The 57506-nt window shown below is 72.7% G+C and carries 51 protein-coding genes and 1 pseudogene (1 of these 52 running past the window's edge); 34 read left to right on the forward strand and 18 right to left on the reverse strand.

Translation table 11 applies throughout. The features are described from left to right. From OTB16_RS26505 to OTB16_RS26515, 3 genes and pseudogenes are all read left to right on the forward strand, one after another. A partial coding sequence (locus OTB16_RS26505) for an integrase core domain-containing protein (protein ID WP_267723418.1) occupies nucleotides 1-174 on the forward strand: 174 nt, incomplete at its 5' end. Nucleotides 175-333: 159 nt separating this feature from the next. After that, nucleotides 334-1335 (forward strand): hypothetical protein, encoded by a 1002-nt coding sequence (locus OTB16_RS26510; RefSeq protein ID WP_267723280.1) that lies wholly within the window; start codon nucleotides 334-336, stop codon nucleotides 1333-1335. Nucleotides 1336-1433: 98 nt separating this feature from the next. Continuing rightward, a pseudogene (locus tag OTB16_RS26515) lies at nucleotides 1434-1748 on the forward strand (carboxymuconolactone decarboxylase family protein); the annotation flags it as partial. Nucleotides 1749-1846: 98 nt separating this feature from the next. Here OTB16_RS26515 and OTB16_RS26520 read toward each other — a convergent pair. The 8 genes from OTB16_RS26520 to OTB16_RS26555 form a co-directional block, all read right to left on the reverse strand. After that, entirely contained in the window at nucleotides 1847-3160 is a 1314-nt protein-coding gene (locus tag OTB16_RS26520; protein ID WP_267723281.1) for an MFS transporter, read from the reverse strand. Nucleotides 3161-3174: 14 nt separating this feature from the next. Further along, a complete protein-coding gene (locus OTB16_RS26525) occupies nucleotides 3175-3714 on the reverse strand; it encodes a carboxymuconolactone decarboxylase family protein (RefSeq protein WP_267723282.1) in 540 nt (179 codons plus the stop codon). 103 nt (nucleotides 3715-3817) lie between these two features. After that, the gene (gene rsgA / locus OTB16_RS26530; protein WP_267723283.1) at nucleotides 3818-4861 is read right to left on the reverse strand and encodes a ribosome small subunit-dependent GTPase A; all 1044 of its coding nucleotides are present in this window, start codon (nucleotides 4859-4861) and stop codon (nucleotides 3818-3820) included. Then, nucleotides 4854-5528, reverse strand: coding sequence for a 2OG-Fe(II) oxygenase (locus tag OTB16_RS26535; protein ID WP_267723284.1), 675 nt, complete (start codon nucleotides 5526-5528; stop codon nucleotides 4854-4856). Before OTB16_RS26535 ends, rsgA begins: the two co-directional genes overlap by 8 nt. Beyond that, nucleotides 5525-6805, reverse strand: coding sequence for an MFS transporter (locus tag OTB16_RS26540; protein WP_267723285.1), 1281 nt, complete (start codon nucleotides 6803-6805; stop codon nucleotides 5525-5527). The genes OTB16_RS26535 and OTB16_RS26540 overlap by 4 nt, the downstream gene beginning before the upstream one ends. 2 nt (nucleotides 6806-6807) lie before the next feature. Continuing rightward, complete coding sequence (locus OTB16_RS26545; protein ID WP_267723287.1) at nucleotides 6808-7920, reverse strand: JmjC domain-containing protein; 1113 nt, start codon at nucleotides 7918-7920, stop codon at nucleotides 6808-6810. Then, nucleotides 7917-9218: a hypothetical protein gene (locus tag OTB16_RS26550; protein ID WP_267723288.1), complete on the reverse strand. Its 1302-nt coding sequence runs from the start codon at nucleotides 9216-9218 to the stop codon at nucleotides 7917-7919. Before OTB16_RS26550 ends, OTB16_RS26545 begins: the two co-directional genes overlap by 4 nt. 387 nt (nucleotides 9219-9605) lie before the next feature. Beyond that, nucleotides 9606-10619: a LuxR C-terminal-related transcriptional regulator gene (locus OTB16_RS26555; RefSeq protein ID WP_267723289.1), complete on the reverse strand. Its 1014-nt coding sequence runs from the start codon at nucleotides 10617-10619 to the stop codon at nucleotides 9606-9608. 131 nt (nucleotides 10620-10750) lie between these two features. Here OTB16_RS26555 and OTB16_RS26560 point away from each other — a divergent pair, with 131 nt between their 5' ends. From OTB16_RS26560 to OTB16_RS26575, 4 genes are all read left to right on the forward strand, one after another. Continuing rightward, the gene (locus OTB16_RS26560) at nucleotides 10751-11026 is read left to right on the forward strand and encodes a hypothetical protein (protein WP_267723290.1); all 276 of its coding nucleotides are present in this window, start codon (nucleotides 10751-10753) and stop codon (nucleotides 11024-11026) included. Nucleotides 11027-11264: 238 nt separating this feature from the next. Continuing rightward, nucleotides 11265-11807, forward strand: a complete 543-nt coding sequence (locus tag OTB16_RS26565; RefSeq protein ID WP_267723420.1) for a carboxymuconolactone decarboxylase family protein — start codon at nucleotides 11265-11267, stop codon at nucleotides 11805-11807. A 65-nt stretch (nucleotides 11808-11872) separates the two neighbouring features. Next, complete coding sequence (locus OTB16_RS26570; protein WP_267723291.1) at nucleotides 11873-12823, forward strand: oxidoreductase; 951 nt, start codon at nucleotides 11873-11875, stop codon at nucleotides 12821-12823. Further along, complete coding sequence (locus OTB16_RS26575) at nucleotides 12820-13110, forward strand: hypothetical protein (RefSeq protein ID WP_267723292.1); 291 nt, start codon at nucleotides 12820-12822, stop codon at nucleotides 13108-13110. The genes OTB16_RS26570 and OTB16_RS26575 overlap by 4 nt, the downstream gene beginning before the upstream one ends. Before the next feature lie 80 nt (nucleotides 13111-13190). Here OTB16_RS26575 and OTB16_RS26580 read toward each other — a convergent pair whose 3' ends face one another. The 3 genes from OTB16_RS26580 to OTB16_RS26590 all read right to left on the reverse strand — a co-directional run bounded on the left by OTB16_RS26580 (nucleotide 13191) and on the right by OTB16_RS26590 (nucleotide 15106). Next, nucleotides 13191-13556 carry a hypothetical protein gene (locus tag OTB16_RS26580; RefSeq protein WP_267723294.1) on the reverse strand — a complete coding sequence of 122 codons (366 nt, stop codon included), beginning with the start codon at nucleotides 13554-13556 and terminating at the stop codon, nucleotides 13191-13193. Nucleotides 13557-13622: 66 nt separating this feature from the next. Beyond that, entirely contained in the window at nucleotides 13623-14897 is a 1275-nt protein-coding gene (locus tag OTB16_RS26585; protein ID WP_267723295.1) for an MFS transporter, read from the reverse strand. After that, nucleotides 14894-15106, reverse strand: coding sequence for a tautomerase family protein (locus OTB16_RS26590; protein WP_267723297.1), 213 nt, complete (start codon nucleotides 15104-15106; stop codon nucleotides 14894-14896). The genes OTB16_RS26585 and OTB16_RS26590 overlap by 4 nt, the downstream gene beginning before the upstream one ends. Nucleotides 15107-15446: 340 nt before the next feature. On the opposite strand from OTB16_RS26590, the gene OTB16_RS26595 reads away from it, so the two are divergent. The 9 genes from OTB16_RS26595 to OTB16_RS26635 all read left to right on the forward strand — a co-directional run bounded on the left by OTB16_RS26595 (nucleotide 15447) and on the right by OTB16_RS26635 (nucleotide 25731). Continuing rightward, nucleotides 15447-16307, forward strand: a complete 861-nt coding sequence (locus tag OTB16_RS26595; protein WP_267723298.1) for a TauD/TfdA dioxygenase family protein — start codon at nucleotides 15447-15449, stop codon at nucleotides 16305-16307. Further along, complete coding sequence (locus OTB16_RS26600; protein WP_267723299.1) at nucleotides 16304-17086, forward strand: HpcH/HpaI aldolase family protein; 783 nt, start codon at nucleotides 16304-16306, stop codon at nucleotides 17084-17086. Before OTB16_RS26595 ends, OTB16_RS26600 begins: the two co-directional genes overlap by 4 nt. After that, complete coding sequence (locus tag OTB16_RS26605; protein WP_420717803.1) at nucleotides 17083-18069, forward strand: PLP-dependent cysteine synthase family protein; 987 nt, start codon at nucleotides 17083-17085, stop codon at nucleotides 18067-18069. The genes OTB16_RS26600 and OTB16_RS26605 overlap by 4 nt, the downstream gene beginning before the upstream one ends. 32 nt (nucleotides 18070-18101) lie before the next feature. Then, nucleotides 18102-19937, forward strand: a complete 1836-nt coding sequence (gene asnB, locus OTB16_RS26610) for an asparagine synthase (glutamine-hydrolyzing) (protein ID WP_267723301.1) — start codon at nucleotides 18102-18104, stop codon at nucleotides 19935-19937. Next, complete coding sequence (locus OTB16_RS26615) at nucleotides 19934-20995, forward strand: PrpF domain-containing protein (protein WP_267723302.1); 1062 nt, start codon at nucleotides 19934-19936, stop codon at nucleotides 20993-20995. Before asnB ends, OTB16_RS26615 begins: the two co-directional genes overlap by 4 nt. After that, nucleotides 20992-22095: an acyl-CoA dehydrogenase family protein gene (locus tag OTB16_RS26620; RefSeq protein ID WP_267723303.1), complete on the forward strand. Its 1104-nt coding sequence runs from the start codon at nucleotides 20992-20994 to the stop codon at nucleotides 22093-22095. The genes OTB16_RS26615 and OTB16_RS26620 overlap by 4 nt, the downstream gene beginning before the upstream one ends. Further along, nucleotides 22083-23486, forward strand: coding sequence for a dihydroorotase (locus OTB16_RS26625; protein WP_267723304.1), 1404 nt, complete (start codon nucleotides 22083-22085; stop codon nucleotides 23484-23486). The genes OTB16_RS26620 and OTB16_RS26625 overlap by 13 nt, the downstream gene beginning before the upstream one ends. A gap of 3 nt (nucleotides 23487-23489) precedes the next feature. Further along, the gene (locus tag OTB16_RS26630; protein ID WP_267723305.1) at nucleotides 23490-25352 is read left to right on the forward strand and encodes an NAD(P)H-dependent oxidoreductase; all 1863 of its coding nucleotides are present in this window, start codon (nucleotides 23490-23492) and stop codon (nucleotides 25350-25352) included. A gap of 70 nt (nucleotides 25353-25422) precedes the next feature. Further along, entirely contained in the window at nucleotides 25423-25731 is a 309-nt protein-coding gene (locus OTB16_RS26635; protein ID WP_267723306.1) for a hypothetical protein, read from the forward strand. A gap of 104 nt (nucleotides 25732-25835) precedes the next feature. Here the strand turns inward: OTB16_RS26635 and OTB16_RS26640 are convergent, their stop codons facing one another. Continuing rightward, the gene (locus OTB16_RS26640; protein ID WP_267723307.1) at nucleotides 25836-26276 is read right to left on the reverse strand and encodes an enediyne antibiotic chromoprotein; all 441 of its coding nucleotides are present in this window, start codon (nucleotides 26274-26276) and stop codon (nucleotides 25836-25838) included. A 277-nt stretch (nucleotides 26277-26553) separates the two neighbouring features. Between OTB16_RS26640 and OTB16_RS26645 the strand changes: the two genes are divergently transcribed. The 4 genes from OTB16_RS26645 to OTB16_RS26660 all read left to right on the forward strand — a co-directional run bounded on the left by OTB16_RS26645 (nucleotide 26554) and on the right by OTB16_RS26660 (nucleotide 30233). Next, on the forward strand, nucleotides 26554-26739 hold the full coding sequence (locus tag OTB16_RS26645) for a hypothetical protein (protein ID WP_267723308.1): 186 nt from the start codon (nucleotides 26554-26556) through the stop codon (nucleotides 26737-26739). 127 nt (nucleotides 26740-26866) lie between these two features. Continuing rightward, nucleotides 26867-27850 carry a ribonucleotide-diphosphate reductase subunit beta gene (locus OTB16_RS26650; protein ID WP_267723309.1) on the forward strand — a complete coding sequence of 328 codons (984 nt, stop codon included), beginning with the start codon at nucleotides 26867-26869 and terminating at the stop codon, nucleotides 27848-27850. 5 nt (nucleotides 27851-27855) lie between these two features. Beyond that, nucleotides 27856-29199, forward strand: a complete 1344-nt coding sequence (locus OTB16_RS26655; protein ID WP_267723310.1) for an MFS transporter — start codon at nucleotides 27856-27858, stop codon at nucleotides 29197-29199. Continuing rightward, nucleotides 29196-30233, forward strand: coding sequence for a hypothetical protein (locus OTB16_RS26660; RefSeq protein WP_267723311.1), 1038 nt, complete (start codon nucleotides 29196-29198; stop codon nucleotides 30231-30233). The genes OTB16_RS26655 and OTB16_RS26660 overlap by 4 nt, the downstream gene beginning before the upstream one ends. A 62-nt stretch (nucleotides 30234-30295) precedes the next feature. On the opposite strand, the gene OTB16_RS26665 is transcribed toward OTB16_RS26660, so the two are convergent. From OTB16_RS26665 to OTB16_RS26690, 6 genes are read right to left on the reverse strand one after another with little or no spacing between them, the layout of a single operon-like run. Next, on the reverse strand, nucleotides 30296-31090 hold the full coding sequence (locus OTB16_RS26665; RefSeq protein ID WP_267723312.1) for a glycosyltransferase family 2 protein: 795 nt from the start codon (nucleotides 31088-31090) through the stop codon (nucleotides 30296-30298). A 20-nt stretch (nucleotides 31091-31110) separates the two neighbouring features. Next, nucleotides 31111-32241, reverse strand: coding sequence for a beta-ketoacyl synthase N-terminal-like domain-containing protein (locus OTB16_RS26670; RefSeq protein WP_267723313.1), 1131 nt, complete (start codon nucleotides 32239-32241; stop codon nucleotides 31111-31113). Next, complete coding sequence (locus OTB16_RS26675) at nucleotides 32238-33605, reverse strand: class I adenylate-forming enzyme family protein (protein ID WP_267723314.1); 1368 nt, start codon at nucleotides 33603-33605, stop codon at nucleotides 32238-32240. The genes OTB16_RS26670 and OTB16_RS26675 overlap by 4 nt, the downstream gene beginning before the upstream one ends. Beyond that, nucleotides 33602-35380 (reverse strand): thiamine pyrophosphate-binding protein, encoded by a 1779-nt coding sequence (locus OTB16_RS26680; protein ID WP_267723315.1) that lies wholly within the window; start codon nucleotides 35378-35380, stop codon nucleotides 33602-33604. The genes OTB16_RS26675 and OTB16_RS26680 overlap by 4 nt, the downstream gene beginning before the upstream one ends. Next, entirely contained in the window at nucleotides 35377-36054 is a 678-nt protein-coding gene (locus OTB16_RS26685; protein ID WP_267723316.1) for a hypothetical protein, read from the reverse strand. Before OTB16_RS26685 ends, OTB16_RS26680 begins: the two co-directional genes overlap by 4 nt. Then, entirely contained in the window at nucleotides 36051-37316 is a 1266-nt protein-coding gene (locus OTB16_RS26690) for an aldehyde dehydrogenase family protein (protein ID WP_267723317.1), read from the reverse strand. The genes OTB16_RS26685 and OTB16_RS26690 overlap by 4 nt, the downstream gene beginning before the upstream one ends. Nucleotides 37317-37533: 217 nt before the next feature. Between OTB16_RS26690 and OTB16_RS26695 the strand changes: the two genes are divergently transcribed. From OTB16_RS26695 to OTB16_RS26760, 14 genes are all read left to right on the forward strand, one after another. Beyond that, nucleotides 37534-39648 carry an HAD-IIIC family phosphatase gene (locus tag OTB16_RS26695; protein WP_267723318.1) on the forward strand — a complete coding sequence of 705 codons (2115 nt, stop codon included), beginning with the start codon at nucleotides 37534-37536 and terminating at the stop codon, nucleotides 39646-39648. A gap of 101 nt (nucleotides 39649-39749) precedes the next feature. Next, nucleotides 39750-40724, forward strand: coding sequence for a UDP-glucuronic acid decarboxylase family protein (locus OTB16_RS26700; protein ID WP_267723422.1), 975 nt, complete (start codon nucleotides 39750-39752; stop codon nucleotides 40722-40724). Between the two features lie 174 nt (nucleotides 40725-40898). After that, nucleotides 40899-41822 carry a GNAT family N-acetyltransferase gene (locus OTB16_RS26705; protein ID WP_267723319.1) on the forward strand — a complete coding sequence of 308 codons (924 nt, stop codon included), beginning with the start codon at nucleotides 40899-40901 and terminating at the stop codon, nucleotides 41820-41822. Between the two features lie 269 nt (nucleotides 41823-42091). Next, a complete protein-coding gene (locus tag OTB16_RS26710) occupies nucleotides 42092-43345 on the forward strand; it encodes an ATP-grasp domain-containing protein (RefSeq protein WP_267723320.1) in 1254 nt (417 codons plus the stop codon). Next, nucleotides 43342-44625 (forward strand): ATP-grasp domain-containing protein, encoded by a 1284-nt coding sequence (locus tag OTB16_RS26715; protein WP_267723321.1) that lies wholly within the window; start codon nucleotides 43342-43344, stop codon nucleotides 44623-44625. Before OTB16_RS26710 ends, OTB16_RS26715 begins: the two co-directional genes overlap by 4 nt. A 41-nt stretch (nucleotides 44626-44666) precedes the next feature. Further along, nucleotides 44667-45314: a serine O-acetyltransferase EpsC gene (gene epsC / locus OTB16_RS26720; RefSeq protein WP_267723322.1), complete on the forward strand. Its 648-nt coding sequence runs from the start codon at nucleotides 44667-44669 to the stop codon at nucleotides 45312-45314. 74 nt (nucleotides 45315-45388) lie between these two features. Beyond that, complete coding sequence (gene cysK / locus OTB16_RS26725; RefSeq protein ID WP_267723323.1) at nucleotides 45389-46351, forward strand: cysteine synthase A; 963 nt, start codon at nucleotides 45389-45391, stop codon at nucleotides 46349-46351. After that, nucleotides 46348-47580: an ATP-grasp domain-containing protein gene (locus OTB16_RS26730; RefSeq protein WP_267723324.1), complete on the forward strand. Its 1233-nt coding sequence runs from the start codon at nucleotides 46348-46350 to the stop codon at nucleotides 47578-47580. The genes cysK and OTB16_RS26730 overlap by 4 nt, the downstream gene beginning before the upstream one ends. Nucleotides 47581-47696: 116 nt before the next feature. Next, on the forward strand, nucleotides 47697-49694 hold the full coding sequence (locus tag OTB16_RS26735; protein WP_267723325.1) for an AMP-binding protein: 1998 nt from the start codon (nucleotides 47697-47699) through the stop codon (nucleotides 49692-49694). A gap of 66 nt (nucleotides 49695-49760) precedes the next feature. Beyond that, nucleotides 49761-51374, forward strand: coding sequence for a tyrosine 2,3-aminomutase (gene cmdF, locus OTB16_RS26740; protein WP_267723326.1), 1614 nt, complete (start codon nucleotides 49761-49763; stop codon nucleotides 51372-51374). Between the two features lie 147 nt (nucleotides 51375-51521). Continuing rightward, the gene (locus OTB16_RS26745; RefSeq protein WP_267723327.1) at nucleotides 51522-53057 is read left to right on the forward strand and encodes a methyltransferase domain-containing protein; all 1536 of its coding nucleotides are present in this window, start codon (nucleotides 51522-51524) and stop codon (nucleotides 53055-53057) included. Nucleotides 53058-53205: 148 nt separating this feature from the next. After that, nucleotides 53206-54387, forward strand: coding sequence for an acyl-CoA dehydrogenase family protein (locus OTB16_RS26750; protein WP_267723328.1), 1182 nt, complete (start codon nucleotides 53206-53208; stop codon nucleotides 54385-54387). A gap of 28 nt (nucleotides 54388-54415) precedes the next feature. After that, a complete protein-coding gene (locus OTB16_RS26755; protein WP_267723330.1) occupies nucleotides 54416-56662 on the forward strand; it encodes a cytochrome P450 in 2247 nt (748 codons plus the stop codon). Between the two features lie 29 nt (nucleotides 56663-56691). Then, nucleotides 56692-57506, forward strand: the 5' portion of a protein-coding gene (locus tag OTB16_RS26760; RefSeq protein WP_267723331.1) for a methyltransferase domain-containing protein. The gene runs 19 nt beyond the window's last position; the window shows 815 of its 834 coding nt (coding positions 1-815); it begins with the start codon at nucleotides 56692-56694; its stop codon lies off the right edge, out of view.

The raw sequence follows: 57506 nt of genomic DNA on the forward strand, positions 1-57506 counted from the left end.
AAACCCGGGCGGCCCTGGAAGACACTGTCCCAGGTCGAGCTGGCCACCGCCGAGTGGGTCGACTGGTACTGCCACCGCCGACTCCACGGTGAGATAGGGCACATCCCGCCGGTCGAATACGAAGCCAGCTACTACCGCGAAACCACGAAACCCCAGGTCACAGTCACGACCTAGAGTCTCTACCGAACCCGGAACGGTTCAGGGGAAGTTCTGGATGCTGGATTGCGGCCGGTTTGTTCAGAGCATGGCAAAAGGTGCGGCAGGCGCAGGGTTGGCCGGAGCATCGCGTGGAGCGGGCCGCTCGTCCCGTACGCGTCGCCTTTTGGAGGAGCCATGAAGATCCGCCGCACCGCCGCATATCTGACCGCCACCGCCACTGCTTTTGCGCTGGCCATGGTGCCGCAGACCGCGATGTCCGCGCCACCGGTCGACTGCACGTACACGAAGAGCGGCCTGGTGCCGCTCAACGACCTGGGCACCGGGACCTACCAGGGCCGGACGGGCGGCCTGTATCCGGGCGGCAGCAACACCCGGCCGGCCGCGCACAACACCGCGGGCGAGAACATCGCGAACAACCATGTGCTGCCGCGCAACGCGGCCGGGCAGGTGGACCTGGTCAACGGCAAGGTCGTGCTGATCTCCATCGGTATGTCGAACACCACGCAGGAGTTCCAGAAGTTCATCCAGACCGCCGGTGGGTACGCCGGCCTGAACTCGAAGATCGTCATCGTCGACGGCGCCCAGGGCAGCAAGGACGCCAACGCGTGGGCGAACCCGGCGGACACCACCTGGTCCGTGCTCGCCTCGCGGCTCTCCGCCGCCGGTGTGACCCCCGCGCAGGTGCAGGCGGTGTGGCTGAAGGAGCAGCTCGTCGGGGACAACCTCGGTGCCTTCCCCGCCGGGGCCGACGCCCTGGCCAACACGCTCGGCACGATCATGCGCAACGCGCGGGCGAACTACCCGAACCTGGCGCTGGGCTACGTGGCCAGCCGGATCTACACCTACAACCCGGTGCGCAGCGCGGGCGCCTACCAGCAGGGCTGGGCCGTCAAGAAGCTGATCGAGAACCAGATCAACGGCGACTCGAACCTCAGCTACGGGGCGGGCGGCGTCGCGCCGTGGCTGTCCTGGGGTCCGTACATGTGGGCGGACGGGCTGGGTGCGGACGGCGTGGCGGGCGGCACCCCGGGGCGCAGTGACGGCCTGGAGTGGGCGTGCACCGACCTGGTGTCCGATCGCGTCCACCCCAGTGCGACCGGTCAGCAGAAGGTGGCCGACCTGATCCTCAACCAGTTCAGCACGGACTCGACGACCACCCCGTGGTTCAACAACTAACCGGCGAAGGAGTACGTACCGTGCCGCACATCGAGATCCCGGCCCCGGTGCCGGGGATCCGCGGTCTGATGGCCAGCAAGCCCGCCTCGGGGCGGCGGATGAGCGAGCTCGCCGAGCAGCTGCTCCGGGGCGAGTCACCGCTGAGCGTGGGCGAGCGGGAGCTGATCGCCGCCTTCGTGTCCTACCGCAACCAGACGCGCTACTGCACGGGATCGCACACCGCGGCGGCCGCTCACGCGCTGGGCGGTGACTACGAGCTGGTGGAGGCCGTGAAGCGGGATCCGGCGAGTGCGCCGGTCAGCGAGCGGATGCGGGCGCTGCTGGCGATCGCGGGCAAGGTGCAGGGCGATGCGCGCGAGGTGGGCGAGGAGGACGTCGTGGCGGCTCGGGCCGCCGGGGCGGACGACGAGGCGATCCACGACACGGTGCTGATCGCGGCCGCGTTCTGCATGTTCAACCGGTACGTGGACGGTCTTGCGGCGATCACGCCGGAGGATCCGGCGGCGTACGGCTACTTGGTGAGGACCAGGGAGGCCTTGTCGAGGACGGGCGCGGACGGGCCGGGGGTGCGCAGGGCGAGGAGGGTGGCGGGCCAGGCGAGCAGGACCATGGCCGTGACGCCGGCGATGAACCAGCCGGAGGCGCCGTGTTCGCCGAGGTAGGTGGCGAGTGCCGGAGCGATGCCGCCGAGGACCGCCGAGGTGACCGCGTTGGGCAGGCCCATGCCCAGAGCGCGGTTCTCGGCGGGGAAGAGCTCGGAGAGGATGCCGGGGAGCGTGGTGGTGGCGCAGACGAGGTAGACGGTGCCGCTGAGGTAGGTGAACAGCAGGCTCGCGAAGGTGCCGTCGATGGTGAGGAAACTGTACGAGCCGGTGACGGCGAAGAGGAGGGTCGCGCCGAGCAGGAAGCGCCGGGGCCCGACCTTGTCGGCGAGCAGGCCGATGGGCACGTTGATCACGATCAGGATGGCCGTCGCGCAGACGACGACCGCGAACGTGGTGCCGGGCCCGCTCAGGCGCTGTCCCATGGCCGGGATCACGGAGGTCCAGGTGCCGCCGATGGTGCCCATGCCCGCGATGAACAGCACTGAAATCAGCACCTGGCGCCGGTAGGTGACCAGCACCTGGCGCAGCGAGCCGCGGGTGGCCCGGGTGCTGGCCTCGCGCCGGAAGACCTCGGTCTCGGCGAGCCCGCGGCGCAGCAGCAGCAGGACGATGCCGAAGACTCCGCCGACGAGGAAGGGGACGCGCCAGCCCCAGGCGGCCATGGCGTCGGCGCCGAGGACGCCGGTCAGGAGGCCTCCGAGCATCGCTGCGGTGAAGGCGCCCGCGGCGGTGGTCAGGGAGAAGAGGCTGCCGTAGAGGGACTTGCGCTTGGGCGGGGCGACTTCCATGAGGTAGGCGGCCGCCGCGGGCCATTCACCGCCGGAGGAGATGCCCTGGGCCACGCGGGCGAGCAGCAGGATGACGGGGGCGAGCACGCCGACCAGGCCGTAGGTCGGGGCGATGCCGATCAGGAACGAGCCGGCGGTCATGAGGCCGATGGCGAGCATCAGGGCGGGGCGCCGGCCGCGCCGGTCGGCGAGGCGGCCGAGCAGGATGCCGCCGAGCGGACGAACGAGGACGCCCACTCCGAGGACGGCGAACGCGCCGATCAGGGAGGTGACCGGGTCGCTGGAGGGGAAGAAGTGGGGGGCGAGGAGCGGGGCGAAGAGGCCGTAGCCCAGCCAGTCGAAGGACTCGACGAAGTTGCCGACGACGGTGGCGGTGACGGCGCGGCGGTGGGTCCGCTTGGTGGCGCGGGTCTCGGGGGACGCTGTGGACATGGTCGTCGTACCTCTCAGACCGCGCGGGCGTAGCCGTGAGTGGTGATCCGGCGGCCCGCTTCTTCGTAGTAGCCGGGCTCGGCCGGCAAGGCGGTGGCGAGGCAGCTGACGTACCGGTTGTACATGCAGAAGGCCGCGGCGATGAGCACGGTGTCGTGGAGGTGGCCGTCGGTGGCGCCTTCCGCGCGGGCGGCGGCGATCGCTTCGTCGGAGACGGGCGCGGCCTGGGCCTGGACCTCGGCCGCGATCCACAGCAGGGCGCGCAGCAGCGGGGACAGCGACGCCGAGTCGACGTCGTGCTGGACGGCCTTGACGAGGTCAGCGCCGCCGTCGAGCTGGGCGGCGGCCGCCGCGCCATGGGTGTCGGAGCAGAAGCGGGTGCGGTTGAGTTCCGAGACGTACGTCGCGATCAGCTCGCGCTCGCCGCTCGGCAGTGGGGACGGGCCCCGCAACAGGGTGTCGGCGACGGCGTTGAGCGGGGCGGCCGAGTCGGGATGGTCGCTCATCAGGCCCCTGATGCCGGGCAGGTCGCTGACAATCGTGATGTGCGGCACCGGGTGCGTCCTTTGCTGGAGGGTGGCTCGCGGGTCGGTGCCATCGTTGGCGCGGCGGGACGCTCGCGCCAACTCCTCCTGTGCCCGATCGGTTTCGTCCGGTTCAGCCGCGGCGGCCCCGGCGGGCCTGCTTGCTGACCGCCTTCCACTGGCGGCGGATGTCGGCCATGGCGGAGGGGTCCTCGCGGCGCTCGCGGTAGGCGATCTCGCCCTGGAGCTTGCGCCAGTTGGCGAGGCGGGCGGACGGCAGGTCACCGGTGCGGACGGCCTCTTCGACGGCGCAGCCGCCGTCGCCGTCGTGGCCGCAGTCCCCGAACTGGCACCCCAGGGCGAAGGCGGCGAGATCGGCGAAGACGTCGTCGACGGACTCGCGGCTCGCGGCGACCTCGAGGGAGCGGATGCCGGGGATGTCGAGGAGGACTCCGCCGGAGGCGAGGAGGTGCAGGCGGCGGGTGGTGGTGGTGTGGCGGCCGCCCGCGCGCCCAACCTCGGTGACCGCCTCGTGGGTGCCTTCGAGGGCGTTGAGCAGCGAGGTCTTGCCCGCGCCGGAGGGGCCGAGCATAACGGCGGTGGTGCCGGGGCCGAGCCAGGTGCGCAGGGTGTCGAGGCCCTGCCCGGTGCGGACGCTGACGGGGACTACGGGGACGCCGGGGCTGAGAAGTTCGGCGGCGGCCGCGTCCTCGGCGCCTTCGTCACGGGTCCGGTCGCTCTTGGACAGGACGAGCACCGGCTGGGCTCCGCTCTCCCAGCCCATGACGGAGAGGCGCTCCACCATCTTGGCGTTGAGGCCGCCGTCGAGCGGGACGACCATCAGGACGGTGTCGATGTTGGCCGCCAGGACCTGGGGCCCGCTGCCGGCGGCGCCCGCGCGGCTCAGGACGGCGCGGCGGGCGGCGACGGCGCGGATGCGGCCGTCGGCGCCGAGTCCGACCCAGTCACCGGCGACGGGGGTGGCGGGCAGCTGGGGTGCGGTGGTCGCGCTGTGCTGGACGAGCCGTCCGTCGGCCGCGCCGAGCAGGACCTCGCACACCGATCCGTGGTTGACGACCACGCGGGCGGGGGCGCCCGGCCCGGTCCAGCGGTCCTCGTCGGCGGCGTTCCAGCCGAGGCGTTCGAGGGCGGCGGGGGCGGTGAGCGTGTCAGTCATGAGTGTTTCCCTCGGTGATGAAGCCGGTCCAGGTCCGGCGCAGCCGGTCGCCGGCGGCGGAGTCGACGCGCTGGACCGCGTGCATGGTGTGGGAGCGGAAGACGACGAGGCGGTTGGGCCGGGGCAGGATCAGGGTGGGGTGGACGGGGCTGTGGACGAGGGCGGCGCCGTCGCCGGCCTCGGGGCGGGACTCCTCGTCGATCAGGGCGAGGGCGCCGCCCCAGCTCGCGTCCCAGTCCGGGTGGGTGAAGTAGACGTACGCGCCGACGCGGCCGGCGCCCGCGTCGTTGTGCCAGCTGAGGCGGGAGCCCGCCGGGTAGCCCCAGGCGCTGAAGCTGAGGGCGAGGCTGTCGTCGTCCTCGAGGGCGGCTACGACCTCCAGGTGCGCGGTGACCTGTTCCCTGACGGCGCGCTGCCAGCGCGGGGCGTCGGCGGTGGTGGCGGCGAGCGGCTGCTTGTCCTCGCCCGCGCGGTAGGCGAAGCCGTCGTAGACCGGGTCGATGGTGGACAGGACGGGCTTCAGGCGCAGGGCAGTGAACTCGGCGGTCACCGCGGCGAAGTCGGCCCCCGGCAGCAGGTCGTCGATGACGACGAAGCGGTCGCCGCGCGAGTGGATGTGCGCGGCGGGGCCGGTCGCGGGCGCGTCGAGGACGGTGGCGAGGTTCATGGGGTTGCCTTCCTTCTCCGGCCGGCCAGGCGGGCGGCCGGGAGGCCGAGCAGCACGAGGAGGAGGGAGAGGACGAGGAAGACCACGTCGTAGTGGTCGGTGAACAGGCCGCCGACGAGCATGCCGAGGGGTACGCCGACGGCGTTGACGAAGTTGTCCACGGAGCCGACGCGGGAGAGGTAACGCTCGGGGATCTCGCTCTGGTAGGCGGTGTCCCAGACGATGCCGCAGGCGGCGGTGGTCAGGGCGCACAGCACGAACGAGGCGGCGATGACGGCGGTCGGCAGGTGGTCGCGCAGGGTCAGGGTGGTGAACTGCAGGACGGCGCCGAGGGTGACGACGACGGCGGCGGCCTTCCAGGGGTGCTGCTTCGACGCCGAGATCACGGTGAGGGAACCGAGCAGGGAGCCGACGGCGAGGCAGGTCGCGAGGACCGACCAGGCGCCGGCGCCGCCGAGGGAGTCGACCGCGATGACGGGGCCGGCGACGGCGGTCAGGCCGATTCCGAGGGAGACGAGGAACCACAGGGCCATGCCGAAGCCGAACCACGGGTACCGGGCCATGACCGCGAGACCGGCGCGGAAACGGGTGTCCTCGTTTTCGGCATCGGCATCGGCATCGGCATCGGCATCGGCATCGGCGGGGGCGTCGGTCCGGGCCCGGCGCGCCGGGGTGTGGAGGCGCGACAGCCGCAGCAGCAGGACGAGGTTGACGGCGAAGGACGCGACGTCGAGCCACAGGACCCAGGTGAAGCCGACGGTGCTCATCAGTACGCCGGCGAGGACGGGGCCCAGCAGGAACGCGACGTCGGCGACGAGGGACAGCAGGCCGTTGGCGTCCTGGAGCCGTTCCTCGGGGACGAGTTCGGGGGTCAGGCCGATCTGGGCGGGAACGTAGAAGGCCGTGCCGATGCCGTAGACGGCCGCGGACAGGCACAGGTGCCAGCTCTGGACGGGCAGCAGTCCGGCGAACAGCAGGGCCAGGGCGCCCTGGGCGACGAGGCGCAGCACGTCCGCGCCCATCATTACCTTGATCCGGTCGTACCGGTCGGCGACGCGGCCGCCGGTGGCGACCATGAAGAACCGGGCGCCCCACAGGGAGAGCAGTACCCACGTGATGCCCGCGGCGGAGCCGGAGACCTGGTACGCGGCCAGGGCGAAGGCGACGGGGACGGCCGCGTCACCGATCTTGGAGACGACGTTCCCCGCGAAGAACGTGGCGAAGCGCCGTTCCCGCAGAATCGCCGTCTTGTCCTTGAGCCGGACAGTGGTGGACACGGTCACCCTTCGCAGATGAGGAAGTCGTTGCGCGCGCCGAAGCGGACCAGGTCGCGCAGGTCGGCGGCGGACAGGTCGCTCTGGGCGGCCAGGTCGTGCCAGGTCAGGGCGGAACCGCGGGAGAGGAGGCCGATCGTGGCTTCCAGACGGCGGTCGAGCCGGATGCGGCGCCCCATGGTGATGACCACGAGGCCGTCGTCGGTGGGGCGGATCTTCGGCGGGAAGCGGCTCGCCCAGCGGATGCGGGTGGATTCGCCGACCTCGCCGGTCAGGGCGGAGCGCAGGGAGGCGCCGGCACGGCGGTCGGGGCGCATGGCCAGGCGGGTGGCGAGCCATTCCAGGTCCGGCTCGGCGGCGCTGGTGCCGAGCAGTTCATGGGCGGCCAGGGCCTCCTCGCGCAGATCGGCGAAGGGCTCGTAGCCGATGGTGAGGTGGACGGTGAGCTCGCCGGTGCCGGACACGCAGTGGGCGGTGTCGCGCGGGACGGACAGGCACATGCCGGGTTCCAGGACCCGGTCCAGGCTGTCGGGGGCGAGGTCGCGGGAGCGGGCGCCGACACGGGTGTCGACCTGCCAGTGCTTGCGGCCGAGGAGCTGCAGGATCAGGGCGTCGTGGTCGTCCGAGTGGACGTCGAAGGCGGAGGCGTCGCCCGCAGTGATGTAGCAGTTGACCCAGGCGCGTGCGTGGAGCTGGTACTCGATGGCCTCGCACAGCAGCATCACGCGCTCGTCGAGGGCCTCGATGTGGCTGATGACGAGGGTGGCGCCGCGCTCGATCGCGCTGTGCAGGTAGGCGGGGACCAGCGTGGTGTGCAGGACCTCGCCGTCGCCGACGCGCGAGCGCATCCAGCGGCTGCGGTCGACCTGGCGGCCGGATTCGACGAGGCGGAAGTTGGTGGCCAGCGCGCCGGGGCGGGCCAGTGCGGACCAGACGCCGGCCAGCAGGGCGTCGGTGCCTGCTGAGGCGGGGCCGGCTGCCGGGGACCCGGCGGAGCCGTCGGCTGGGGACTCGGCTGGGGAGTACAGACGTACGCCGGAGGCCGGGGGGAGGGCGTCGGGCCCGCCGAGGGCGGCGAGGAGGTGCTGGGCGTAGGCGAAGACCTCGAAGCCGCTCATGCCGCCGTCACCGCCCCCAGCAGGTAGAGCCGGCGGGCCAGGGCGGAGCGGCGGTCCGCGTCCAGGCCGTCCGGGAGCCGTTCGGCGAGCCCGGCGAGGGTGAACGGCTGCGTGGAACGGGTCGCCTGCTCCAGCGCGGAGAAGTCGAGGCCGTCGGAGACGGGCAGGTGGCGGCCGCGTACGACGAGGACGGCGCCGGAGGCGGTGCGCGCCGCGGCGACGACGCCGGGATGGGCCCAGCGCAACAGGAGGCCGTGGGCGGGACCGTCGGCGGGCAGCGCGGCCGGGTGCGGGCGGCTGAGGTGGCCGCTGGTGCGCAGGCGCAGCTGGCCGAGGGCGATTTCGGCCGCGACCCGGTCGGCCAGCGTGAGGGCGTCTGCGGAGCCGACGGGGGCGGCGGCATCGGCGGCTTCGGCGGCTTCGGCGGCGGCGGAGGCAGGGATGGTCAGCAGGGCGTGGGTCAGGGTGCTGAGTTGATGGGCCGTGGGGTAGGGCGCGAGGGTGGGGTGGAGGTCCTCGGGGGCCGAGCGCCAGAGTGCCTCGGCGATGAGCGAACGGGTTTTCACCGGATAGAGGGTGAGACCGAGGAATGCCGAAGGGCCGGCATTGCGGAACACGTGATACGTGTCCTTCGGTATGCAGATGAAATCGCCGGGCTGGAGGACGAAGTGTTCCGCCGCGGAAAGGTGCTGCTCGATGTCGAAGGTGATGCGGCCGAAGGACGGGCTCGGGGTGATCCCGGAGGCGTCGAAGGGGTTTTCCTGCCAGACCCACACTTCCTTGGGGGAAGGCCCGAGGTGGAAGATCAGCGAAGGCTCGGAATCCTTGTGGATTCCGAAGGGCGTCCAACCGGAGTCGGCGACGAACGTGTAGACATCTGTGCCGGAGGGAAGTTCGTGGACTCCCTCGGAGACGATTTCCCGTACGAGTGCGGCGATCCATCCGGTGAGCGGCAGGCTCCAGGAGGAGACGTCGTTGACGGCCAGGCACTCCGAGCTGCTGTCGGCGGTGCGGGCGAGCCATGCGACCGCGCTCTCCCCGGGGGCCAGGGGCGAGTCGATGAACCGCTTCGTCAGCCGGTAGTCGAACGCGCCGGGCCTGAAGGCCCGAAGTCGCAGGTCACCCGGGGCGCTGTGGGTGGCGGTGCGCAGCGCGTCGTCGATGAGCCCGCTGACGTGGCCGGGGTCGGTGACGAGGGCGGGCATGAAGGCCGTGCCGGCGAAGTCCGGGGCCTGGGCGGCCACGAACGTCTTCCACTTCTTTTCGTCGAGGGTCGTCTGGCTGGTCTGGATGCTCATCGCGGTCACCGTTGTCCGGGAAATCAGGGTAAATAGGCCGACGCGGCCGGTGTCTTGTCAGACGACCGGCCGCGTGACGGAAGGGGGCCTCAGTGGCCGACGTCCTGGCGCGGGCTGAACTCGGCCTCGAAGTCGAAGTTGTCGTCCTCGAGGATCTCCATGACCAGGTTCTTCTCGTTCTCCATGTGAATCATTCCTTTCAGAAAGCGGATAAGGGGTTTTCGATGGGTGAAGCCAGGGGTACCGGAGGGGGTTCCAGTGCGACCGTCAGCGGCCTTCGGCTGCTTCTGGTTCGTTCTGTGAATGAGCTTGTCAGGCCTGCCCGGCGCGTGTCATGCCTTTCGCCTGGCAGGGAATTCTCATGGCAGATTCGTGTCATGTGGCGGGTCACAGCAGGCCTCGCTGGACGGCTTGCAGGCCGAGCTGGAAGCGGCTGTGCGTGCCGAAGCGCTCCGACAGGCTGGAGATCATGCGGCGTTCGCTGCGCAGGGAGATGCCGAGCTTGCGGGCGACCGCCTCATCGGTGAGGCCGTCTGCCAGAAAGCGCAGCAGGGCGCGCTCCTGCGCCGAGTAGTCCGTGCCCGCCCCGGCGTCGGCCGCCTCCGTGTCCAGGGGTGTGCCCTCGTCCCACAGGTAGGAGAACAGGGCGCGCAGCCCGGCCAGGGCGCCCGGCTCGCGGATGACGACCGCGCCCCGCACGCTCTCGTGCGCGGCCGTCGGCAGGACGGCGCTGTCCCCGTCCGCGATGCGCATGTGCATCGGCAGCGAGGGCACCGTGCGGATCTCGGCGCCCGCCTGTGCCAGCGTGCGCATCGCGCGGCGGCGTTCGGGAGAGCCGGCCGTACTGTCCAGGTGGAGCACGCGGACGCGGACGCCCCGGGCGAGCCGTTCCTCGTACAGGGGGACGTCGAGGTCCCAGGGGGTGCTCCCGCCGGTACCGGTGGGGGCGAAGACGCAGAGGCCGGTGGCGGCGTGGAGGATGAGGTCCTCCAGGCACCGGCGCACCGCCTCGTCCCCGGTGAAGCGCTCCACCGCGCCGGCCGGGCTCTCCCGCCCCAGCGCGGCGTAGTCGGCGAGCAAGTCCGCGACCGCCGCGCGTCCGGCCTCCATTTCGAGCTGAGTGCGCCGCAGGTCCTCCTCCCGCCGCGCCAGGAGCACCTGCAGACCGGCCCGGGGTGGGACCAGGTTCAGGGTGTTTCCGGCGGGGGGTGCGTCATCGGCGGGGCTGGGAGTGCCCGATCGCAGCAGCGCGAGGTCCGCGAGCCGGTCCAGGGCCGTCAGGACGGCCGCCCGGTCCTCGCCCAGCGCGTCGGCGAGGGCGTCCACCCCCAGTCCCGGCTGCTCCAGCATGAGCCGGTAGACGGACTCCGTCCGGGCATCGAGTCCCAGTACCTGCAACATCAGTGCTCCCCCGAAGTCGTGCGGAAGGGTCGGTCGGCCGAGGACGGCCGGGGGGTCATGTCCGTGCCGTGGCACGGACATGACGGGGTTACGGGTGTGGTCCGCGGGTCCGGATCCGGCATAGTCGATGCGTGCATCTCGTCGAGTTCTCCCTCACCAAGCCGTCCGGCGCCCCGGACGCGGCCGCCGACGCGGTGCTCCGCGCGCTGTGGGAGGCCTGCGAGAGCGGCGACGGACTGGAGCACCTGCGGGTGCACACCGGCCGCTCCGGCGCGCGCGGCGTGGCCTTCCTGCTCGCGCCCGACGCGGCAGGCGCGGTCGCGCGCTGCCGGGAGCTGTGCGGACGTGCGCTGACGCGCTCGGCCGGGCTCGCCGGTTGGGAACTGGCCCGGCCGACGACGGTCTGAGACACCCGCGAAGGTGCCTTTGAGGTATCGGTCAGCTGCCGAAGTCTCGCCGTCGGACGAGGTGTCTCTTGCCACGGCCCCATTCTTGGAATAGGCGGCGCCGGGGCGCGTCTCCTGGAATGCGGAGCTCACCTCCGAGCGTGCGAAGTGAACTACGCACGCTCGGAGTTGGCCGGGGTGTGCGGGGATGCGGACGATGTGCTCAACCGTGAGCCCCACCCCAACGAAGGATGCCCAGGTGCCGCACATCGAGATCAGCAACGACCTTCCGGGCATCAGTGGCCTGATGGTCCAGCGCCCTGACACGGGGGCGGTGCTGTCGCAGCTGGCCGAGACCCTGCTGCGCAGCGGCGAGTCCCCGCTGACCCGGGGCGAGCGCGAGCTGATCGCCGCGTATGTCTCCGAACTCAACTGCACGCAGTTCTGCTCCGCTTCCCACAGCGCCTTCGCGGCGGCCCAGCTGGAGGGCGGCCGCGAGCTGGTCGCAGCGGTCCTCGCCGACCCGGCGTCCGCACCGGTCTCCCCGCTGATCAAGGCACTCCTGGCGGTCGCGGCCGAGGTTCAGGCCGCCGCCCGCCCGGTCTCCGACGAGGCGATCGCGGCGGCCCGTGCGGCGGGTGCCGGTGACGGCGAGATCCACGACACGGTGCTGATCGCGGCGGCGTTCGCGATGTTCAACCGCTATGTGAACGGCCTGGCGACCGAGGTTCCCTCGGATCCGGCGTTCTACGACTTCGCGGCCGAGCTGATCGTCACCCACGGTTACGGCGCCGCTGTCTGACGTTCGCCGCCCGGCCCCGGTCTGCGGCCCCGTGTCCGTTCCAGTCCTACCAAGGAGGGTGTGACGTGGTGTGGTCCACGGCAGATGTACCCGACCAGCGCGGCAGGACCGCGCTGGTCACCGGAGCTTCCGGCGGCCTCGGGCTGGAGACGGCCCGAGTGCTCGCGTCCCGGGGCGCGCGGGTCCTGCTGGCCTGCCGCGACACCGAGCGAGGGATCGCCGAGGCGGCCCGCGTCGGCGGGATGGCGGAGGTGGTCCGGTGTGATCTGGCTTCGCTGGAGTCGGTACGGGAGGCGGCCGCACAAGTGCGCCGGCGGGTCGACCGGCTGGACCTGCTCGTCAACAACGCGGGCGTCATGTTCCCGCCGTACCGGCACACCGAGGACGGCTTCGAAGCCCACTTCGGCGTCAACCACCTGGGGCACTTCGCCCTGACCGGCCTGCTGCTGGGGCTCATGCACGAGGTGCCCGGCTCGCGGGTGGTCACGGTGTCGAGCCTCGCCCACCGGGCGGCGGCCCGGGCCACCCGGCCGGACGAAGCGCGCTCGGCGAGCGGGCACCGCTCGGTGACGGCGTACGGCCGGTCCAAACTCGCGAACCTGATGTTCGCCCGTGAACTGAACCGCCGGCTGACCGGCGCCGGGGCACAGACGGTCTCGCTGGCCGCGCATCCGGGGCTGTCCGCGACCGGCCTGTGGCACTCCGGTGCGCCGGCCTGGCTGCGCCCGGTCGCCGCGACGGGACTGCGCCTGCTGGGGCAGGCACCGGACCAGGCGGCACTGCCGGCCCTGCGGGCCGCGACCGACCTCCTGCTGGCGGGGGGCGGTTACCTCGGCCCGGGAGGGTCGGCGGAATGCGGCGGCGGGGCGGTCCCCGCGCGCTCGAACCGGGCCTCGCAGAACGAGCTCGCGCAGATCCGGCTGTGGGAGCTGTCGCAGGAGCTGACCGGGGTGCGCTACGCGCGCAGTGCCGGCCGGCGGCACGCGGACCGGCGCGTCACGGAATCGGCCCCGTGAGCGCGACGACGGAAGGCCCGAGCATCTCGGCCGGGGTGGGCGAGGCGATCGACGGGGACGGCGGGCGCTTTCGCACCATCGCCGCGTGGGCCTGGATATGGCGGACCTTCGACATGCCGCTGCCGGACGTCGGCGGCGCGTCATGGCAGACGGATCCCGCATCCGCATCCGCATCCGGGCCCGACTCTGCCGCATCCGTATCCCGGGCCGCATCCGCCGCATCCGGGTCCGGGTCCGCCGCCGAGTCCGAGGGGTACGCGCGCTACATCGCCTACGGGCCCTGGTAGGGACCCGGCGGACACAAGGGCCCGGTACCCGCGCGGCGCGGGTACCGGGCCCTTGTGGTGCGTACGTACGCCCCTGCGGGTCAGCCGAGTCCGGCGACGGCGGTGACCAGCTCGCCCGCCGCGTCGACCACGTCGAGGGCGGTCAGCTCGGGCTCGTCCAGCACCGGCACGAGATCGGCGAGGACGGAGGCGAACCGGCCGCCGTTGTCCTCGATCATCGTCAGGTTGCCCTCCCACAGGGCTGTGCGGACGCGCCCCCCGGTGACCGTTCCGTCCACCGCGGTCGAGGTGATCAGGAGGCCGGCGACGCGCCGCTCCAGCGGGGTGGGCGTCCAGGCACCGGAGCGGAAGTCGGTCATGAGCTCCTGGACGCGGTGGCGGGCACGGTCGGTGGCGACGGGCTCCAGGAAGAGGGCGGGCGCGGGGTGAACGGCGGTGACGGACACAGGTGTTCCTTTCGGGTGGCAGGGCAGATCGGGCCGGAAGGGTTCGGCCCGTACGGTCTTGGCAGGTCAGGAGCTGCGGCTGAGGACGGGCCCGGTCGCCTCGGGTTTGGCCTGGAGCTCCCGGGCCCGCAGCAGGGAGCGGTACAGCAGGATCGCTGCCAGGCCCGCGGTCCCGTACAGCAGGCTCATGCCGACGGCGGGGACGAAGGCGCCGACGCTCACGCACAGGGCCGCGACGAGCAGTCCGGCGCGGGCGTTGAGGGCGTAGGCGGCCATGTACTTCGTACGGGAGTGCGCGGGCACCAGGTCGGCCAGCAGTGTCTGGCGGACCGGGATGCTGGCGATCTCGCCGAGGGTCAGCAGCACGGCGGCGGCGATCAGGGTCCACGCGGAGTTGCTGACGGCCCAGACCATGTACCCGGCGGTGAACACGGCGATGCCCGCGTAGAGCCGGGTGCGCTCGGAGGCCCGTACGAGGAGGTTCTTCGCGGCCAGCACCAGTGCCACGACGAGAGCGGCGTTCACGGCTCTCAGGATGCCGAGGATCACGACGCCGTCGACAGCCGGCGCCCAGGATCCGATGGTGGCCAGGGTCTGGCGCGGGAACTCGTCGGCGAGCCGGACCGCGATGTAGTACCCGATCTGCATCTCGACGGCGGCGATCAGGGCGGCCGCGGTCAGCTGCTTGAGGAACAGGCGGTCGCGGGCGACGGCGAGGTAGCCGCGCAGCATGGCGCCGGGACCGGTCGCGGCGTCCCGCGAGCCGGCGGGTGCCGTCTCGCTGATCCAGCGCCAGATCACGCCGGTGGTCAGGGAGCAGGCCACGGCCGCGCCGGCCAGCAGCTGCGTAAAGTGGCCTTCGTAGAGGAAGCCGCCGATCAGGGCGCCGACGGTGAAGGCGACGTTGATCGACCAGTAGTTGATCGTGTAGACGAGGGGGCGGTTCTCGGGGGTCGAGACGTCGACCATCATCGCGTCGGCGGCCGGGGTGGCCAGCTGCGCGGCGCAGGTGTGGGCGAGGAAGAGCACGAACGTGGCCACGCCGGAGGACCACCAGGGCGAATTGGCGAGCGCGAGCAGTGCGAAGCAGACCGTCGCACCGAACTCGCCGGCCACCAGCAGTGGCCGCCGGCCGTACACGTCGGCGAGATGGCCGCCGAGGAAGTTGCTGGCTATGCCCGCCACGGCCACCGCGAGGGTCAGCGCTCCGGCCGTCGCCGCGCCGTAGAGGGCGGCGAGATGGATGACCAGCAGCGGCATCAGCATCACGGACAGCAGGCGCTGGACGAATCCGACGCAGATCCTCAGCCGGATGTTGGGGTGCAGGTCGCGGAAGTTCATCGCGGAGTCCGGGGGCCGCGCGGGGCGCGTTCGTCGGCCAGGCGGCCGCCGCTGCCCCAGTGCCCGGGTTCGACGTCCCGGACGATCACGGTGACGGATTCCTGCGGGCAGCCGGACACGCGCGTGACGACGTCGGTGATCCCTGCCACCAGCTCGCTGCGCGCGGCGCGGTCGTTGCCCTCCCACCAGTTGACGGTGATCACCGGCATGTCGGCTTTCCTCTTCTCTCCACGGGCCATTCCAGGGAATTGCCGGGACTGCGGCAGAGTGATTCCACGCTTACCGATGGGAGCACGGGTGGAGCCGCCGGACAAGAATTCGCGACGGCGTGCTGCGACTTGGGCGACTTGGTGAAGTCGTCGCGCTCCCCGTAGGTCTGTTGCCCCGTCAACAACCTCGTGGTTGGCTCGGCGCCGTCCTGTCCGGCAGGTCCCGTCCGACCTGCCGACCATCCCTCCCGTGACCGGTGAGCGCCTGCGCTCAGTGGCGGGAACGGCGCGCGCCGGCACGGGGGGGCGCAGGACCTCTGCCGAGCTCGGAAGGAATCTGGTGTCCACGTTCGACATACGAAAGATCGGCGGCCGTATCGGCGCGGAGGTGACGGGCGTCGACCTTTCCGCCGGTATTTCCGATTCCGTTTTCCGGCAGATCAATGAAGCGTTCCTGGAGCACAAGGTGCTCTTCTTCCGGAATCAGGACATCACCGACGATCAGCAGCTGGCATTCGCGGGCCGATTTGGCCCGCTCACCCAGAAGCACCCGATGATGCGCACCGTCGACGGGGCCCCGCAGGTGCTCGCGGTCGACGGCGAGGACCAGCGCGCCGATCACTGGCACACCGACATCAGCTTCACCACCGCCCCCTCCCTGGGTACGACGCTGCGCAGCGTCGTCCTGCCGCCGTACGGCGGGGACACCCTGGTCGCCAACGCGGCCGCGGGTTACAAGGACCTGCCGGCCGAGCTGCGCGAGATCGCGGACCGGATGTGGGCCGTGCACACCAACCACGCCGAGCAGCCGAGGCTGGGCACCGAGCGCGGTGACAAGGTCCGCGAGGCGTTCCTGGCCCGCCGGTTCGAGACCGCCCACCCGGTCGTGCGCGTGCACCCGGAGTCCGGCGAGCCGAGCCTGTTCCTGGGCGGCTTCGCCCAGTGGCTGGTGGGCATGGAAGTCCGTGAGTCCCGGCCGATCATCGACGTCCTGCAGAGCTACGTGCGCCGGCCGGAGAACACCGCCCGCTGGAGCTGGCGCCCGGGCGACGTCCTGATCTTCGACAACCGCAGTACCCAGCACTACGCCGTCAACGACTACGGCACCCACAAGCGCGTGCTGCACCGCGTCTCCATCAACGGCGAGGTGGCCACGGGCCTCGACGGCAAGCAGAGCTACGCCCTCAAGGAGGGCGAGTGAGCACCCTTTCCGCTCCGGGCCCGGCCGGCTTCGCCCGGCGACTGCGCGGGCGCGAGCGGCTCGTCGGCTACTGGATCGCCTGCGACAACCCCGTGGGCACCGAACGCATCGCGAGCCTCGGCTACGACTACATCGGCGTGGACGGCCAGCACGGCGTCATGCACCAGCCGGGCTGGCAGTCCGCGATGCTCGCGGTCGACTCCTGGCAGATCTCCGCCGGCCTCATCCGCGTCCCGTCCGCGGACCCGGTCACCATCGGTGTCGCGCTCGACACCGGGGCGCGCGGCGTCATCGTCCCCATGGTCGACACCGCCGAGCAGACCCTGACGGCGGTGCGCGCCTGCCGCCACCATCCGGCGGGAACGCGAAGCCTTGCAGGGCCGGTCCGCGCCGAACTGCGGGTGGGCTCCGTGCCGTCCGACATCGACGACGAGACCGCCTGCATCGTGATGATCGAGACGGCCTCCGCCCTGGAGAACCTCGACGCCATCTGTGCCGTGCCCGGTCTCGACGCGGTCTACGTGGGCCCGGCGGACCTGTCCGCCGCCCTCGGCGCCCGCTGGTTCGGCGACCCCTCGGCGGCAGACGCCCTGGAGGGGGCTCTGGAGCGCATCACCGCCACCGCCCGCCGCGCCGGCATCGCCTGCGGCATCCACTGCCTGGACGGGGAGAGCGCCGCCAAGCGGCTGACCGAAGGTTTCACCTTCGCCACGGTCTCCAGCGACATCACCCATCTGCAGCAGGCCGCGGCGGCCCATCTCTCCGCCGCCGGCGCATGACATTCCTTGGGGGAACAGTGACGACGCAGACCGTCCCGTGGTCCGCCGGCAGGGCCTCGGCCGCCCGGCTGCCCGCCCGTTCGCTGGACGAGCTGGTCGGCGGCACGCCACTGCTGGAGGTGGCCCTGGCGGGCCTGGCCCCCTCCGTGCGGCTGCTGGCCAAGCTGGAGATGTTCAACCCCCTGTTCAGCGTCAAGGACCGGGCGGCGCTCGCGATGCTGCGCGAGGCCGAGGAGTCGGAGCTGCTGCCCCCGTCCGGCGGCACCGTCATCGAATGCTCTTCCGGCAGCACGGGCATCTCGCTCGCGGCGCTGTGCGCCCGGCGCGGCCACCGCTGCGTCATCGTGATGCCCGACAACGCGACCGAGGAACGCCGCCGCGTCCTGCACGCTCTGGGCGCCGAGGTGGTCCTCGTACCGCACCAGGACGGGCTGATGGCCGCCTGGGCACATGCCGAGGCACTCCAGCGGGCCACACCCGGATCGTGGGTACCGCACCAGGACCGCAACCCGGCCAACGCTCGGGCCCACTACGAAAGCACCGGACCCGAGATCTGGGAGGCAACCGGGGGCGCGGTCGACGTGCTCGTGTGCGGGGTCGGCACCGGCGGCACCATCAGCGGTACCGCCCGCTACCTCAAGGAACGCCGGGACGTCCACGTCGTGGCCGTCGAACCGGCCCGCTCCGCCGTGCTGTCGGGCGGCGAGGCCGGCCCGCACGGCATCCCCGGAATCGGCGCCGGATACGTCTCCGACATCACCGATCTCACTCTCATCGACGAGGTCGTCGCCGTGCCGGACGAGGCCGCGGCCGCCACTGCCCGCGAGATCGTACGTGCCACCGGCCTGCCGGTCGGCACCTCTTCGGGAGCCGCCGCCTGGGCGAGCCGCAGCGTTACCGCGCATCCGCGCTGGGCGGGTGCGACGGTGGTCACCGTCTTCCCCGACAGCGGGGAGCGCTACCTGTCCACGGCACGCGGCTGACCCGTCGTCTCCTCACGGAAAGACAGGCAGACATGTGCCGGATCTACGGCTATTTCAACGCGGCGGCGACGCCGCACGAGATGCGCACCGTCGCGGCGCTCCAGCGCCACGGCGGCCCCGACGCCACGGGCATCCGCCAGGAGGCGCTCTGGGGGCTGGGCAACAACCGGCTCGCCGTCGTGGACCTGGACGGCGGAGCGCAGCCCTACGGGCTGGGCGGCCGCATCCAGGTCGTCTTCAACGGGGAGATCTACAACCACGGAGCGCTGCGTCACCGGCTCGAAGGCCTCGGCCACCGTTTCGATGACCGCTGTGACGGCGCCGTCATCCCCGCCCTCTACGTGGAGTACGGGGACGACTTCACCGAGCACCTCGACGGCATGTATTCCATCGCGCTGGTCGACCTGCGCGGCGAGGTGCCCCGGCTGCTGCTGGCCACCGACGAGATGGGCATGAAGCCCCTCTACTACCGGTGGGACGCGGCGGCCCGCTCGCTGCACTTCTCCTCCGAGATCCCGGCGCTGCTCGGCTTCGACCGTGCCGTACCCCGGATGCGCGAGGAGTCCCTGGACGCGTACCTGGCCACCCGCACCCCCTTCGGCGCGCAGACGATGTTCGAGGGCATCGAGGTGATGGCGCCGGCGACGACCATGGTGTGCGCCCTGGGCGGAGCGCCGCGCAAAAGTCGGCGCCCGGCCGCCGAACTGCCGCAGCCCGGGCCCGGGGACGCGGCGGCCACGGCCGTACGGGTCCGGCGGGCCCTGCGCGAGGAGGTCGGCCGGCTGCTCGTCGCCGACGTGCCCGTCGCGCTGATCACCTCCGGCGGGCTCGACTCCAGCCTGGTGACCTCGCTGGCCGCCGAGCACGGCCCGGTGCACTCCTTCAACATCGCCTACAAGGGCTCCTGGCCCTTCGACGAACGGCACTTCGCCCGGCAGGCCGCCGAGCGCGCGCGGGCCGTGTACCACCAGGTGGAGATCGACCCCGCCGACTTCCCCGCGCTGCTGGAGGAGACCGTCTGGCACCTGGGGCAGCCCAACGCGGACCCCATCGCCCTCAGCACGTACGCCCTGTTCAAGGCCGTGCGCGCGGCCGGCTTCACCGTCGCGCTGACCGGCGACGCCGCCGACGAGGTCTTCGGCGGGTACGGGCGGATGCAGCACGCCTCCGAGGTCGCGGCGGCCGGCGCCGCCTGGGCGCCGGGCTACCTCGACGCGCTGTCGGCCGTGCCGGCCGCCCTGCGCAGCTCCCTGTACACCGACGCCTTCCGCGAGCGGCTGCGCGAGGTACCGGCGCTGCCGTCCGACGCGGAGGCCGATCTGCTGCACGGCCCCGGCACCGTCCTGGAGCGCATCACCCGCTTCGAACTGGGCCACCGGCTGCCCGCCTACCACCTGCGCCGCGTCGACCACCTCAGCATGGCCGGGTCCATCGAGGTGCGCCTGCCGTTCTGCCAGAGCTCCGTCGTCGCCCTCGGCCGCTCGCTGCCCGACCGGCTGAGGGTGCACGGCGGCGGGGTCAAGCGGACCTTGTACGCGGCCGCCGCCGGCCTGCTGCCCGACAGCGTGCTCGACCGCCCGAAGCAGCCGTTCACCCTCCCGATCACCGCGATGCTGCGCCCCGGGCAGCCCATGTGGACACAGGCCCGGGACCTGCTCACGCCCGCCCGGCTCGACGCCGACGGCCGGCTCGACGCCGCGGCCGTGCGGTCGCTGTTCACCGCGCAGGCCGAACGCCCCGGCGACACCACGGCCCTGGCCCTGTGGTCGCTGCTCGTGCACGAGGTGTGGCGCGACCAGTTCCACCCGGCCCGCACTGCGGCCCACCCCGGCGCCGCCCTGCCCGCATCCGTGGCGGTGGCGGCGTGATCGGCCATCTCGCCTACGCCGCGGGCAGCCCCTGCCCCACCTTCGTCCTCGACGCAGCCCGCCTGCCGCGCGAGGAGACGGCCTTGCTGGTGCACCTGGCCGAGGCCCGCCGCTACCTCGCCTCCGCGGGCGGCGCGCACGTCCTGAAGATCGCGCTGGTCGAACCGTCCGCGCACCCGATGTTCGACCTGGACTACCGGTTCGTCCAGGCCCTGCCGGGAGCGGCCGACCAGTTCGACCTGCGCGGCTCCTGCGGCCACTCGATCCTGTCGGCGGTCGTCGCGGCGGCCCGCTCGGGGATGCTGGAGCGCCTCGTGCCGGGCGTACGAATCCGCGTGAACGTCCTCAACAATGGGGACAGCGTGGTGTGCGAGGTCGACGGGGTCGAACGCGACGGGGTCCGCTTCACGGTCGCCTTCGTCCAGCCCCGGCCGGTCCCCTTCACCGAACTGCTGCCCACCGGACTGCCCCGCACCGTGCTCGACACCGGCGGGGAGCGCCACGAGGTGTCGATGGTGGCCAGCGCCAACACGTACGCCTTCGTCGACGCCCGCACCCTCGGGATCGCGGACACCGCAGCCCTGTTCGGCGCCGGGGACGGCCTGCTGGCCCGCCTGGAACTCATCCGGGGCGCCGCCGCCGACCTGCTGGGATGGCCCCGCGATGGGGCCTTCCCCAAGATCGCCGCGATTCTTCCGGGGGAGGACGGCGGCCTCTCCGCCCGTGCGGTCACCGTGCCCGGCTGGCACCCGACGATCGCGCTGACCGGAGCCGTGTGCCTGGGCACCGCCGTCCGCATCCCTCACACCGTGCCCTGGCGGATCGCCCGCGAACAGGGAGCGCCGGACGGCCTGGTGGACATCACCACGCCCGGCGGCCGCACGGCCGTCGCCGCCGTGACCGCGCTGCACGCGGACGGATCCGGGGACGGCGCCCTGCTGTGGTCGAGCGTCGCGCGCAAACACGTCACCTTCCAGGGCTCGTTCGTCCTGGAACCCCTGAGCCATCTGCAATTCGAGGAGGTCGCCCAATGCCTGGCGCTGTCGGGAGCCGCATGAAACCGAGGCTCGGACCGGAGCTCCACCAGCTGCTCCACGCGTCCGCCGAGAAGGCCGCGGCGGCGGGTGAACCGGACCGCGAGGCCCTGGCGGCGCTGCGCGCCAGCGGGCTGCTGGCCACCGCCGTACCGCGCGCCCACGGAGGGGAGGGCGGGGACGCCACGGAGATCAACCGGGTCACCGCCGAGATCGCCGCCGCCGATCCGTCGCTGGCGATCATCGCCTTCCAGCACTTCGCGGTGAGCGCCCGGATCTCCGAGTGGGGTACCGAGGAGCAGAAGCGCGCCCTGCTGCCGCGCCTGGCGGACGGCAGTGTGCTGGCCGCTTCGTCGTGGAGCGAGCTCGGCGCGGGCGCGGCGAAGCAGAACCTGTCCAGTACGGGCGAACGCCGCTCCGACGGCGGCTGGGTGCTGCGCGGGGCCAAGACGTTCACCACGGGCGCCGCCGTCGCCGACCTCTACCTGGTCCTGGTGAGCACCGGCGGGTCCGTGGCCGGCGAGCAGGCCGTGTACGGGGCCGCCGGGCAGACCTTCTTCCTCGTCGCGGCGGACAACCCCGGTCTCGTCCCGGACCTGGGACTGAACCTGGCCGGCATGCGCGGCTCCGCCACCGGACTCGTCACCCTCGACGACTGCGTCGTGTCCGACGGGGACCGGCTGGGCCCCGAGGGGCACGCCGCATCGATCATCGCGGGCGTCCGGGAGTCCGGGGCGACCCTGGGGGCGGTATCGGCCGGCATCGCCCAGGCGGCCTTCGACCTGGCGCTCGCCCACGCCGGCGCGCGCGGGCTGCTGGAGCTGGCGACCGTACGCCACCGGCTCGTTGACCTGGCGACCCGGCTGGAGACCGTACGGGCGGCCGTGGAGCGGGCCGGTGCCCGCACCGCCGCCGATCCGGGCCTGGCCACCCTGCACAGCAAGCTGTACGCCACCAGCGCCGCCGAGGAGATCTGCCTCGACGTCGCGCGGATGCTCGGCTCGGCCGGCTACCGCGCCGCGGGCAGCGCGGACCGGCTGCTCGCGGACGCCCGCGGGGTGGGCCTGATGGGGCCGACCAACGATCTCTGCCGGGAACTGGTGGCGCTGTCATGGACCGCCTGACCCCCGCAGGTGCGGAACCCGACCTCGTCGTCAGCGGCCGCCGGCTGGTGACCCCGCAGGGCGTGCGCCCGGGGCACGTGTTCATCCGCGGCGGCCGGATCACCGCCGTCGCGGACGCCGACAGCGCGCCCGCCGCCACCGAGCGCGTCGACGCGGGAGACCACTACGTCCTGCCCGGGCTCATCGACTCCCACGTGCACTTCCGCACCCCCGGGCTGACCTACAAGGAGGACTGGGAGCACGGCAGCCGGGCCGCGGTCCGCGGTGGTGTCACCACGGTGATGGACATGCCGAACACGGTGCCGCCGACGCTGGCCCCCGAGGCGGTCCTGGCCAAGGCGGGCCTGGTGGACGGGCATTCGCTGGTGGACTACCGCTTCCACATCGGGCTCGACCCGGACCACCCCGAGCTGCTGGCGCGGCTGGATCCGGCCGTCGCCACCAGCGCCAAGATCTTCATGGCGGGCCACCACACCGCGCCGACCGTGGTGCGCGATCCCGCGCAGCTGGAGAAGGCCTTCGCCGCCGCGGCCGAGGGCGGCGTCCAGCTCGTCCTGCACGCCGAGGACGGAGGGCTGTTCGCGCTGCTCGACGCGTGGTGGGGGGAGCCCGGCAGCTATCTGGAGTACGAGGCGCGCCGCCCGCGCACCGGCGGCATCGTCGCCGTCGCCAAGATCATCGAACTGGTGCGGCGGTACGGCACCCGGGCCCACATCCTGCACCTGTCCAGCACGGAGGAGGCCGACCTGGTCTGCGCGGCGCAGGCGGCGGGCCTGCCGGTCACCTTCGAAGTCACCGGCCACCACCTGTCGTTCACCGACCAGGACACCCGGCGCCTCGGCGCCCGCACCCGGCTGTCGCCCTCGATCCGCGGCCAGGGCGACCAGGACCGGCTGTGGCAGGCCCTGTGGGGCGGCCAGGCCGCGACGCTGGGCAGCGACCACGCCCCGCACACCGCCGCCGAGAAGACCCGTACGCCGGCCCAGTCGCCGCCCGGCCTGCCGGGCGTGCAGGAGCTGGCGGTCGCCGTGTGGACCGGCATGCGGCGGCGCCGTCCCGGGGAGGACCCGGACGTGGCGGCCGCCCGCCTGGCGCACCACCTGGCGGCCGTCCCGGCCGAGCTGTTCCGGCTGCCCGGCAAGGGCCGCCTGGAGGCGGGCGCGGACGCCGACCTCGTCGTCTTCGCACCGGACGTGCCCTGGATGCTCTCCGCCCGGGACGTGGAGAGCAAGTGCGGCTGGTCCGCGTACGAGGGCTGGACCTTCACCGGACGTGTCGAACGGACCCTGCGCCGCGGCCGCACCGTGTGGGACGCGGCCACCGGCACCTTCGGCGGCTACGACGGGCGGCTGCTGGGAGCGGCGCCCGCACCCACGGGACAGGAGAGCTGAGGCATGGTCATGAAGAAGTCGGTCGTCATCGCGGGCGGGGGCATCGGGGGGCTGGCCGCGGCCGGCGCCCTGGCTGCCCGCGGGCTGGACGTCACGGTGGTCGAACGCGCGGGCCGGATCGACTCCGGGGGCTCCGGCCTGGTGCTCTATCCCAACGGGGTGCGCGCGGCCGACGCGCTCGGGGGGCGCGTCGGCGCCCGGATCCGGGCCGCGGGCCACGTCACCGCCGACGACGAGGTGCGGATCCTGATGGACGCGTCGGGCACGGTCCTCGCCGAGGAGCCGATCGGCGCCGCCGGCCGGGAGCTCGGCGCCCCGCAGATCCCCGTACTGCGCCGGTCCCTGCACCGGGCGCTGCTCGACGAGGCCCTCGCCGCCGGGGCGGCCGTGCGGCTGGCCACCACGGTCGAGGACTACACCGCGCACGAGGACCACGTCGCCGTCCACCTCGACGACGGCAGCACGCTGGTCTGCGAGGCGCTGGTCGGCGCCGACGGCATCAACTCGGCGGTGCGCCGGCGGATGCTCGACGACGGGCCGCCGCAGTACCGGGGGTACACCTCGGTGCGCGGCCGCACCACCGGCTCGGTGCTCGGGCAGCGGGGCCATGTGGTCAACGGGCGCGGCATCCAGCTGTTCATCGCGCCGGTCGGCGGGGACACCCTCTACTGGACCGCGAAGATCACCTCGCCGCCGGGGGTCTGGCCCGCCATGGGACCGCAGGCCGCGCAGCGCGCCCTGACCGAGGCGCTGGAGGGCTGGTACGAGCCGGTCGTCGCCCTCGTCCGGGACGCCGACACCGCCGACATCGTCGTCACCGACATCCACGACCGTGACCCCGCGCCCCGCTGGACCGACGGCCGGGTCGCCCTCCTGGGCGACGCCGCGCACCCGATGGTGCCGGCGCTCGGCCAGGGCGCCAACATGGCGCTGGAGGACGCGGCCGTCCTCGCGGAGGCCTTGGCGTCCGCCGTGTCCACCGGCTCCGCGTCCGCGTCGTCCGCCGTCACCGTCCCCGCGGCCCTGGAAGCCTACGCGCGCGAGCGCATGGAGCGGGCCGCCGCCGTCGTCCTCCAGTCGCGTCGGCAGGGCTCCGTCGACCAGGGAGCGGGCGAGGCGGCCGAGTCACGGCGCAACGCCCGTATGAAGTCCGCCGGCCGCAAGGACTCCGACCTCGCCGCCGTCGTCGGCTGGCGGCCCAGGGCACAGCCCCACGAGCGCACCCAACCGCCCAGGCCCACGGCCGGATCAGCCGTACAGACCAAGGAGAGTGCCGCAATCATGCGAACCCCACACGTAGTTCTGGTCAGCGGCTCGCTCCGCACCGGATCGACGTCGGACCGGGTGGCCGAATGGTGCGCCCGGCTGTGCGCCGAGCAAGGAGCGACCGTACGCGTCTTCACCGGCTCGGAGATCGACTTCCCGGCCTACCGTCCGGGCCTCGGGGCGGTACACGAGGGGGCGGCCCAGTTCCTGGAGGAGCTACGCCGGGCCGACGGTGTCGTCCTGGTGTCCCCGACCTACCACGCCACGATCTCCGGCCTCCTGAAGAACGCCCTGGACCTCGTCAACGACCTCGACGGGCCGCTCCCCTATCTCGACGGCCGGGCGATCGGGACCGTCGCGGTCGGAGCGGGAGCCCAGGGCGCGGTCTCGACCCTGACCACGCTGCGCACCATCGGTCACGCGCTGCGGGGCTGGCCGACGCCGGTGGGCGTGGCCGTGGCCCAGGTTCCGCCGCTGCCGGCCACGGACGAGCCGCTCTCCCCCGAGGGCGAGCGGCTCGCGCAGATGGTGTCCCAGGTGATGTGGATGAGCAGTGCGCGCGCCGCCGCCCGGCCGGCGCTCGTCCGCGCTGCCGCATGATGCCGCCGGGCACCGGATCGCGGAGCGGTTCCGCGATGACCGCACGCCACGCAGGAAGGGAAACACGAACATGCCTCAGCGCCACGGGACGTTCCACGCCGGACGGAGCCTGCTCGGCCCGGTATGGCGCGACAGCAACGTCCGTTCGGGCCCGTCGCTGGCCAGCCCGGTCATCCGGCTGCTGCTGCCGGACGCCTCCGTCGGCTACGAGGGCGAGGGGTGGTCGCTCGGCGACGAGGTCGTCGAGGGCGAGCACACGGACGGTGTGATCACCAGCTCCGTGTGGTTCCGGCTGGCCATCGGCGGCTGGACCAGCGCCGTCAACTTCGAGCCGGAGACGGTGGCCTCGGTGACGAGGGGGTCCCTCGTCACCGGCTGACACCGCACGAGGCACGGCTACGGCCCGGCCCCGTCTCCCCTCCAGGGAGCCGGGGCCGGGCCGTAGTCATACCGCGTCAGCGGTACGCCGTGCGCGCGGTGCGGCTACTTGAAGGTGATCTGCTGGCCGCCGCCGACACCGGCGTCATCGCCCAGGCCCACCTGACAGGCGCTGACCTTGCAGTCGACCGTGCCGGCCGGGGTGCCCTCCGCGCCCTCGACGGCGGCGAAGGAGGCGTGCACCGTGATCTGCGTGGTCAGCTTGCCCTGGGCGTCGGCCGCGATGTTCACCACGCTGGCCGGGTCACAGCCGTACGACCCGGCCGTGACGAGTTCACACTGCGCCACGTGGTAGATCGCGCCCGGGGTGAGGCCGGTACCCGTCACGGCCACCGTCGCACCGTCCGTGAGGCCGGTGGCGGGCGTCACCGTGACCACCGGCGCGGCCGCCATGGCGGCGGGCTGGAAGGCCACCGCGAGCCCGGTGGCGAGGGCCGCGGTGGCTCCGACACGAGCGATCAGACCGAGCTTGTTCTTGACAGTCATCCCATTACTCCAAAGACCAAAGAGGAACTGGCTGTTCCCGTTCCGTATTTACAAGATCGACATTACGCATCATGAAAATGGCCGCGCATCTTCCAGGTTGCTCCAAGCAACCCACTCATTCGAGCCAGATGGCGGACAATGTGCGGTCACGCAAGAGCAGTTCAGAAGATGCGCGGCCATCCGGCCCTTGAAACGATCCCTGCAGGCGGAGGCGCGTACGGGCCTCTGTTACCAGTGCGGGCTCCGCCCGCTCTACACAGAAAGGAGTGCGGAACACATGGCTACTGCACTCAGCACGGAGATCCAGGAGCGCATCGTCGCCGAGACCGGCTCCGCCGCTCCGAGCACCGACGACGCCGTGGCGTTCGAGTCGTGGCTCGAGGGCATCAAGGAGTCCGACTCGGACCTCTTCGCCGGTGTCGCCACCGAGATCGAGTCCCTCATGGGCGGCAAGGTGATGTGAGTCTGCCGACTCACGCAGCGATCCGGCCGGCCGGCCCCGCGAGGTGTTCCCTCGCGGGTCGGCCGGCGGTCGTGCGGGGGGAAGTACCCCGCAGCCAGGCCGGTACGAGGGGGAAAGGGGCCACGCGATGCGCTGGACCACGCTGCTGTTCGACGAGGCGGACCTCGACGAGCTCGCACTCCTGGACGCGGACGCCCTGCTCGGGGGCGCCGGCGACACGCTGGAGCGGCGGTTCACCCCCCGCGATCTCTACCGGCGCTGGGAACGCCAGCACTGGCTGGCCTCCGACATCGATCTCGAACGCGACCGGCGGCACTGGGACACCCTGCTGAGCCCCGGCACCCGCGGCGGCCTCGAGTACTTCATCAAGAGCTTCCTGGTCGGGGAGTACACCGGACTCGACCTGATGAGCCCGATCCTCGCCGCCTGTCCCGATGAGGACTACCTCGTCTACCTGGGGACACAGGCCGCCGACGAGTCGCGGCACACGGTGTTCGTCAGCCGGGTCGCCGAGGAACTCCTCGGCATGACCGACTCCCTGCGCGGTCAGCTCATCACCTCCTGGGCCGGTCTGAGCCCCGCGCACAGGGCGGTGCACACCCTGGAGAACGCGGTCCTGCGCGACTTGGCCCGCTCCCCGCACGACTACGCGCAATGGCTGCGCGCCATCACCTTCTTCCACCTCGTCACCGAGGGCGTCCTGGCCCTGCACGGCCAGCGCGGCCTGGTCCGCAGCCTCCAGCGCATCCCCCTGCTGCCCGGTCTGCGGGCGGGCTTCACCGCGATGACGCGCGACGAGTCGCGGCACGTCAGCTTCGGTCTGCACGCACTGCGCCGGGGTGCCCGCGAAGGGTTCTCCGAGGCGATCAATGACATGATCGAGACCGGCATGCCGCTCGCGGCCGTCATCGGCGTCGCCCCCGCCGCCCCATCGGAACACGCCGCCGCGGCGGCGGCCCGGTCCGCGAACGACCTGCTGACCACCATCGCCGTGCGGCTGCGCCAACTCGACCTCCCACACGACTTCGCCGAGCACGTGCTCGGCAGGTGCCGGGCGGCTCAGGAGGCCGCCCTGCACGCATCCGCAGCGGCCACCGCCCAGAACAGGTAGGGAACATGGCGAACCACACGGCCGGGAGCACGGCCTCCCAGGAGACCGGCGGCAGCTTCGCACGCCTGCTGCGCAGCCCCGGAGCGCTACGCCTGGTCGGCTCGCTCTTCATCCTGGAGATCGGCTCCGCCATGACGACGGTGGGCCTGCCCCTGCTGGTGATGCAGCGTTACGGCCTGGGCCTGGAGGTCGGCTTCACCCTCGCGGCCCGGTTCCTGCCGAACATCCTGCTGGGCGCCGTCGTCGGCCAGATCGTCGACCGCTACGACCCGCGCCGCGTGGCGATGCTCGCCGCCCTCGGCAGCGGCCTGGTCGTGGCGCTCTTCCCGCTGACCACCGCGATGTGGCAGATCCAGCTGCTGGCCCTGGCCATCGGCGTCGGCTACATGTTCAGTTTCCCCGCGACGATGGCGCTGCGTCCCCGGGTGATCCCCGACGGCAGTGAACTGGAGGGGAACGGCCTGATCGTGACGGCCGAGCGGATACCGAAGCTGATCGGCCCCGCCCTCGCCGGGCCCATCGCCGCCGGACTCGGCATCGGATGGCTGTTCTGCGCCGAGGCGGCCACCGCCGTCGCCGCGGCCGCGCTCCTCCTGCGGCTCCCGCTGGCCGACGCGGCGCCCTCCGCTTCCGGGCGCGCGACGGCGCCCACGACCGCGACGGCAGGCGGCCTGCGCGCACCGGCCCCGGTCCGCTGGCTCGCCGCCTGGGCCGGCGCCATGGCGGGCGGCGCCCGCGAGCTGGTCCGCATGGTCAGGGACGACGGGCGGCTGTCCTCGCTGACCCTGACCGCCTTCACGTACATGGTCGCCCTGGGCCTGGGGCGGACCTTCCTCGCCGCCTACTCCCTGGAGGAGTTCGCGTCCGTCCCCGCCATGCTCGGCTACCTCCTCGCCGCGATGGGACTCGGCGGTGCCTGCGGCGCGCTGATCACGTCCCGTTTCCGGGGCTGGAACCAGGGCTGGGTGTACATCCTCGGCAACGCCCTGGAGGGTGTCTGCTGGATCGCGCTGATCTGGACCGGCAACTGGATCCTCGCGCTGGCCCTGCTGTTCGTCGCCGGCGTCTTCGAGTCCATCGCGTCGGTCGTGTACTTCGCCGAGGTGCAGAAGCGGCTCCCGGCCCAGCTGACGGGCAAGTACTACGCCACGCTCGTCCCGCTCTCCGACGTCTTCCTCGTCGCGGGCACCGTGGCCGGCGGGCTGCTCGTGGGCGTGGGCGGGATCGCCTGGTCCGCCGCCCTCGTCGGCCTGGCGATGGCCGTGCCCGTGCTGCTGCTCGTCAGCCGGCTGGTCCCCGAGAAGCCGGCCGTCCCCGCAACCGCAACAGCCGGAGCCGTGGCCTCGTGATGCCCGCTTCGGCGGCGGGTTTCCCCTATCTGGGCACCGAGCTCAACGCCGTCGAGGACATCGCGTACCCCCGCCTCTCCTGCTGGCTGCACTGCCTGCGCGACTCCCTGTACGCCGCAGGCGTGCGCGACACCGCCCGCGCGCTGGCGCAGCCGCTGAACTTCGTCGTCGAACGCACTCCGACGGGCGAGCTGCTGACCCTTTACGGCGGCCAGGACACCGACTACCACGCCCCGCGCTTCCAGCGGGGCGTCACCGCCCGCTGGGAGACCTCTCCCGACGATCCGGACCGCCCGGACACGGCACTGGACCTCGTACGCCGCGAACTGGCGCGCGGGCACGCGGTGCCCGTCTCCCCCGAGCTGTCGGGGATGCGCCACTCCGAGTACTACCGGATCCCGTTCTTCGGCTACCCGCACACCCTCCTCGTGCACCGTCTGGAGGCCGGCAGGGCTTTCGTCGCGGACCGCAACACCCGTAAGGGCTCGGGCTTCGAGGACAACCGGGGCACGATCGGGCTCGCGGAACTGCGCGCGGGGATGGCCGGGGCCCCGGTCCTGGTCTGGGACGCTCACGAGCCGCAGGCCGACTGGGAGAGCGAGCTCGGCCGGCTGCTGGAGCGTTCCGTGCGGCAGATGACCGAACCCGTGGAGGCGCAGGCCGGGCTCGCCGGGCTGCTGGACCTGCCCGGGGTGATCGAGGAGCTCGCGGAGGCGGGCGAGCGCCGCAGCCTGCTCCGGACGCGTGTGTCGGGCCCGCTGCAGCGCCACGTCTCGGGCGACCGCCACCTGCTCGCCCGGGTGCTCGCCGACGACGCCCTGCTGCGCTCGCGGGGGGCCCGGACGGCGGCGCTGGCAGCGGACACCGCCGGACTGCTGGGGCGTTCCTCCGACGCGGTGCTCGACCTCGCCCGGGCCGTGTTCCTGCTCGCCGGCTCCTGGAGCGCGGAGACCCTGGAACTGTGCCGACGGCGGGTGCGCGAGCTGCACACGGTGGAGACGCGCGTGGTCGATGGCCTGGCCGGCCTCTGCTGACCGGCCCCCGGTCCGGCGGACAGCCGGCCACGACCGCACCCGGCGGCGGGTCGGTCGGCGGGTCAGGCGATCGCCGCCGCGTTGGAGAACCCGCCCATGTAGTAGTCGACGGTGACCTTCCCGGTGCACACCGAGGCGACGCCCTGCTCCAGCAGCGTCTGGCACAGCGCCATGTCCTCAGTCGTCTCCAGCACCCGCTGCCACAGGGAGTACTCGGTCGGGAACGGGATCCGCGCGTGCACGTCCCGGCGCAGCATCAGCTCGTTGGTGTCGACCCGGCTCAGCAGCTTCCCGTCCACGACGCGCATCGCGTCGCGCACCACGTCCGACCCCGGTACGAAGACGCCATGGCGGCGCAGCGAGTCGTACGAGTCCGCCCGCCGGGCCGGGATCGGGTGCCAGGGGTCCTCGCCGTCGGGCACGAACGGGACGCCGTCCGCGGTGCGCAGCCGGCGCCAGCTGTACGCGACGCCCGCGCCCGGCTCGGCGTCCAGTGCGTCGACCAGGCTGCGCAGGTGGCCGGGGGTGTAGGCGTTGTCGTCGTCGAGATGGGCGACGTAGGCCCCTCGGGCCCGGGCGATCCCGGCGTTGCGCAGCCGCGACAACCGGGCCGGCAGGTAGTCGGAGGCGTCGGCGGGGTGGTCCTCGGGCGCCACGTGCACGAACTCGGCGTGCGGGAACCGCTCCGCGAGCTCCCGGCGATTGGCCTCCTCGCGCAGGAAGGGGCAGTCGTCGCCGAGGACGACGTGCTGCACGCGCACCCCCTCGGAGCGGGCCACGGAGCTGAGGGCCCGCTCCACCAGGACCTCGGGGCGGCCCTTGGTCGGGGTGACGACGGTGACCAGGGGACGGGACATGGGAACTCCTTGTGAGCTGCTCACCGGCCGGCGGCCGACAGGACGAGAGAGGCGTTGTTTCCGCTGAAGCCGAAGCTGTTGACCAGGACGTGCTCCGCCCGCGCCACCGTGGTGGGCTTGCGTACCACCAGCACGCCGTCGGGTGTCTCCAGTGGCTCGCGCAGACCGGGTGTACCGGGCAGCCGTGCCTCGCGCAGGAAGCCGACGGCCGCCACGACGGCGGGGAAGGCAGAGGCGTGCAGCAAGTGGCCGACGGCTCCCTTGTGGGAGCTGAGGGGTACCGGGCGCGGGCCCAGCGCACGGGCCAGTTCGCCGACGGCTTCGGCCTCGGCGGCGTCACCCTGCGCGGTACCGGTGGCATGGGCGTGGACGTAGTCGATCCGCCCGACGCCCGCGTCCTGGAGCGCGCTCTGCATGCAGGCCGAGATGGCGGCCCGTTCCGAGGCGACCGCCTGGGTGCTGTCGACCAGGCAGGCGGCGCCGGTCAGCCAGGCCTGCGGTCGGTGGCCGCGGCCGCGGGCACGGGCTTCGGTCTCCAGGACGAAGGCACCGCCGCCCTCGCCCACGGTGATGCCGTCGCGCACGCCGTCCAGCGGCCGGGCCCCGCCGGGGCTGAGCGTCCTGACGACGTCCATGCTGGCGTACTCGTACGGGTTCAGGGCGCTGGCACCCACCACCAGGGCGGTGTCGCTCAGGCCGCTGACCAGCCAGTCCCGGGCGAAGGACGCGCCGAACGCGGCGGAGGCGCAGGCGTGTGAGAGGTGGACGACGCTGACCCTGTCCACTGAGCTGCCGAGGGCGGCGAGCAGTTTCTCGGGGGCGGGTCCGGTGAAGTCGCCGTCGGCCCCGGCGGCGCTGCGGGGGGCCTGGGAAACGAGAACGACGAGGGAGCCGTCCGGCAGCCGGGGCAGGCTCGCCGCGTGCAGGGCCTGCCCTGCGGCCGCGAGTGCCATGGCCTCCTTACGCCGGCCGGGCGCGGCCCGGCACGCCGAGGCGGGCACCGCGGCTACCGTACGGCTGCGGAACTCACCCTCGAAGGCGGTGAGTTCGCCGAAGGCCCGGGTCCCGCGCAGCAGGCCGTCCCAGAAGGCGTGCGGCCCGTTGCCCAGCGCGGTGACCAGACCGGTGCCCGCCAGCGCGACCGCTGTCATGCCGCCTGCTCCTGTGCCGCCCAGGCCCGCAGCCGGACCCGGTCGTGTTTGCCGCTGCCGGTGCGGGGCAGCGCGGACACGACGCGGACCGTGCGCGGCCGTACGTGCGGGGGCAGCATGCGCCGGCATGCGGCGGCCACCCGTCCTGCCACCGCCGCCCGGTCGTGGTCCGCGCTCTCCACGAACGCCCAGACGGCGTCGCCGCGATCGCCGCGGCGGATCCCGACCACCGCCGCGTCGAGAACGCCGTCGGCGGCCCTGACCGCGTCCTCGACCACGGTGGGCGCCACCGTCTCCCCGTGCACGACGAGAACCTCCTTGATGCGGCCTGTGATGCTGAGCAGCCCGTCGGGCGAAACGGATCCGCTGTCGCCGGTGCGCAGCCATCCGTCCTCGGTGAAGGGCGTGGTGGACAGGGCCCCGGTGTCCGGGTCCAGGTAGCCGAGCATGAGGGAGGGACTGCTGATCTGGATCTCCCCGGCCGGGCCGGCACGCCGGGCACGGACGCCGTCCAGGAGCCGTCCGACGGTGCCCCGGTGTACGTCGCCGGGGGCGTTCAGCGCGACGTTGGGGCCTGCTTCGCTCAGCCCGTAGCCGTCGTGCAGGGGGGCGCCGACGGCCGCGTGGAAGTCGTCGTACAGGGCGGGTGTCAGGACGTCGCCGCCGCAGCCGCGGATACGCAGGTCGCCCAGCAGCCGGGCGGCGGCGGGGTCCTTGGCGGCTTCGGCGGCCAGCATCCGGTACATGGTGGGGACGCCGTCCAGCGAAGTGATCCGTTCCTGGTCCAGGAGCCGCAGGACACGCCTCTGGTGGAAAGCGGATTCGGCGAAGAGCTGCGCGCCGGTGGTGTGCCAGACCTGCAGCACGCTGAACCCGTAGGCGTGGCGCAGCGGCAGGGGCAGCAACAGGCCGTCGTCGCCGCTCACCCGCATCCGGGCGGCGGTGGCCGTGCCCTGGTGGTCGAGGGCGGCGCGGGAGACCGCGACGGCCTTGGGGTCGCCCGAGCTGCCGGAGGTCCAGAAGACGGCCGCGGTGTGCGCGGGCAGTTCCAGCGGCTGCCCGGCTGCCCGGGTGACGACGGGCTCGCCGCCCGCGGTGGTGGTGACGACGGCCGCGGGGGCGATCCGGCGTACCGGCGCGGAGCCGTCGAGCAGCAGGGGGGCACCGGTCGCGGTGGCCGCGAGGGCGGCGGCGACAGCAGTCAGCGGGTGGTCGCAGGCCAGCGACACACCGGCGCCCGGCCGGGCCCCGGCGGCGGCGAGCTCGCGCGTGGTGCGGGAGACGAGGCGGGCCAGGTGCGCGGGAGAGATGCGCTCGCCGTCGACGGTCAGGCGCGGCGGGCCCGGCACGGCGGGCCCGGTCATGCCGCCACCCCGTCGGGCGCGCCGGCGGCATGACCTTCGCCGGCGGAAGGCCCCTCGGCGGCGGGGCTGCCGGCGGCACCGTGGCCGTCGAACAGGCCGCGTACGCCCACCGGGACGTCCTCGTCGCGAACGGGCACGGTGATCACGGCGGTGCGGCCCTCGGCGGTGACCTTGGCCGCCGTCTCGAGAGCGGCGGCGAGTTCGCCCTCGGTGGCGCAGCGGGCACTCCAGCCGCCGACGGCGCGCACGGCGGCCTCGGCGTGCGAGGGGGCCGTGAAACGGGTGAGCGTGTCGGGGGCGCCCTCGTCGGCGCGGACGAACCGCGGCCAGCCGTACCCGCCGTTGTCCAAGACCAGGGCGGTGAGGCCGATCCGCTGCTCGGCGGCCGTCGGCAGGGCGGCCAGACTCATCTCGAAGGCCCCGTCGCCGCAGACCAGGACGGTACGGCGGGTGGGGTCGGCGAGCGCGGCGCCCAGCGCGGCGGGCAGGCCGAAGCCGACCATGGTCTGCTCGCCCGGGGTGATGACCTTGGCCCGGTCACTCACGGACACGACCGGGTAGTGGTAGCCCCACATGTCGTGCAGGCCGTTCTCCTGGACCAGGGTGGCCTCGCGCGCGACGGACTCCTGGAGCAGGCGCAGTGCGGCCGGCACGGTGAGCGGGGTGTCACCTGCGCCGTCCGCGCCGGACGCCCCGTACAAGGCGTGCAGTGCGGCCCGTACGGCGGCCGCCTCGGCCCTGCGCCGGGCTGCCGCCTCCGGGTCGGCGGGAGCGCCGGACAGGGCCTCGGTGAGCTGGACGGCCACGGTGGCGGCGTCGCCGAGCAGGGCGACCTCGGGCTCCAGAGCGGTCAGGAAGACGCCCGGGTCGACGTCGATGTGGATGAGCTTCTTGCCCGGGAGGCTGTCCCAGCCCATCCTGGCCGTCTCCTCCAGCCGGGATCCGACGACCAGCACCACGTCGGCCGCCGCCAGCAGCGAGTCCGCGGGCGGCGTGGTGTACAGACCCACCAGGCCGCAGGCCAGAGGGTGTTCCTCGTCGAGGGTGCCGCGGCCGGCGGCGGTGGTGAACACGGGGCTGCCGAGCGCCTCGGCGAGGCGGCGCACGGCCGGGCCGGCGCCCGAGGGTTTGCAACCGCCGCCCGCGACGATGACCGGCAGCCGCGCGCCGGCGAGCAGGCGGGCCGCGCGGTCGACGTCCCCGGCGTCCGCCGCGCCGCGCAGGCGTGGCACCGGGCCGGCGGGCAGCCTTTCGGGGGCCGGGGCGCGCAGCACCTCGTCGGCGATCTCCACCAGGACCACGCCCGGGCCGCCGTTCACGGCGAGGTGGACGGCCCGCCGCAGTGCCCAGGTCAGCTGTGCCGGACTCTCCACCAGGAAGGTCCACTTGGCCAGCGGGCCGGCCATGGCGGCCTGGTCGGTGTACTGGAAGCCGCCGCGGCCGATCCCGGCGAGCGGCACCCGCGTGGTGACGACGACGAGGGGTGCGCCCAGCGAGGACGCCTCCAGCAGTCCGGTCAGGGTGTTGGCGAAGCTGGGGCCGGAGTTGACGGCGAGCACCGCCGGGCGGCCGGTCACCGCAGCGTGCCCGACCGCGGCACAGGCGCCGACGCGCTGGTCGCGGACGCCCACGACGCGCAGCCGCGGTTGCCCGGCGGCCGCGTCCATCAGGCCGGGCTCGTCGGAGGGCAGGCCGAAGACGCTGTCGCACCCCGCGTCCGCGAGGGTTTCGGCGACGAGGTTCCAGAGGTTCCGGACGTGGTTCTCGGTGGTCACTGCTGCTCCTCGGCGTGCTGGTCGATGGTGGAGGACGCGGGGGTGCGGCCGGCGCGCACCGGGCGGTCCGTCCCGGCGCGGCGCCGGTACTCCCGCACGATCGCGCTGCGCTCCCAGGTGGCCTCGTCCAGGCCCGCGGGCCGGACCTCGGGGGTGCGGGGCAGGCCGGTGCGGGGCAGGCCGGTGCCCGCGGGGCGCAGCCGGGTGGCGACGGCCCAGAACACCCCGGTGTCCCTGCGGCGCAGCACCTCGCACACATATGCGCCGGCGGCCCGGCCGGAGACGACGAGGCCGTCGGCGAAGCGCAGGGCCGAGACGCCGTCTCCGGCCGGATCTCCGAGCGCGTAGGCGGGCCCCTGCCAGCCGGTGCCCACGGTGAACTCCCTTAGCAGGACTGAAGGTTCGAGGGCGACGGAGTCGGCGGGCCGCAGCCGCCGGTCCGGGTCCGCACAGCGGGCGGCGAACTGGTCGGCGGCGTGCACGCAGTAGTCGGTGGCGGCCAGGATCACGGGTGATACCGGGCCGTCGACGACGTACAGGGCGGACAGCGCGGCGCACACCGCGTCAACGGCATCGGGGTCCGCCGCGAGGCGGCGGACCCCGGTGGCGGGTGCGGCGGGGGCGTCGCCCGCCGCCCGCCCGTACGCCACGGGCGGGTCGAGGACGGTGGTCACGACCGGGCCCGGCGGGCGGCCTCTGCCGAGAGCAGCAGGGGGCGCGCCGCGACGGTGCCGCCCACGCGGACACTGCCGGCCTGGAGGCCGTGGCCGCCGAAGGGCCGGTTGCCGTCCTCCACGTCGAAGGTGATCCGCTCGGCGCTGACCACGCTGGTCCCGATGCGCGGGCCCTGCAGGCTCGGCTCGCCGAACACCTGGAGGTACATGCCGCGGACGTCTTCCTCGGGCGAGTGCAGCCACTGCTCGATCTGGCGGGGGTGGTCGTACTCCATGGTGAGCACCACCGGGGAGAAGAACTCCGGCGGGTGGAAGGACTCCTGCCAGGGGAGGTGCAGCAGCGAGGGCTGGACGAGGGCCCGGTCGACGTCCACGCCGCCGCCCCGTACGACGAACTCCTGGTGTCCGGCGAGGAACTCAGCCGCACCCTCCACCGCGTCGGGATAGACCAGCGGTGCGACCAGGGTGTCCGGGTCGCGCCGGTCACCGACGCGCACGGCCGACAGGGCGTCCGCGAGGCGGCCGACGAGGTCACGGGCGACGGAGCGGTGCACGAAGACGACGTCGGTGCACAGACAGTCCTGGCCCGAGTTGTAGAGGCGGGCGGCGAGCACGCTGCGGCAGGCCGCGTCGAGGTCGGCCTCCGGGCCGACGACCAGCGGGTTGGGACCGGAACCGAAGCTCAGGAACAGGGCGTCGTGCGGCATCTGCGCCGCGACCGTCACGGCGTTGTCGGGCTGGCCGGTGAAGACGACGGCGTCGGAGCGCGCGCAGTCGGCGAGGAACTCCTTCTGCGAGACGGGCGCCATCTCGAAGCGTCCGCCGAGCGCGCGCACCCGCGGGCCGAGGATCTCGTGGACGGCCATGGCGGCGGGCGCCACCCTGGCCGAGGGCCGCAGCCGGACCTCGTCGGTGTACAGCGAGGGAATGACGCCGAAGAGGACGTACGAATAGAGCAGGTTGTTCGACGGCAGGAATGCGGCGAGCCTTCCGAGCCGTCCGGGAGAATTGCGCATCAACTCCCAAGGAGCTCCGGAGAGGGCGCGCAGGGACCGGAAGAATTCATCGCCGGCGGCCTGCCGGGTGGCGACCCGGGTGAGGACGGAAAGCAGCTCTTCCCGGTTCTCCAGGAGTGCGTCCACAAGACCGGGAACGGCGCGTTCCACTCCGGCGGGAGACGGCTCCGGGGCATGCGGAAGCCGCAGTACCCCGCCATTCAGGAATGCCGTGTCCAGCCCTTCATCGATGACGCCGCTGTGCATGCGTGTACCCCCTTGCCCGTGCCCGTGACCTCGGGCCCAGCCGAGCGTGCCCCGTTCGGACCCGTCCCCGCATCTCACGGCGTGCTCTCTTCGGGGCCGCCGGGAGGCGCGGAGTGAGCATTCTCGGAGAACGTAGGCGCCCGGGTGGCACGTAGCATTCGAAATGAAAGCACGACACCTCGGGAGCCGCCCGGCCGAGCACCGGAAAGGAGATGCCATGACGATCGATGAATTCCGTTTCAGTGCATTCCTTTCCGCGGTGGATCTGGATACGGGAGTTCTGCTCGCGAACGGTCCGCACATGCAGCGCCTCGTGCTCGACGGCGAGTGGGCGCAGCCCGTGCGCGCGCTGCGCGGCGCCGCCTTCTCGGCCGCCGGGTTCGCCGCCGTGGCTCCCGACCCGGCCGCGGCCGCGGACGTCCTGCGGGCGCTGGTCGACCGGAATCTGGTGGTGCCCGCCGGTGCCGACGAGGAGGAGGCGCTGCGCACCCTGCTCGCCGACCGTCCCGAGGCGGCCCGCAGTTCCCTGACGGGCCGGACCGGCTCCTGGCCCACCACCCGCTACGGCCTGCCGCAGCGCCTGACCGCCCCGTCCGCGCGCCACGGCTCCGAGGCCCCGGAAGCCGTCACCTACCTCCTGCTGGGCGGCTGCGTCACCCAGTTCACCGAGGAGCCCCTCCTCGCGCTGGGCCGTGAGCAGGGCCTGGATGTGCGCACCGAGCACCTCTGGCCCGGCTCCGTCCGGGACATGTCGCGGGCGGTGGCGCGGGTACGCCCCGACGTGACGGTGTACCAGGCCGGTGTCCAGCCGTTCCTGTCGGCCCTGTGGGACGGCGCGCACACCCGTGACGACGGTGAGCGCGAGCAGTCCCTGACGCTGATGAAGAGCGCCCTCTCGGTCAGCATCACGGCGCTCGCCGACGCCCTCGAGGGCAGGCTGGGTCTGGTCCACAACTTCGGGCCGCCCGCGCTGTCGCCGTTCGGACGCTTCGACTTCGCCGAGGAGTTCGGCTTCCGGCGCATCGTCGCCGAGCTGAACGCGCACATCGACCACTGCGTACGGCGCCACCCGCACCTGATGGTGGTCGACGAGGAGCGCCTGGTCGCCCGGCACGGCGCCGCGGCCCTCTTCGACGACCTCGTCTTCCCCTCCGGCCACCACGGCGGATCCCTCGACCCGTCCGACGAGCGGCCCCACCAGCTGCCCGCGCTCGGCCACGCCCTGGCCACCGAGTACCTGGCCTGCCACCGCATCCACCGCGGCGCAGGCCGGATCAAGCTGGTCGTCACCGACCTCGACGGGACGCTGTGGCCCGGCATCGCCGCCGACGACGGTTTCGACTGGCTCGACGGCGACGCCACCAGCCGCTGGGTGCACGTGGGACTGCACCAGGCCCTGTCGGTGCTCAAGAGCCGCGGCGTGCTGCTGGCCACGTCCAGCAAGGGCGACGCCCGCGCGACGCTCGGCGCCTGGGAGGGCCACGGCGGCGCCCGTCAGCTGCTCGGCCCCGACGACTTCGTGCTCCACCGGATCAACTGGCAGGCCAAGTCGGCCGGTATCGCCGACATCTGCGCCCGCCTCGGCTTCGCCCCCGAACAGGTCCTCTTCCTCGACGACAACCCGGTCGAACGCGCGGAGGTGGCCGCGGCCCTGCCCGGACTGCACGTCGCCGAGGGACCGGTGCACACCTTCCGCGATCTGCTGCTGTCCAGCCCCGCGCTGGAGTCGGGCCCGCGGACGCAGGAGGCTGCCCGGCGCACCGACACCACCCGCGCCATGCTGCGGCGCCAGGACCTCGGCGCCACGATGGACCGCGACGGCTTCCTGCGCTCCCTGGAGATCGGGCTGCGCGTGGAGCGGGGCGGCGAGCGGCACCTGGCGCGCGTCTGCGAACTGTTCAACCGGACGAACCAGTTCACGACGACGGCCTGGCGGACGACACCCGAGGAGCTGCGGCGCACGCTGGCCGCCCCGGACACCCGGCTGCACGTGGCCTTCGCCTCGGACCGGTTCGCCGACTACGGCATGACCGGCGCCTGCCTGGTGCAGGACGGCACCGTGACGGCCTTCGCCCTCAGCTGCCGCGTCATCGGACTCGACATCGCCGTGCCGTTCCTCACGGCGGCGCTCCGGGACGGTGCCGGCGGCGGCCGGAGCCTCGCGGGGATCCGCGGCCACATCGTCGCGACGGACCGCAACACCCCGGCCCGGGACCTGTTCCTGGACGCCGGCTTCACTGCGGACACCGCGGCGGGCCGGTACGTCCTGGCCGCCGGCGACCGGCTGCCGGACCTGGACGGCCTGCCCCTCACGGTCAGCGCGGGGCCCTAGGCCCGGCGGACGGGGGCCCTGCAACCGGACCCGGTCGACAGTTTCAGCAGGCCCAGTAGATACAGCGAATTCAGCAATGACAGGGGGACACCGTGCGAGCAGTGGTTACCGGCGGCGCCGGCTTCGTGGGATCGCATCTGTGCGAGCGGCTGCTGGCCGAGGGCCACAGGGTCGTCTGCGTGGACAACTTCTCGACCGGGCGCGCCGAGAACATCGCCCACCTGCTGGATCACCCGGGATTCCGTTTCTCGCTGCAGGACGTCACCGAGGGCCTCAACGTGCCCGGACGCGTCGACGCGGTCTATCACCTCGCGTCGCCCGCCTCCCCCGCCGACTACCTGCGGCTCCCGGTCGAGACGCTGCTCGTCGGCTCATACGGCACCCGCAACGCCCTCGAACTCGCCCGCCGCGACGGCGCCCGCTTCCTGCTGACCTCCACGTCCGAGGTGTACGGCAGCCCGCAGGTGCACCCCCAGCCCGAGAGCTACTGGGGCAACGTCAACCCGGTGGGCCCCCGGTCCGTCTACGACGAGGCGAAGCGGTTCGGCGAGGCGATCACCATGGCCTACCACCGCACCCACGGCGTACGGACGACCATCGTCCGCATCTTCAACACGTACGGGCCCCGGATGCGCGCTGACGACGGCCGCGCGGTGCCCGCCTTCGTCACCCAGGCGCTGGCCGGCGAGCCGCTGACGGTCACCGGCGACGGCGGCCAGACCCGCTCGATGTGCTATGTCGACGACCTGGTCGACGGGCTCCGGCGGGCTCTCGACTCCGGCCACGCCGGGCCCGTCAACCTCGGCAACCCCGTCGAGGTGACCATGCGCGAACTCGCCTTGACCGTAAGCGACCTGTGCGGTTCGGCCAGCGAACTCACGCTGGTCCCCAGGCCGCAGGACGACCCTCAGCAGCGGCGCCCCGACATCACCGCCGCCCGCGAGGAGCTGGGCTGGGTGCCACGGACGTCCCTGGAGGACGGCCTGCGCCGCACCGTTGCCTGGTTCCGCGACAGCGCCGCCGACACGGGCCTGCCCGCTGACCACGAGGAGGCGGCTTCCGCCCTGGCCGCCTGACCGGCCCCCCGCCTGACCCGTAGGCCACGCCACCGACCGCGGAGCACCGACCGCCCGCGCTACCGATCACCGATCACCGATCACCGATCACCCTGACCGACCCGGCCACCCGACCCGGCCACCCGGCCCGACCCGCCGGGAACCCGACCCACCGAAAGGGGGCACGAGGAGACCATGACCCTGCCCGAGCACCTCACTCTGAAGAACCCGACCGACGTCCCGCTGGACAGCCTGGTCCGCTTCGTCCGCAGCTACGAGGAGACCATCACCGGCGCGTCCACATGCAGCCGCGAGGACATCCTGCTCGAAACCGGGATCCCCGGTTACCGGGACAACAGCTGGTGCCTGACCGATGCCGCGGACGAGGTGGTGGCCTGGGCGGCGCTGACCGTACGCGGAGGCGGCACGGCCGACTGTGCGCTCACGGTGCTGCCGGGCGAGCACGGCGACGCGGCCGCCCGCGCCCTCCTGCACCGCCTCCTGAACCGGGCCGACGAACTCGGCGAGGAGCAGGACACCTACTACTCCGTCAGCGTCGGGGGTGTGCTCAGCGGAGACACCGTGGTCCCGCGCGTCCTGGAGCAGGACGGATTCGTGCGCAGCGCGACCTTCGGCCAGTACGACATCGACCTGCGCGCCGCTCCGCTGCCTCCGGTCCTGCCCGGGAACGGGCGCATCCGTACGGCCGGCTGGGCCTCGGATGCGGAAGTCATGCACGCGCTGCACCTGCGCAACCGTTCGAAGGGCCCCAAGACCGAGAGCCTGGAGCACTTCCGCGCCATGCTGGAGCAGTTGGGCGCGGCCGGCGGCGTCGCCCTGGTGCTGGAGCTGGCCGGCCGTCCGGCCGGATATGTCCTCGCGCAGGAGGGCGGCGGCGAAGGCCGTGTCATAGAGATGGGCGTCGCCCCGGCGTCGCGGGGTCTGGGCATCGGGCTGGCCCTGGTGACCGCCGTCCTCGCGGAGCTGCGTGCGCTGGGCAGTGCCCGAGCACTGATGGCCATGGACACGGCGGAGATCCGCGATCACGAAGGGCTGCGCCGCATCCTCGCCATCCAGGGCGAACGCGCCGTCTCCCAGTACTTCAAGCAGACCGCCTGATCCCGGCCGTGTACCGGCGCCCCCCAGGTCGCCGGACCGCTGTCCGTGTGAGTGCGAGTACAGGACTCCCGACCCGGGTCCCGTCCTCCCCCACTCATCCCCGGGAACGATACCGACCCACCTCTTTTTCAGGGAGCCACCGGCAGGCCCTCGCTGCTTCTTCGTGAAGTCCCGGGTGTTCCCCTGCCGACCGGCACCACCAGCGCCACCACTCCGGCAGCCCCGCGCGGCCGGACCACCCACCCCCGTACGAGAGGGAGTTGTCCGCCATGGTGTACACCGGCGTGCCGAGGAAGCGGCTGCTCATGGTGATGCCGTACAGCCAGTTCGTCCGCAAGGCCGCCGAGGCGGGCTTCGAGGTCTGGGCGATCTGGGACCCGTCGCTGCGCGACCGGGCCTATCTCGACGAGGTCGCCGAGCACGCCAGGGAGCTGCTGCTGACCGACTTCTCCGACGAGCAGGGGCTGCGCGACCTCATCGCCGGGACCGTGCGCGCCCACGCCATCGAAACGGTCCTGCACCTGGGCTCCGAGGAGAGCATGGGGCCGGCCGTCGCCGCAGCCGAGGCGCTGGGCCTGTCCCCCAATTCGGCCGGCGCCGTCCACCGGCTCAACGACAAGGCCGCCATGCGCGCCCTGCTCGCCGAGTCCGGGCTGTCCGTCGTACGGGCCGAGCCGGCCGCCACCGCCGAGGAGGTCGCGGCGGTCGCGGGCCGGCTGCCGCTGCCGGTCGTGGTCAAGCCCTCCCACGCTTCCGGAAGCCGCGGGGTCGCCCTGATCCGCGACGGCGCCGACCTCCAGGAATGGAGCGCCCGCGTCGAGAGCAGCGGCCTGGCGGGGCCCTTCCTCGTGGAGGAGTACCTAAAAGGGCCCGAGTTCAGCGTCGAGACCCTCAGCGCCGGCGGGACGCACCACGTCATCGGCATCACCGCGAAGCAGACCACCGGCGCGCCCGGTTTCGTGGAGACCTCGCACATCCACCCGGCGCAGCTGGACCCCTCCGACGCGAGCGCGATCCGGGCGGTCGTCACCGGCCTGCTCGACCTGGCCGGCTACACCTTCGGGCCCGCGCACACCGAGGTGATCCTCACGGCCGGCGGGCCGAGGATCGTCGAGTCGCAGACCCGGCTGGGCGGTGACCGCATCCCGCTGCTCATCGAGACCGCCACCGACTTCGACATCGAGGCCGAGATCTTCCGGACGCTCGCCGGGGCGCCCGTCCGGCCGCCCCGGCCGAAGCACACCGCGGCCATCGGCTTCTTCTTCCTTACTCCCGGCCGGCTGGAGTCGGTCACCGGGCTCGGCGCGATCCGTGCCCTGCCCTACGTCCACCAGCTGCACTTCCCCTTCGCGCCGGGGGACGAACTGCCGCGCACCAGCGACTCGTTCACCCGTCACGGCTATGTGGTCGTGGACGCGCAATCGCCGGCGGAGGCCACCGAGCGCATCGCCCGCGCACGCGCCCTGCTGCGGGCCGACGTCCGCGAGAGCGTCACGGCCGCACCGATTGGAGCCCTCCTTTGAGCACCGCCAAGACCGTCCTGCTGATCGGCGGCGTCGACGCCCACCTGGAGCGCTTCGCCGCGCTCGGGGCGAAGGTCATCCTGATCCAGCACCCCGACAAGGTCACCGACTTCCAGACGAGGACCGCCGACGTGCTGGTCGTCGTCGACTACACCGAGTGGGACACCGTACGGCCGTTCGCCGAGGCCGCCCGCGCCGTCTACGGCGTCGACGCCGTCGTCTCCCTCACCGAGCCGGGCCTGAACCCGGCCGCCCGGCTCAGCGACCTGTTCGGCCTCTCCGACGGCCACCGCTACGAGGTCAGCCGCCGGATGCGCGACAAGTGGCTGATGCGCCGCCACCTCGCGGAGGCGGGGCTGCCCGTCCCGCACGCCGGCCTGGTCTCGGACCGCGCCTGCCTGGACGCCTTCGGCGAGCGGGCCGGCTACCCCTTCATCCTCAAGCCGGTCTCCACGACCGCCGGTTTCGGCCTGATCCGCGCCGAGGGCCCGGCCGACCTCGACCGGGTGTGGGCGCGCGTCCAGGAACTGAACGGCGGGCGCACCGACCGCGGCTCGACCATGTTCACCGTCGACGGGTTCCTGATGGAGTCCTACATCGACGGCCCGGAGTTCAGCGTCGAGGCGCTCAGCTTCGCCGGCCGCCACGTCGTCGTCGCCGTCACCGAGAAGCTCGTCGACGAGGCGCACTTCGCGGAGCTCGGCCACGCCGTTCCGGCCCGCCTCGCCGACGCCGACCGCGAGCGGCTCACGGGCGCCGTCGAGGCGTTCCTGACCGCCATGGGCGTCACGGACGGCCCCAGCCACACCGAGATCCGGCTCAGCGGCCGCGGCCCCGTCGTCATCGAGTCCCACAACCGGCTCGGCGGTGACCACATCGTCGAACTCGTCGAGGCCGCCTACGGCATCGACATGATCGCCTACGGGGCCGCCTGGCCGCTGGGCCTGGTCGAACCACTGGCCGGCGCCCCCGCCGCGCGGGCCGGCGCCGCCATGCGCGCGGTCCTGCGCGGCCCCGGCACCGTCACCGCCGTCTCGGGTGTCGAGGACGTCGCGGCGCGGCCCGACGTGCTCGCCGCGCAGGTCTCCGTGAAGCCCGGCGACACCGTCCGGCCGCTGCGCGACAACTGGGACCGGCTCGGCTCCGTGGTCGTACGCGCCGCCGACACCGACAGCGCCGTCGAGCTGTGCGAACAGCTGACACGGTCCGGCATCCGCATCGACGTCGAGCCCGTGCCGCAACCGGCGGCGCAGGCCGCAGCGGAGCCCGTGGCCGCCTGAGCCACGGCGGGCCCGCCGTCCCAACCGAGGAGTTGACCGTCATGTCTTCACCGACGCCACTGCTGCACCTGCTGCGCGAGGACCTGGACGTCGTCGTCTCACAGGACCCGTCCGTCACCAGCCGCTGGGAGGCGCTGGGGCACTCGGGGCTGTCCGCCGTGTGGGCGCACCGTGTCGCCCACCGGCTCTACCACGGCAGGATGCCGACCGCCGCCCGTACACTGGCGCGTTTCTCGCGGCGCCGCACGGGCGTCGAGATCCACCCCGGCGCCGTACTGGGCCGCCGCGTCTTCATCGACCACGGCACGTCCGTGGTCGTCGGCCAGACCGCCACGGTCGGCGACGACGTGACGATCTACCAGCAGGTGACGCTGGGCGCGGTGGGCTGGTGGTCCGACAACGCCCGCCCGGCGGGCGAGCGGCGCCACCCCGCCATCGGCAACGGAGTGATCCTCGGGGCCAACGCCACCGTTCTCGGGCCCGTCACGATCGGCGACCGGGCACTGATCGGTGCCATGGCGACCGTCACCGAGGACATCGGACCGGGCGCGCGGGTCTACGCGCCCCGTTCCGTCGTACGGGACGGCCCGTCCCCGGCCGCCGTCCCGGACGGCGCGCCGCCCGCCGCGCCGGAAGCCGCCACCGCCCTGGATCCCGTGCGCCTGCTCGCCTCGGCCGGCTCGTGGTGAGCGCCGGGGCGGCCGCCCCGGCCGCTCCCCCGGCCTGCCCGCCCCCGTTCCCCTTCCCTGGAGACCTTCCTTCCATGACCACCGCCATCGCCATCGCCCCGCCGCGGCGCCGGGTCGCCGACCGCCTCGAAGAACTCATCGGCGGTACACCCCTGGTGCGCCTCGCCGTGACGGACGCCGCCCACGGGACCGAGGTGCTGGCCAAGCTGGAGTCCGCGAACCCGTTCGCCAGCAGCAAGGACCGCGCCGCCCTGAGCATGCTGCGGGGCGCCGAGCAGCGCGGTGACCTGCTGCCCGGCGGCACCGTCGTGGAGTCCACCTCGGGCAACACCGGTATCGCGCTCGCCGCGATGTGCTCCGTCCGCGGCTACCGCTGCGTCGTCGTCCTGCCCGACAGCGCGACGCCCGAGCGGATCGGCCTGCTGACGACGCTCGGCGCCGAGATCGTACTGACCCCCAGTGCCGAGCGGTTCGCCGGGGCCATCGCCAAGGCCGAGGAGATCCAGGCCGCCACGCCCGGGTCCTGGTACGTCCGCCAGCACGAGAACGACGACAACGTACGGGCCCACTACGAGGGGACCGGGCCGGAGATCTGGGCCGACACCGACGGCCGCGTCGACGTGCTCGTCGCGGGTGTCGGCACCGGCGGCACCCTCACGGGAGCCGGCCGCTACCTGCGCGAACACAACCCGGACCTGGAGGTCGTCGCCGTCGAACCGGAGAACTCGCCGGTGCTCTCCCGCGGCTACGCCGGCACCCACCGCATCCCCGGCCTGAACGGCGGCTTCGTCGCCCCGACCACCGACGTCGGCCTCATCGACAGGATCCTCACCTGCCCGGACGAGGCCGCGCTGGCCACGGCCCGGACGCTCACCCGCGAGCAGGGCATCTTCGCGGGCATCTCCTCCGGAGCGGCCGTCTACGGCGCCACCCTCCTGGCCCGGCGGCCCGAGTACGCCGGAAAGACCATCGTCACGATCCTGCCGGACACCGGCGAGCGGTACGTAAGCATCTTCAACGAAGGGACCCCGTCATGACCACGCTCGTCCTGCACCGCGGCTCGCTGCGCGCCAACCCGTACGAGCAGTGGCTCGCCGACCACCACGAGAAGATCGTCCTGCTGGCGTCGGCCGAGCAGCTGGACCTGTTCGGCGAGGAACTGCCCGTCGAGGCGCCGTACCTGCACGCGGAGGCGCTGGCGGACTACGACACGAGCCGGCGCGTCCTGGAGCGGGCGGCGGAGCTCGTCGAGGAGTTCGGCGTCACGGACGTCGTGGCCTGCCAGGAGTTCGACATCCTGCGGGCGGCCCGGCTGCGCGAGCGGTTCGGCCTGGCAGGGCAGCGGCCCGACAGCGCCGTCGTCTACCGCGACAAGTGGGAGATGAAGCAGGCGGCCGTGCGGGCCGGGATCGCGGTCGCCGACCACGTCCTGCTGCGCACAGCAGCCGACCTGGACCGGTTCGCGGACCGCCTCGGACTGCCGGTCGTCGTCAAGCCGCGCAGCGGCGTGCTCTCCGTGGGCGTCTCCATCCTGCGTACGGCCGGGGAACTGGCCGACTGGCGCGACCGGACGGAACTGGCCGGGCCGGACGGCGAACCCGAGTGGCTGGCCGAGGCCTACGTCGACGGCTCGATGTGCCACGTCGACGGCACGGTGCTGGACGGTGAGATCGCCACGCTGTGGCCCTCCCAGTACATGTACGCGCTGGCGAACTTCCGGGACCGGGGCGGGCGGGTGGACATCGCGCTGGACACCGCGGATCCGCTGGCGCGGCGGCTGGCCGCGTTCGGCGAGCAGGTGCTGGCCGCCTTCGGCGGGCCCGACCACTTCGCCTTCCACATCGAGGTGTTCGTCACCGGCGACGGCGAGCTGGTGCTGTGCGAGGCCGCCTCGCGGGCCGGCGGGGCCGGGGTGCGGGACGTGCAGCGCGCCCTGTTCGGCTTCGACCCGATGGAGTTTCCGGTACGCCGGCAGCTGGGCCTGCCGGTGGAGTTCGAAGGGCGGCGCGATCCCTCGCGCATCGCCGGCCAGCTGCTGTTCACCAAGCGCCCCGGCGTCCTGCGCGCGCTGCCGGACCCGGCGGCGCTCCCCGAGGGCGTGGTCAAGTACACGACGTACGCCGAGGCCGGGCAGACGGTCCAGGACGCCGCGCACTCCGGTGACTTCCTCGCCGCCTTCGTGATCACGGGCGCGGACCGCGCCGAGACCGAGGCCCGCATCCGCACCGCGGAGAGCTGGTTCAAGGAGGGCCTCGACATCGGCTGACCGGACATGGCGAAGTCACGCCAGCCCTCCCCGCCGAATCGCCCCACACTGGTTCTTTTCGCCATCTCCGCATTCCAGGAGAAGTACGCGTTGGCATCCGAACCAACAATGTGCGTGTGGAAATCGAAGTAGAGACCGCTGGCCGGACAGGCACGCCTGAGGAGGGCACCCGTCTGTTCCCCCGGCACGCCGCCTTCCGCCTCACCGGCTCCCTCGACCTTCCCTCGCTGCGGGCGGCCTGGCGTGCGGCGGTGCTCCGGCACGGGGCCGGGGATGTGCGCCCGGTGTGCTTCATCGACCTGAGTTCGGTTCCGGTGACGGACCCGGGTGCCCTTGCCGCGCAGCTGTGCGACCGCTGGGCGGCCGAGGAAGCCGCCCGGGCACCGCACCCGCAGGCACGCCTGTCCGTGGCCCGGCTCACCGCCACCGAGTACGTGCTGCTCGTCGCCGTGGATCAGATGCCCGACGAACAAAGCTTCCGCCGCCTGCTCGGATCCGTATCGCAGTCGTGCGCGGCTGACGGAGTACTCCGTCAGCTCCGGACCGAGCCGGCCGCGGCCGCGGCTGAGCCGCTCCCCGCGCCCGGATACGACGGCCTGCCCGTGCACGTGCTGGCGGCGCGCCACGCCGTCACGGCCGGCCCCGCCGTCGTCTGGGCCGGGGAGACGACCGACTACGCCGAACTCGACGCCCTGGGCTCCCGCCTCGCCGGCGCGCTCGTGGCGGCCGGTGTGGCCCCGGGTGACGCGGTGGCCGTCCGGATGGCTCCGGGAGCCAGGCGCGTAGCGGCGCTGCTCGGCGTCCTGGCATCCGGTGCACGGCTGCTCTGGCTCGCCCCGGGTCCCGCGGGTGAACGCGGCCGCGCGATGCTCGATGTGCTGCGCCCCGTGTGCATGGTCACCGATGGAGCCACGGACGGCGACGACCTCGTCAGCTGGTACCGCACGGAACTCGGAGGTCGCGTCCTGGACGCCGGTGGGCCTGCGGATCCGGCGGGGATCGGGCAGACGCCCGCCATCGGACCGCGGGACGGCGCGTACGTCGCCTTCACGTCCGGATCGACCGGAACCCCCAAGGGCATCCCGCAGTGCCACGATGCGCTCGCGCAGTTCGCGCACTGGATGGGGCGGCAGTTCGGCATGGGCCCGGGGGCCCGGGTGGCTCAATGGGTCTCCCCCGAGCACGACCCCGCGCTGGCCGAGGTCTGCGCCACGCTCGTCGCGGGCGGCACGCTCTTCCCCGTTTCCGACGCCGTGCGCACCAACCCGGACGCGCTCGTGCCATGGCTGGCCGAGCACCGGATCACCCACATCCAGACGGTGCCGAGCTTCGCCAGGGACCTGCTGGAGGTCATCACGGACACGGCGGCCGGGCAGCGGCTCGGTGCCCTGAGCCACGTACTCCTCATGGGCGAGGCGCTGCGGGCCGAGCTCGTCGGGGGTCTGACCACGGCACTTCCCAGTGTCCGGGTGTTCAACCTGTACGGACCCACCGAGACCGTAGCCGCCACCTGGCACGAGGTCACTGACGTGACCGCGGGGCCGGTGCCGATCGGCCGCGCGATCCCCGGCCGCCAGGTCCTCGTCCTGGACGGCGACGACCTGACCTGCCCCGTCGGCGTCACCGGCGGCGTCGTCGTGCGCTCCCGCTACGTGACCCCCGGCTATCTCGGCAGCACCGACCGCTCGGCCTTCCGGCCGGTGGAACGGCTGGACACCCCGGACGGCGACGCGGGCTGGTACCGCACGGGCGACCTCGCGCGGCGCCTCGCGGACGGAACCCTGGAATTCCGCGGGCGCGCGGACTTCCAGATCAAACTCTCGGGCAATCGCGTCGAACTGACGGAGATCGAGGCCTCATTGGCCTCGCACGACTCCGTCCTCGAATGCGCGGTCGTCCCGCGGACGGACCGGCCTGGACCGATCCGCCAGCTGGCAGTGCACGTCGTCCCGAAGCGGGGAACAGATGGCCTGCCCCTGGGTGCCGCCCCTCAGTGGCGGGCCCATCTGCGGCGCCATTTCGGCGCGCTGAACATCCCGGCGACCTTCCACGAGGTCTCCGGCCGTCTGCCGCGCAACGCGGCGGGCAAGGTCGACCGCGCCCGGCTGCGCTGACCTGTCGATCCGGTCCGGCCGGCGGCACCACCTGCCCTTATCCCGATTCCACTTGGAGTGAGTACTTTGACCACAGTCGAGACCTCTGCCATTCCGGTCGCCTTCGACGGTGAGACCCTGACCATCGACGGTGTGCGGCAGGTAGCCCAGGAGGGCGTGCAGGCCCAGGTGTCCAGCGACACGCTGGACAAGGCCCGCAAGAGCCGTGAGATCTTCGAAGGCATAGCCGAGCAGAACATCCCGATCTACGGGGTGACCACCGGCTACGGCGAGATGATCTACATGCAGGTGGACAAGTCCAAGGAGACGGAGCTCCAGACCAACCTGGTCCGGAGCCACAGCGCCGGCGTGGGCCCCATGTTCGCGGAGGACGAGGCCCGTGCCATCGTCGCCGCCCGCCTCAACACCCTCGCCAAGGGATACTCCGCGGTCCGCCCCGAGATCATCGAGCGCCTGGCCCTCTACCTGAACCTGGGCATCACGCCCGCCATCCCGGAGATCGGCTCGCTCGGCGCCAGCGGCGACCTCGCGCCCCTCTCGCACGTGGCGAGCACCCTGATCGGCGAGGGCTACGTCCTGCGCGACGGCAAGCGCGTCAAGACCAAGGTGGTCCTCGACGAGCACTGCATCGAGCCGCTCCAGCTCCGCTTCAAGGAGGGCCTGGCCCTCATCAACGGCACCTCGGCCATGACCGGCCTCGGCTCCCTCGTCGTGGGCCGCGCGCTCACCCAGGCGCGCCAGGCCGAGATCGTCAGCGCGCTGCTGATCGAGACGCTGCGCGGTTCCACCAGCCCGTTCCTGGCCGAAGGCCACGACATCGCGCGCCCGCACCAGGGGCAGATCGACTCCGCCGCAAACATGCGCGCGCTGATGAACGGCAGCCACCTCACCGTCGAGCACGCGGACCTGCGCCGTACGCTCCAGGAGAGCAAGGACACCGACAAGGACGTCCAGCGCTCGGAGATCTACCTCCAGAAGGCGTACTCGCTGCGCGCGATCCCGCAGGTCGTCGGCGCCGTGCGCGACACCCTCTACCACGCGGTGCACAAGCTGGAGATCGAGCTCAACTCCGCGAACGACAACCCGCTGTTCTTCGAAGGCCAGGAGATCTTCCACGGCGCGAACTTCCACGGCCAGCCGATCGCGTTCGCCATGGACTTCGTCACGATCGCCCTGACGCAGCTCGGCGTCCTGGCGGAGCGCCAGATCAACCGTGTCCTGAACCGCCACCTGAGCTACGGGCTCCCCGAGTTCCTCGTCGCCGCCGACCCGGGCCTGCACAGCGGGTTCGCCGGCGCGCAGTACCCCGCCACCGCTCTCGTCGCCGAGAACCGCACGATCGCCCCGGCCAGCACCCAGAGCGTTCCGTCCAACGGTGACAACCAGGACATCGTCAGCATGGGTCTGATCGCCGCTCGCAACGCCCGGCGCGTGCTGGACAACAACAACAAGATCCTCGCCGTCGAGTTCCTCGCCGCCGCCCAGGCGGTGGACATCTCGGGCCGTTACGACGGTCTGAGCCCCGCGGCGCAGGCCACCTACAACGCGGTGCGCGCGCTGGTGCCGACGCTGGGCGTGGACCGGTACATGGCGGACGACATCGAGCTGATCGCCGCAGCGCTCTCGCGCGGCGAGTTCCTGGAGGCGCTCAACCGCCACACGGAGCTCGAACTGCGCTGAGCCACGCCCCTCCCGCCACGCGGCCGGACCCCGGGTCACCGGGAGCCCGGCCGCCGGCCGGGGCCCCTCAGCGCCACGCCCCAGGACGGCCCGTACACGCCGGACCGGCACGCACCGCACCACCTCGCCCGAAAGGACGCGCCACCCATGACTCCCCGCACGGTCGGTCCGACGACCGACGCCTCGCTGACCGCCCTGCTCCAGGCTTCTCCGGACCGCATCGACGAGGCGTTCCTACGCCTCGCGGGCGAACTGTGGAAGGACGGTGAGGCCACCGAGGAGGCACTGCCGTCCGTGCCCGCGCTCGTGGCCGCTCTGGCGGTCGCCGACGGCAGCCGCCAGGGTCATCTCGCGCTGCTGCTCGGGCTGCTCGCCGAGACGGAACACACCGCGGCGGAGCAGCCGCTCACCGAGGCCGTGCGCGCCGGGCTCGACCGCTACCTTCCGCTGCTGACCGACTCGGCCGCCGGCGGCCCGCTCCAGCTGGGGGCGCTGTACCTCCTCTCGCACCTGGGCGGTGACCGCGAGCGCATCCTGGCCGCTGCCGCCGGGACCGAGCTGACACCCGACGACCGGACCCGGCTGGAGCGCTGCCTCCAGCCGCTCGACCCGCAGGACGTGGTCCTGGGCCGGGTCTGGCCCTCGCCGCACGAATGGCAGCTGAACGCCGACGAGGTGGCCTTCGACCAGGGCTGGATCCAGAACCTGTCCCCCGAGGCGCTGGCCGCGACCTGGGCCAGCGACACCCGGTCGGTGTTCGCCTACACCGGCGCGAAGGCGCTGTGGGCCCTGCGCAACGGCACGCCGACCGTCGTCCACGACACGAGCGTCCACGCGGGCGCCCGTCCCGCCGACCCGCCGGCCCCCCGCATCGAGGAGTTCAGCCGCTTCTCCGACGTGCTGCGATGCCCGGGGTGCCGGGGCGGTCTCTCCTACGAGGCGGAGGGCGCGGCCTGCACCGTCTGTGACCGGAGCTACCCGCTGCCCAACGGCGTACTGGACCTCTCGGCCGGCGCCGGCGACAACCACGGCGAGTCGGACGTCCTGCAGAACGCCGCCGCCATGCGGGGCATCGGGTTCCACTACGAGAACGTCCTGCGCCCGGCCTTCCTCCGGGTGATGGGCCAGAACTGGGGCGGCCAGGTCACTCCGACCGACGAGGACGCGTACCTGGCGGAGCACCTCGCCCCCGCCGACGGTCCCGTCCTGGACGTGGCCGCCGGGGCCGGCCGCTGGACGGCCGTCGTGGCGCAGACCACGGGCGCGGACAACGTCCTCGCGCTCGACCTGATCGCCCCCATGCTGGCAGGGCTGCGCGCCAGGCTGCCGGAGATCGCCACGCTGCGTGCCAGCGCCCTGGCGCTGCCCGTCGCCGACGGTTCCCTCGCGGCCGTCAACTGCTGGAACGCGCTCCAGGCCCTTCCCGACGCCGGTGCGGCGATCGACGAGATCGGCCGGGCTCTGCGTCCGGGCGGCCGGCTGACGCTGCTGACGTTCCGCTGGGGTTCGGACCCGCTGTACCGCTACTTCCAGGGATCCCACGCGTTCCCCGGCAGCCCCGACGGAATCAAGCTGTTCGAGGCCGAGCAGATCCGGACTTGGCTGAATGGAGCCGGACTTTCCATCGTCGAGGAGTCGGGACCCGGCACGTTCGTCCTGATCACCGCGGAAAAGCAGGCCTGACGAAGAGCCTCGGTGTGCGGCGGGCCGAACCCCCGCGAGCACGCCGCACGCCGAGCCGTACTCAGCAACATTGAATATGGAATGGGAAGCCGCCACGGTGCAAGGATTCCGTCGGCCCCATTCCGGTGACCGATATCAGGAGAATTCCATGAAGACCATCGAGGCGCCGACGCGCGAAGAGCTCATTCGCCGCGCATCCGACCTGATTCCGCTGCTGCAGAAGAACGCCCTTTCCGGCGAGGAGAACCGGCGCCTTCCCCAGGAGACGGTCGAGGCGCTCGCCGAGGCCGGAATTTTCAAGATGCGCGTCCCGCACCGTTTCGGCGGTTACGAGTCGGACATGCGCACCGTCGTCGACACGCTCGCCGAGATCGCGCGCGGCGACGGCTCCGCCGCCTGGGTCGCCTCCGTGTACGCGATCAGCGCGTGGATGGTCGGCCTGTTCCCCGATGAGGTCCAGGACGAGATCTTCTCGACCCCCGACGTGCGCATCAGCGGCATCCTGAGCCCGACCGCCATGGCCCACCCGGTCCCCGGCGGTGTCGTGGTGAACGGCAAGTGGTCGTTCAACAGCGGTGTCCAGGACAGCCACTGGAACACCAACGCCGCGATCCTGATCGGCGAGGACGGCCAGCCGCAGCCCGTGATGCTCGCCATCCCGGTCAGCGAGCTGACGATCGTGGACGACTGGCACACCGCCGGCCTGCGCGGCTCGGGCAGTGTCACCACTCTCGCCGAGAACGTCTTCGTGCCGGAGCAGCGTGTCCTTCCGATGGTCCCCGTCCTCATGGGCCAGCACCGCTCCGTGCTCAACGCCGGCTCCCCGCTGTACAGCGCGCCCTTCATGCCGACCGCCTGCGCGACCATCTCGGCGCCCGCGCTCGGTATGGCCAAGGCCGCCAGGGACGCCTTCTTCGACCGTCTGCCGGGCCGCAAGATCACGTACACCTCGTACGAGAACCAGCAGGAGGCGCCGCTGACGCACCTCCAGGTCGCCGAGGCCACCGTCAAGATCGACGAGGCCGAGTTCCACGCCCACCGCGCGGCCCAGATGGTCGACGCCAAGGGCGCGGCCGGCGAGGAGTGGACGCTGGAGGAGCGGGCCCGTGTCCGCCTCGACCTCGGCGCGGTCACGCAGCGCGCCAAGGAGGCCGTCGACATCCTCAACACCGCGAGCGGCGGTTCCTCGGTCTACTCCGAGGTGCCGATCCAGCGCATCGAGCGCGATGTGCAGACGCTGAACCTGCACGCGGTCCTCCACCCGAACACCAACCTCGAGCTGTACGGCCGGATCCTGTGCGGCCAGGAGCCCAACACCGTTTACCTGTAAGCACCGAATCGCTGTGGAGGACTTCCTGATGGACCGATGCCCCGTCGCCCTGGATCCCGCGGGCAACGACGTACACGCCGAGGGCTCGCGCATTCGCGAACAGGGACCGGTGGCCCGGATCGAGCTGCCCGGCGGCGTACTGGCGTGGTCGGTGACCGACTACGCCGCCGCCCGGGAAGTTCTCAGCGACCACCGATTCTCCAAGGACGGCCGCCGTCACTTCGACGCGTACGTCAATGGTGAGGTCGGCGAGGACTTCCCGATGATCGGGTGGGTCCTCATGGAGAACATGACCACCGCCTACGGCGCCGACCACACCCGGCTCCGCAAGCCGTGCGCGCACTCCTTCACACCCCGGCGCGTGGAGGCCCTGCGCCCGGCGGTGGCGGCGATCGCGAACGAGCTCCTCGACGAACTGGCCGCCGTACCGGCCGGCCGGCCCGTCGACCTCAAGGCGCTCTTCGCCCACCCGCTCCCGGCCCGCGCCATCTGCGACCTGTTCGGTGTCCCGGCCGAGGCCCGTGCCGACATGCTGCGCGGCGGCGAGGTCAACGTCGACACGAGCATCTCCCCGGAGGAGGCCGCGGCCAACGTCGCGCGCTGGCACCAGGAGATGCTCGACTTCGTCGAGTCCAAGCGCCGGACGCCGGGCGACGACCTGACCAGCGACCTCGTGGCCGCCCAGCGCGAGGACAGCTCGCTGCTCTCGGACGACGAACTCGTCGGCACCCTGCACATCATGCTCGCCACCGGAACCGAACCGGTGAAGAACCTCATCGCCAACGCCGTGCTCGCCCTGCTGACCCACCCGGACCAGCTGGAGCTGGTCCGCAGCGGGCAGGCCACCTGGCAGGACGTCATCGAGGAGACCCTGCGGGTGGAGGCTCCGGTCGCCCACCTGCCGTTCCGCTTCGCCGTCGAGGACGTCGAGATCGCGGGCGTCACCATAGCCAAGGGCGAGCCCGTTCTGGTCAACTACGCGGCCGTCGGCCGTGACCCGCAGCTGCACGGGGACGACGCGGACCGTTTCGACATCACCCGCGAGAACAAGGAGAACCTCTCCTTCGGGCACGCCATCTACCGGTGCATCGGCCAGCCGCTCGCGCTGCTGGAGGCCGAGATCGCACTGTCCTCCCTGTTCGAGCGTTTCCCGAACCTGGGCCTGGCCGTGCCGGCCGAGGAGATCGGCCCGCAGGGCACCTTCATCATGAACGGCGTCGCCGAACTTCCCGTGCTGCTGGACGCGCGGCCCGCCACGATGAAGGCTGCCGTGGTCGCCGAGGCCGGGGCGGTGTGGGAGCTGCGCGACGTCCCCGTCCCGCAGCCCGGTCCGGGCCAGGTCCTGATCAGGGTCCGGGCCTCCGGTCTGTGCCACAACGACCTGTGGCTGACCGACGGCCACTTCCCCTTCCCCCAGGCCGACACCGTCGTGGTGGGGCACGAGGGGGCCGGCGACGTGGCCGCCGTGGGTCCGGGCGTCACGAACCGAAAGCCGGGCGACCGGGTCGGCGCCACCTGGGTGCAGGGCACGTGCGGCAGCTGCGACTACTGCGCGCTCGGGCTGCCGCTGACCGGCCAGTCCGGCATGAACTGCACCGCCCCCGTGATGAGCGGCCTGACCGTACCCGGCCACCACGCCGAGTACGTGGTGGTCCTCGCCGACTCGACCGTGCCGCTGCCCGACTCCGTCGGCTACGAGCAGGCGGCCCCGATGCTCTGCGCCGGTTACACGTCCTTGAGCGCGCTGCGCGCCGCGGACCCCAAGCCGGGCGAGCGCGTCGCGGTCCTCGGCATCGGCGGCCTGGGGCACCTGGCCCTGCAGTTCTCGCGCGCCGGCGGCTTCGACACCGTCGCGATCACCCGCTCCCCCGACAAGCACGACCTGGCCCGTGAGCTCGGCGCGTCCACCGTCGTCGCCGACGGCGAGGAGCTGCGCGCCGCGGGCGGAGCCGACGTCATCCTCGTCACCGGCACCTCGTACGAGGCCGCCACCGACGCCCTCAAGGGCCTGCGGCCCAACGGCCGGCTGGTGCTGGCCACGATCGACCCCGAGGGCTCGTTCACGATCGCCCCGCACAGCCCCGTGTGGGCCCAGCGCCAGCAGATCATCGGCGCCACCCACAACGGGCTGGAGCACCTGACCGAGGCCCTGGACCTGCTGGCCGACGGCAAGGTCGCCCCGATCATCGAGGTCTTCCCCAAGGAGCGCATCGCGGAGGCGGTCGCGCTGGCCGCCAAGGGCGAGATCCGCTTCCGCGCCGTCATCACCTACTGAACACACACGGCAGCCGAAGGAAGGAACAGATGAGCACCACGACAGCGGAAACGATCACCGGCGGCGAGCGGTGGGACGAGTCCTCAGCGATCTCGGACGTCTTCAACGACGGCCAGGCCCACCTGGGGTACTGGTACGGACCCGACGACGGCACCCCGATGGTTTCCGCCGCGCACCGGCTGACCCGCAAGGTCGCGGACGTACTGGGCGTGCGGGCCGGCGAGCGGCTGCTGGACGTCGGCTGCGGTCCCGGCGGCCCGTCCATCCAGATGGCCGAGGAGACCGGTGCCCGCGTCACGGGCATCACCATCAGCGGGTTCGAGGCCGAGGCCGGTACGCGCAAGGCCGCCGAGCGCGGCCTCGCGGACCGGGTCGACTTCGAGCACGGCGACTACTCGGAGCTCGGGCACCACGCGGACGGCTCGTTCGACGCCGTCATGGCGATGGAGTCGCTCCAGTACTCACCCGACCTGGCCCGCACCCTGTCCGGACTGGAGCGTGTGCTGCGGCCGGGCGGTGCCCTGACGATGACGGATTACACCCTCGCGCCCGGTGTGGGGCAGGCAGAACGCGACGTCCTCGCCGCGAACCTCGGCCTGCCCCTGCTCCAGCCCGTCGAGGCGTGGCTGGACGTGCTGCGCGAGGCCGGTCTCGAGGTCGAGGAGTGGACCCAGTGCGGGCCGCGCGTCTTCGGCATGGGGCCGAAGTACGTCGAGGCCGCCGAGCAGACCCGCGACAAGCTCGCCGCGGCCTTCGGCGAGGAGGCCGTGACCGGGCTCAAGCAGGCCATGGGCGACTTCTTCAGCCCGGGCGCGGATCAGATCGCGTACAGCATCGTCACCGC

This window comes from Streptomyces antarcticus, assembly GCF_026627255.1.
GTDB classification, from domain to species: domain Bacteria; phylum Actinomycetota; class Actinomycetes; order Streptomycetales; family Streptomycetaceae; genus Streptomyces; species Streptomyces antarcticus.

Bases quoted from the DNA above. Each gene is read 5' to 3' on its own strand.
- OTB16_RS26520 (WP_267723281.1), bottom strand. From the start codon at position 3,160: ATGTCCACAGCGTCCCCCGAGACCCGCGCCACCAAGCGGACCCACCGC.
- OTB16_RS26755 (WP_267723330.1), top strand. From the start codon at position 54,416: ATGGACCGATGCCCCGTCGCCCTGGATCCCGCGGGCAACGACGTACAC.
- asnB (WP_267723301.1), top strand. From the start codon at position 18,102: ATGTGCCGGATCTACGGCTATTTCAACGCGGCGGCGACGCCGCACGAG.
- OTB16_RS26635 (WP_267723306.1), top strand. From the start codon at position 25,423: ATGCCTCAGCGCCACGGGACGTTCCACGCCGGACGGAGCCTGCTCGGC.
- rsgA (WP_267723283.1), bottom strand. From the start codon at position 4,861: ATGACTGACACGCTCACCGCCCCCGCCGCCCTCGAACGCCTCGGCTGG.
- OTB16_RS26510 (WP_267723280.1), top strand. From the start codon at position 334: ATGAAGATCCGCCGCACCGCCGCATATCTGACCGCCACCGCCACTGCT.
- OTB16_RS26655 (WP_267723310.1), top strand. From the start codon at position 27,856: ATGGCGAACCACACGGCCGGGAGCACGGCCTCCCAGGAGACCGGCGGC.
- OTB16_RS26545 (WP_267723287.1), bottom strand. From the start codon at position 7,920: ATGAGCGGCTTCGAGGTCTTCGCCTACGCCCAGCACCTCCTCGCCGCC.
- OTB16_RS26625 (WP_267723304.1), top strand. From the start codon at position 22,083: ATGGACCGCCTGACCCCCGCAGGTGCGGAACCCGACCTCGTCGTCAGC.
- OTB16_RS26630 (WP_267723305.1), top strand. From the start codon at position 23,490: ATGGTCATGAAGAAGTCGGTCGTCATCGCGGGCGGGGGCATCGGGGGG.
- OTB16_RS26745 (WP_267723327.1), top strand. From the start codon at position 51,522: ATGACTCCCCGCACGGTCGGTCCGACGACCGACGCCTCGCTGACCGCC.
- OTB16_RS26730 (WP_267723324.1), top strand. From the start codon at position 46,348: ATGACCACGCTCGTCCTGCACCGCGGCTCGCTGCGCGCCAACCCGTAC.
- OTB16_RS26555 (WP_267723289.1), bottom strand. From the start codon at position 10,619: ATGTTGCAGGTACTGGGACTCGATGCCCGGACGGAGTCCGTCTACCGG.
- OTB16_RS26670 (WP_267723313.1), bottom strand. From the start codon at position 32,241: ATGACAGCGGTCGCGCTGGCGGGCACCGGTCTGGTCACCGCGCTGGGC.
- OTB16_RS26650 (WP_267723309.1), top strand. From the start codon at position 26,867: ATGCGCTGGACCACGCTGCTGTTCGACGAGGCGGACCTCGACGAGCTC.
- OTB16_RS26695 (WP_267723318.1), top strand. From the start codon at position 37,534: ATGACGATCGATGAATTCCGTTTCAGTGCATTCCTTTCCGCGGTGGAT.
- OTB16_RS26535 (WP_267723284.1), bottom strand. From the start codon at position 5,528: ATGAACCTCGCCACCGTCCTCGACGCGCCCGCGACCGGCCCCGCCGCG.
- OTB16_RS26645 (WP_267723308.1), top strand. From the start codon at position 26,554: ATGGCTACTGCACTCAGCACGGAGATCCAGGAGCGCATCGTCGCCGAG.
- OTB16_RS26665 (WP_267723312.1), bottom strand. From the start codon at position 31,090: ATGTCCCGTCCCCTGGTCACCGTCGTCACCCCGACCAAGGGCCGCCCC.
- OTB16_RS26750 (WP_267723328.1), top strand. From the start codon at position 53,206: ATGAAGACCATCGAGGCGCCGACGCGCGAAGAGCTCATTCGCCGCGCA.
- epsC (WP_267723322.1), top strand. From the start codon at position 44,667: ATGTCTTCACCGACGCCACTGCTGCACCTGCTGCGCGAGGACCTGGAC.
- OTB16_RS26620 (WP_267723303.1), top strand. From the start codon at position 20,992: ATGAAACCGAGGCTCGGACCGGAGCTCCACCAGCTGCTCCACGCGTCC.
- OTB16_RS26640 (WP_267723307.1), bottom strand. From the start codon at position 26,276: ATGACTGTCAAGAACAAGCTCGGTCTGATCGCTCGTGTCGGAGCCACC.
- OTB16_RS26605 (WP_420717803.1), top strand. From the start codon at position 17,083: ATGACATTCCTTGGGGGAACAGTGACGACGCAGACCGTCCCGTGGTCC.
- OTB16_RS26690 (WP_267723317.1), bottom strand. From the start codon at position 37,316: ATGCACAGCGGCGTCATCGATGAAGGGCTGGACACGGCATTCCTGAAT.
- OTB16_RS26585 (WP_267723295.1), bottom strand. From the start codon at position 14,897: ATGAACTTCCGCGACCTGCACCCCAACATCCGGCTGAGGATCTGCGTC.
- cysK (WP_267723323.1), top strand. From the start codon at position 45,389: ATGACCACCGCCATCGCCATCGCCCCGCCGCGGCGCCGGGTCGCCGAC.
- OTB16_RS26710 (WP_267723320.1), top strand. From the start codon at position 42,092: ATGGTGTACACCGGCGTGCCGAGGAAGCGGCTGCTCATGGTGATGCCG.
- OTB16_RS26550 (WP_267723288.1), bottom strand. From the start codon at position 9,218: ATGAGCATCCAGACCAGCCAGACGACCCTCGACGAAAAGAAGTGGAAG.
- OTB16_RS26705 (WP_267723319.1), top strand. From the start codon at position 40,899: ATGACCCTGCCCGAGCACCTCACTCTGAAGAACCCGACCGACGTCCCG.
- OTB16_RS26590 (WP_267723297.1), bottom strand. From the start codon at position 15,106: ATGCCGGTGATCACCGTCAACTGGTGGGAGGGCAACGACCGCGCCGCG.
- OTB16_RS26675 (WP_267723314.1), bottom strand. From the start codon at position 33,605: ATGACCGGGCCCGCCGTGCCGGGCCCGCCGCGCCTGACCGTCGACGGC.